This window comes from Bacteriovorax sp. BAL6_X, from assembly GCF_000443995.1.
GTDB lineage: Bacteria > Bdellovibrionota > Bacteriovoracia > Bacteriovoracales > Bacteriovoracaceae > Halobacteriovorax_A.
Genome location: NZ_AUMC01000008.1, coordinates 1 through 57,671, shown reverse-complemented (window position 1 = coordinate 57,671; position 57,671 = coordinate 1). Strand labels below are relative to the sequence as shown.

Annotated in this window: 46 protein-coding genes (1 of these 46 running past the window's edge); 30 read left to right on the top strand and 16 right to left on the bottom strand. The window is 36.9% G+C overall.

Annotated elements, in window-relative coordinates:
* A protein-coding gene (locus M902_RS07650) for a hypothetical protein (protein ID WP_040314479.1) crosses the window boundary here: on the bottom strand, positions 1-482 show its 5' portion. 247 nt of this gene lie to the left of the window's left edge; 482 of the gene's 729 nt are visible here — the first part of the coding sequence; it begins with the start codon at positions 480-482; the stop codon falls past the left edge of the window.
* Between the two features lie 52 nt (positions 483-534).
* Here M902_RS07650 and M902_RS15865 point away from each other — a divergent pair, with 52 nt between their 5' ends.
* The 5 genes from M902_RS15865 (at position 535) to M902_RS07625 (ending at position 5,420) form a co-directional block, all read left to right on the top strand.
* Positions 535-1,311, top strand: coding sequence for a glutamate racemase (locus M902_RS15865; protein ID WP_021267256.1), 777 nt, complete (start codon positions 535-537; stop codon positions 1,309-1,311).
* 63 nt (positions 1,312-1,374) lie between these two features.
* Complete coding sequence (gene eno / locus M902_RS07640) at positions 1,375-2,655, top strand: phosphopyruvate hydratase (RefSeq protein WP_021267295.1); 1,281 nt, start codon at positions 1,375-1,377, stop codon at positions 2,653-2,655.
* A 40-nt stretch (positions 2,656-2,695) separates the two neighbouring features.
* Positions 2,696-3,322 carry a hypothetical protein gene (locus M902_RS07635; RefSeq protein WP_021267200.1) on the top strand — a complete coding sequence of 209 codons (627 nt, stop codon included), beginning with the start codon at positions 2,696-2,698 and terminating at the stop codon, positions 3,320-3,322.
* Positions 3,323-3,378: 56 nt separating this feature from the next.
* Entirely contained in the window at positions 3,379-4,560 is a 1,182-nt protein-coding gene (locus M902_RS07630; RefSeq protein WP_156979768.1) for a hypothetical protein, read from the top strand.
* An 83-nt stretch (positions 4,561-4,643) separates the two neighbouring features.
* Entirely contained in the window at positions 4,644-5,420 is a 777-nt protein-coding gene (locus M902_RS07625) for a hypothetical protein (RefSeq protein ID WP_040314477.1), read from the top strand.
* Positions 5,421-5,455: 35 nt separating this feature from the next.
* Here the strand turns inward: M902_RS07625 and M902_RS07620 are convergent, their stop codons facing one another.
* The 4 genes from M902_RS07620 to lexA form a co-directional block, all read right to left on the bottom strand.
* On the bottom strand, positions 5,456-6,190 hold the full coding sequence (locus tag M902_RS07620; RefSeq protein ID WP_021267190.1) for a serine protease: 735 nt from the start codon (positions 6,188-6,190) through the stop codon (positions 5,456-5,458).
* Between the two features lie 135 nt (positions 6,191-6,325).
* Positions 6,326-7,072, bottom strand: coding sequence for a serine protease (locus tag M902_RS07615; protein WP_021267202.1), 747 nt, complete (start codon positions 7,070-7,072; stop codon positions 6,326-6,328).
* Positions 7,073-7,163: 91 nt separating this feature from the next.
* Positions 7,164-9,254 (bottom strand): AMP-binding protein, encoded by a 2,091-nt coding sequence (locus tag M902_RS07610; protein WP_021267312.1) that lies wholly within the window; start codon positions 9,252-9,254, stop codon positions 7,164-7,166.
* Complete coding sequence (lexA, locus tag M902_RS07605) at positions 9,247-9,906, bottom strand: transcriptional repressor LexA (protein ID WP_021267151.1); 660 nt, start codon at positions 9,904-9,906, stop codon at positions 9,247-9,249. Before lexA ends, M902_RS07610 begins: the two co-directional genes overlap by 8 nt.
* A 176-nt stretch (positions 9,907-10,082) precedes the next feature.
* Here lexA and M902_RS07600 point away from each other — a divergent pair, with 176 nt between their 5' ends.
* Positions 10,083-10,826 (top strand): hypothetical protein, encoded by a 744-nt coding sequence (locus M902_RS07600; RefSeq protein ID WP_021267304.1) that lies wholly within the window; start codon positions 10,083-10,085, stop codon positions 10,824-10,826.
* A gap of 39 nt (positions 10,827-10,865) precedes the next feature.
* Here the strand turns inward: M902_RS07600 and M902_RS07595 are convergent, their stop codons facing one another.
* The 3 genes from M902_RS07595 to M902_RS07585 are packed head-to-tail and all read right to left on the bottom strand — an operon-like array spanning position 10,866 to position 16,651.
* A complete protein-coding gene (locus tag M902_RS07595; RefSeq protein WP_040314476.1) occupies positions 10,866-14,885 on the bottom strand; it encodes a hypothetical protein in 4,020 nt (1,339 codons plus the stop codon).
* Between the two features lie 55 nt (positions 14,886-14,940).
* Positions 14,941-15,696 carry an N-acetylmuramoyl-L-alanine amidase gene (locus M902_RS07590; protein WP_021267290.1) on the bottom strand — a complete coding sequence of 252 codons (756 nt, stop codon included), beginning with the start codon at positions 15,694-15,696 and terminating at the stop codon, positions 14,941-14,943.
* A gap of 25 nt (positions 15,697-15,721) precedes the next feature.
* Positions 15,722-16,651, bottom strand: a complete 930-nt coding sequence (locus tag M902_RS07585) for a class I SAM-dependent methyltransferase (protein ID WP_021267257.1) — start codon at positions 16,649-16,651, stop codon at positions 15,722-15,724.
* A gap of 184 nt (positions 16,652-16,835) precedes the next feature.
* On the opposite strand from M902_RS07585, the gene M902_RS07580 reads away from it, so the two are divergent.
* Both M902_RS07580 and M902_RS07575 read left to right on the top strand, forming a co-directional pair.
* Complete coding sequence (locus M902_RS07580) at positions 16,836-17,768, top strand: hypothetical protein (RefSeq protein WP_021267297.1); 933 nt, start codon at positions 16,836-16,838, stop codon at positions 17,766-17,768.
* Positions 17,769-17,802: 34 nt separating this feature from the next.
* A complete protein-coding gene (locus tag M902_RS07575; protein WP_021267395.1) occupies positions 17,803-20,931 on the top strand; it encodes an amidoligase family protein in 3,129 nt (1,042 codons plus the stop codon).
* Between the two features lie 31 nt (positions 20,932-20,962).
* Here the strand turns inward: M902_RS07575 and M902_RS07570 are convergent, their stop codons facing one another.
* A complete protein-coding gene (locus tag M902_RS07570) occupies positions 20,963-21,316 on the bottom strand; it encodes a response regulator (RefSeq protein ID WP_021267311.1) in 354 nt (117 codons plus the stop codon).
* Positions 21,317-21,409: 93 nt separating this feature from the next.
* Positions 21,410-23,002 (bottom strand): peptide chain release factor 3, encoded by a 1,593-nt coding sequence (locus tag M902_RS07565; RefSeq protein ID WP_021267182.1) that lies wholly within the window; start codon positions 23,000-23,002, stop codon positions 21,410-21,412.
* Between the two features lie 183 nt (positions 23,003-23,185).
* Here M902_RS07565 and M902_RS07560 point away from each other — a divergent pair, with 183 nt between their 5' ends.
* The 8 genes from M902_RS07560 (at position 23,186) to M902_RS07525 (ending at position 33,171) form a co-directional block, all read left to right on the top strand.
* Positions 23,186-24,718 carry an arylsulfatase gene (locus M902_RS07560; protein WP_021267301.1) on the top strand — a complete coding sequence of 511 codons (1,533 nt, stop codon included), beginning with the start codon at positions 23,186-23,188 and terminating at the stop codon, positions 24,716-24,718.
* A gap of 53 nt (positions 24,719-24,771) precedes the next feature.
* Complete coding sequence (locus M902_RS07555; protein ID WP_021267321.1) at positions 24,772-25,734, top strand: MoxR family ATPase; 963 nt, start codon at positions 24,772-24,774, stop codon at positions 25,732-25,734.
* A gap of 6 nt (positions 25,735-25,740) precedes the next feature.
* On the top strand, positions 25,741-26,658 hold the full coding sequence (locus M902_RS07550; RefSeq protein ID WP_021267397.1) for a DUF58 domain-containing protein: 918 nt from the start codon (positions 25,741-25,743) through the stop codon (positions 26,656-26,658).
* Positions 26,651-27,130 (top strand): hypothetical protein, encoded by a 480-nt coding sequence (locus M902_RS07545; protein ID WP_021267286.1) that lies wholly within the window; start codon positions 26,651-26,653, stop codon positions 27,128-27,130. The genes M902_RS07550 and M902_RS07545 overlap by 8 nt, the downstream gene beginning before the upstream one ends.
* Positions 27,123-28,100 (top strand): VWA domain-containing protein, encoded by a 978-nt coding sequence (locus tag M902_RS07540; protein WP_021267170.1) that lies wholly within the window; start codon positions 27,123-27,125, stop codon positions 28,098-28,100. The genes M902_RS07545 and M902_RS07540 overlap by 8 nt, the downstream gene beginning before the upstream one ends.
* Complete coding sequence (locus M902_RS07535) at positions 28,093-29,691, top strand: VWA domain-containing protein (protein WP_021267383.1); 1,599 nt, start codon at positions 28,093-28,095, stop codon at positions 29,689-29,691. Before M902_RS07540 ends, M902_RS07535 begins: the two co-directional genes overlap by 8 nt.
* Positions 29,684-30,937 carry a hypothetical protein gene (locus tag M902_RS07530; RefSeq protein ID WP_021267362.1) on the top strand — a complete coding sequence of 418 codons (1,254 nt, stop codon included), beginning with the start codon at positions 29,684-29,686 and terminating at the stop codon, positions 30,935-30,937. Before M902_RS07535 ends, M902_RS07530 begins: the two co-directional genes overlap by 8 nt.
* 203 nt (positions 30,938-31,140) lie before the next feature.
* On the top strand, positions 31,141-33,171 hold the full coding sequence (locus M902_RS07525) for an ammonia-forming cytochrome c nitrite reductase subunit c552 (protein WP_040314473.1): 2,031 nt from the start codon (positions 31,141-31,143) through the stop codon (positions 33,169-33,171).
* 322 nt (positions 33,172-33,493) lie between these two features.
* Here the strand turns inward: M902_RS07525 and gcvPB are convergent, their stop codons facing one another.
* Positions 33,494-36,544 carry an aminomethyl-transferring glycine dehydrogenase subunit GcvPB gene (gcvPB, locus tag M902_RS07520; RefSeq protein ID WP_021267375.1) on the bottom strand — a complete coding sequence of 1,017 codons (3,051 nt, stop codon included), beginning with the start codon at positions 36,542-36,544 and terminating at the stop codon, positions 33,494-33,496.
* A 13-nt stretch (positions 36,545-36,557) separates the two neighbouring features.
* Between gcvPB and M902_RS07515 the strand changes: the two genes are divergently transcribed.
* The 5 genes from M902_RS07515 (at position 36,558) to M902_RS07495 (ending at position 41,374) form a co-directional block, all read left to right on the top strand.
* Complete coding sequence (locus tag M902_RS07515; RefSeq protein ID WP_198011881.1) at positions 36,558-37,484, top strand: class I SAM-dependent methyltransferase; 927 nt, start codon at positions 36,558-36,560, stop codon at positions 37,482-37,484.
* Between the two features lie 86 nt (positions 37,485-37,570).
* The gene (gene yaaA, locus M902_RS07510; RefSeq protein ID WP_021267352.1) at positions 37,571-38,347 is read left to right on the top strand and encodes a peroxide stress protein YaaA; all 777 of its coding nucleotides are present in this window, start codon (positions 37,571-37,573) and stop codon (positions 38,345-38,347) included.
* 16 nt (positions 38,348-38,363) lie between these two features.
* Positions 38,364-39,362, top strand: coding sequence for an adenosine kinase (locus tag M902_RS07505; RefSeq protein WP_021267323.1), 999 nt, complete (start codon positions 38,364-38,366; stop codon positions 39,360-39,362).
* 10 nt (positions 39,363-39,372) lie between these two features.
* Positions 39,373-40,785, top strand: a complete 1,413-nt coding sequence (gene asnS, locus M902_RS07500) for an asparagine--tRNA ligase (protein WP_021267221.1) — start codon at positions 39,373-39,375, stop codon at positions 40,783-40,785.
* A 10-nt stretch (positions 40,786-40,795) separates the two neighbouring features.
* Complete coding sequence (locus tag M902_RS07495; RefSeq protein ID WP_156979766.1) at positions 40,796-41,374, top strand: hypothetical protein; 579 nt, start codon at positions 40,796-40,798, stop codon at positions 41,372-41,374.
* Here M902_RS07495 and M902_RS15860 read toward each other — a convergent pair.
* From M902_RS15860 to M902_RS07470, 5 genes are all read right to left on the bottom strand, one after another.
* A complete protein-coding gene (locus M902_RS15860; RefSeq protein WP_021267206.1) occupies positions 41,364-42,836 on the bottom strand; it encodes a regulatory iron-sulfur-containing complex subunit RicT in 1,473 nt (490 codons plus the stop codon). The genes M902_RS07495 and M902_RS15860 overlap by 11 nt on opposite strands.
* A 72-nt stretch (positions 42,837-42,908) precedes the next feature.
* Positions 42,909-43,733, bottom strand: coding sequence for a DNA polymerase III, delta subunit (locus tag M902_RS07485; protein WP_021267337.1), 825 nt, complete (start codon positions 43,731-43,733; stop codon positions 42,909-42,911).
* Complete coding sequence (tmk, locus tag M902_RS07480; RefSeq protein ID WP_021267317.1) at positions 43,726-44,409, bottom strand: dTMP kinase; 684 nt, start codon at positions 44,407-44,409, stop codon at positions 43,726-43,728. The genes M902_RS07485 and tmk overlap by 8 nt, the downstream gene beginning before the upstream one ends.
* 68 nt (positions 44,410-44,477) lie before the next feature.
* Positions 44,478-45,725 carry a hypothetical protein gene (locus M902_RS07475; protein ID WP_021267152.1) on the bottom strand — a complete coding sequence of 416 codons (1,248 nt, stop codon included), beginning with the start codon at positions 45,723-45,725 and terminating at the stop codon, positions 44,478-44,480.
* 138 nt (positions 45,726-45,863) lie between these two features.
* Positions 45,864-46,766, bottom strand: coding sequence for a hypothetical protein (locus tag M902_RS07470; RefSeq protein ID WP_021267283.1), 903 nt, complete (start codon positions 46,764-46,766; stop codon positions 45,864-45,866).
* A gap of 195 nt (positions 46,767-46,961) precedes the next feature.
* Between M902_RS07470 and M902_RS07465 the strand changes: the two genes are divergently transcribed.
* From M902_RS07465 to M902_RS07425, 9 genes are all read left to right on the top strand, one after another.
* The gene (locus tag M902_RS07465) at positions 46,962-48,305 is read left to right on the top strand and encodes a glycosyltransferase N-terminal domain-containing protein (protein ID WP_084710489.1); all 1,344 of its coding nucleotides are present in this window, start codon (positions 46,962-46,964) and stop codon (positions 48,303-48,305) included.
* An 11-nt stretch (positions 48,306-48,316) separates the two neighbouring features.
* Positions 48,317-49,645: a hypothetical protein gene (locus M902_RS07460; protein WP_021267393.1), complete on the top strand. Its 1,329-nt coding sequence runs from the start codon at positions 48,317-48,319 to the stop codon at positions 49,643-49,645.
* Positions 49,642-49,896, top strand: a complete 255-nt coding sequence (locus M902_RS07455; RefSeq protein WP_021267263.1) for a hypothetical protein — start codon at positions 49,642-49,644, stop codon at positions 49,894-49,896. Before M902_RS07460 ends, M902_RS07455 begins: the two co-directional genes overlap by 4 nt.
* A gap of 142 nt (positions 49,897-50,038) precedes the next feature.
* Positions 50,039-51,058 carry a hypothetical protein gene (locus tag M902_RS07450; RefSeq protein ID WP_021267228.1) on the top strand — a complete coding sequence of 340 codons (1,020 nt, stop codon included), beginning with the start codon at positions 50,039-50,041 and terminating at the stop codon, positions 51,056-51,058.
* A gap of 125 nt (positions 51,059-51,183) precedes the next feature.
* On the top strand, positions 51,184-52,473 hold the full coding sequence (locus M902_RS07445) for a thiolase family protein (protein WP_021267359.1): 1,290 nt from the start codon (positions 51,184-51,186) through the stop codon (positions 52,471-52,473).
* 27 nt (positions 52,474-52,500) lie between these two features.
* A complete protein-coding gene (locus tag M902_RS07440) occupies positions 52,501-54,618 on the top strand; it encodes a 3-hydroxyacyl-CoA dehydrogenase NAD-binding domain-containing protein (protein ID WP_021267298.1) in 2,118 nt (705 codons plus the stop codon).
* A gap of 77 nt (positions 54,619-54,695) precedes the next feature.
* On the top strand, positions 54,696-55,796 hold the full coding sequence (locus M902_RS07435) for an ABC transporter permease (protein WP_156979764.1): 1,101 nt from the start codon (positions 54,696-54,698) through the stop codon (positions 55,794-55,796).
* Positions 55,796-56,926 carry an MBL fold metallo-hydrolase gene (locus tag M902_RS07430; RefSeq protein ID WP_021267156.1) on the top strand — a complete coding sequence of 377 codons (1,131 nt, stop codon included), beginning with the start codon at positions 55,796-55,798 and terminating at the stop codon, positions 56,924-56,926. Before M902_RS07435 ends, M902_RS07430 begins: the two co-directional genes overlap by 1 nt.
* Positions 56,927-56,952: 26 nt before the next feature.
* On the top strand, positions 56,953-57,441 hold the full coding sequence (locus tag M902_RS07425; protein WP_156979762.1) for a lipocalin family protein: 489 nt from the start codon (positions 56,953-56,955) through the stop codon (positions 57,439-57,441).
* Positions 57,442-57,671: the final 230 nt, after the last annotated feature.

Genomic DNA, 57,671 nt, shown 5'->3' with positions numbered 1-57,671 from the left:
ATTGTATTTCTGTGATCAATGCGAGCAAGAGATTTTTTTAGGGTAAGTAATGTTACCTTAAGCCACTCAAGGGACTTGTCTTCATTTAGTCCAGTCTTAGGGGAGATAATCTTAAGATAATTAATTGAGCCATCGATCATGGCCTTAATTGCAAGGTGTTCATACTTTTTTGCATCAAAGTCTAAAACTTCTTTCTGATATTCGATAAATTCTTTGTCCACTAAGTTTAGTACTTTCATTTGATCGAAGTGCATTAGTAGGTTGCTATCATGTGCCTCTGTGTGGAGGTAGATATCGTGGAGGTTTTTGCGGTCTTCACGTAGAGGCGATTTTTCAAAATTATTATGGGCCAAGCAAATTCGCATTGGACTTTGTAATGAGTCATGCATAGACTTTAAGATCTTGTCTCTGCTATCATTATCAGATAGACGGTTTTTATTAATTCTAGAGAAAAAGTTTACGAATTTATTTTTAATACCCATAAGGGATAAAATAACGACTTTTTTAGGGATGTCTAGCATTTAAGGTGAAATATTGAAGATAGGGATTTTTGATTCAGGCATTGGTGGGCTTAGCGTGTTGCGTGAAGTCGCAAAATTGATGGATCGTTGCGAAATTTATTATTTCGCAGACCGTCTTAATGCGCCTTATGGTAATAAAACAAAAGAAGATGTGTTTAATTTTTGCCGACATATTGTAGATGACTTCATTTCCAACGGAATCGAAACAATCTTAATTGCCTGTAACTCCGCAACGGCCATGGCCATTAATGAGCTACGGGAAAATTATCCAATGATTCGCTTCTTTGGAATTGAGCCATTTATTAATGTGATTAATCTTAGACCAGAACTTAGGAAACAAAAAGGAGTTGTTCTTACGACAAAAATTACGGCCGACTCGATGCGATTTCAGAGTTTGAAAGATCGTTATGATCCCGAAGGCCACTTGGCTTACCGCGTATCGAAGAATCTTGCAAAAATTATTGAAGATAGCTTTGACAGCGGTAGACTAAATGAAGAAGAAATATCTAGAGAGATTGTCGAATCGATTTTCCCATCAGGTGGGAAGGAGAGCTTTGATTATGTCATTTTGGGATGCACTCACTACCCATTTGTAAAAGAGTTTTTTAAGGCCAGTGTTGGTGCCCGCAGTATTTCTCCTTGTTATCATGTGGCCAAGCATATGGCCGATCAATGTGTCATATCTAATGATGGCGAGATTGTTGACTTCTTCTATTATCGAGACAGTAAAAGTCCTGATTTATGGCGCAAAGTTAAAAAACAAAATTTAGAAGGTTTTCCCTTTTTCTAAGTGACGATCCTTAATAGCGTAAGTTAAAATATGGCAAATTTTAAACTAACGAAGGATTGGTATATGTCTAAAATTAAATCTATAACTCCACGTCAAATCTTAGACTCACGAGGAAACCCAACTGTTGAAGTTGATTTAATAACTGAAAATGGTTTTATGGCCCGTGCAGCGGTTCCTTCAGGGGCATCGACTGGCTCTAAGGAAGCTTTAGAGTTAAGAGATGGTGATAAGTCTTACTACCTTGGAAAGTCTGTTAAAAAGGCAATTTCAAATATCAATGAATATATTGCTCCAAAAATTATCGGGATGGATGTTTTTGATCTAAGAGCTGTTGATCAAGCGATGCTTGATATCGATGGAACTGAAAATAAAGAAAAGCTAGGTGCAAATGCAATTCTTGCGGTTTCAATGTGTGTTGCTCGCGCTGGTGCACTTGAGAAAGGAAAGTCACTATACGCTTATTTAAGAGAAGATCTAGGTGTTCCGGTAGCAAATGATAAGTATCGTCTTCCAACACCAATGATGAATATTATTAACGGTGGTGAACACGCTTCAAATAATCTTGATATTCAGGAATTTATGATTATTCCACATATGGATAAGTCATTTAGTGAAAACTTAAGAGCAGGTGTTGAAACTTTCCATGCTCTAAAAAGTGTTTTAACTGAAAAAGGGTATTCAACAAATGTTGGTGACGAAGGTGGTTTTGCACCATCTCTTAAATCACACGAAGAGGCCCTTGATCTAATCCTAAGTGCTATTGAAAAAGCTGGATATAGGCCAGGCCAAGATATTTCGATCTCGCTGGATGCTGCTGCATCGGAATTTTTTAAAGATGGTAGTTACCAAATGCAAGGAAAGAGTTATTCAAGTGAAGATATGGTTGAATATTACTCAAATTTAGCCTCAAAATATCCGATATATTCAATTGAAGACGGGCTGGACGAAGCTGATTATTCTGGTTGGGTAAAACTGACTGCAAAGTTAGGGGATAAGTGTTTACTAGTTGGTGATGACTTATTTGTAACGAATAAGAAGATTCTAGCTGAAGGTATTGAAAAGAAGCAAGCAAACTCGATCTTAGTTAAGATCAATCAAATTGGTTCTCTAAGTGAGACATTTGATACGCTAAAGCTGGCCTTTGAAAATGACTTTAGAGCAATTATTTCTCACCGTTCAGGAGAAACAAGTGATGCATTCATTGCTGATCTTGCGGTAGCAACTTCAAGCGGACTAATCAAAACAGGTTCAGCTTCAAGAAGTGATCGTCTTGCAAAATACAATCAACTACTAAGAATTGAAGAGGCCCTTGGTAGTGAAGCAAAATACGACGGATTAATCTAAGTAAGAATAAATAAGGCCTCTAGAAAATAGAGGCCTTTTTATGTCTGACTCAAAACTAAAAGAAAATAATGAAGCTCTTCATTTCCTTCATGATCTTCTAAATCATACGCATGGGCTAAAATTGTATCTAGAGTCGCGTAATGGTCAAATGGATCAGTCAGGCCTAGAAGTCATTTATAATGAAATTGCGGCCCTTGAAAATCAGATCTCCAAGCAATTTAATCGTTTAAAAGATAATGGCCCCTATCGGTTCACTGACTTAATTGAAACATGTAAGATGCAATTTGAGATCTATCAGCTTAATGTCGATTTAGTAGTTGAAGTTTCACAATGTGAGCTGGCCCCTATCGAATTTTCTTGTGATGAACAAATTTTTGAACGCCTCATAAAAAATATTTCAAAGAATATCTATCTATGGTCAAGGCCTGAAGGTAAGATTAATTGTCATATCAGTGAAGTTGGAGAAAAGATTCAAATTACTCTATCAAATGAAATTGATCAGCACTCTGATTTAAATAAGGCCTCTAATGGTATTGGCCTTCTATCTATGAAGCGACTTGCAAGTGAGAATGGAATTGTTTTTCAAAGCTACTTGGCCGAGAAAAAATGGTTTACGAAAATCTTGATCGATAAACTCGGGGAAAGGGCGCAAAATATCGCCTGCTAGGTAAAAGAATTCTATCTATATTAAAAAGTAATAAAGAAGGTTATTCTATATAACATATGGAATTTATAAAGATCTTTATTACGTTAATGACATTGCTTGCCACTGGGCCACTTGCTTTGGCCAACTCTCGTATCTATCAATCAGATGCCACGGCCTTAAATAAGGGCGCATCTAAAGTTAAGATAGAGGGAAGTTTTTCTTCAACTCTTTCACAAGTAGATAGTGATGGAAATGAAGTCGTTTACAATGATGACGTTAGCTATAATCTTCTTGATGGGAATATTGATTATCAATATGCCATCATGTCTAAATTTCAGCTTCTTGCTGGTCTTACAGGCCGCTATATCAGTAGTGGTGACACAAATGAAACACAAACAACAGCAGGCCTAGAGTCGTTCTATGTTGGTGCTTTCTATGGCCTTGATAAAAAACACGGAAAAGATTTTGCACTTAGTGCAATTTACCGCTTTAGGCCTTACACGGTCGATACATATTCTGGTTCGGCTCCAAGTGATGAGCTAATCCTAGGTGATGGTGGAAATGATATCGAAGTTAATTTCCTGGCAAAATTTGAATCAACAAAGTGGACCTCATACGATTTTAAGATCGGCTATCGCATCCCTGGGGCCCCTATTTCATCTGAAGTTACTTTTGATGCTCGTCTTGTTAAGCACTATGTTGACTGGGCCTTTTGGTTTTCTGCAAATGGTGTTTATTCACTAGGTGGAGATGAATACACTGACACTCCTAATGCAAAACCAGTTGTGGCAAGCGGTTACACTTCAAGATGGAACTCCATTAATCGTCAATTTGTAAATATTGATGCTAGTGTGCAAACGATATTTGGAAGTAAGTACCTGGCCTATGCAACTGTTGGGACAAAGGTTTTAGGAACATCTGCAGATAAAGACTTCTATACAACACTTGGGCTAAGTTGGACTACCGGTGGCGTTACAGCACAACAAAAATTTGAAGAAAGTTTTAAAGAATACTCAGTTGAGGCCAACGTTATTAAGGTTTCACCAAGAGGTGTTTTTATCAAGATAGATCACGGATCCCTTGATGACATCCAGGCCGGAAATATTGTTGATATTTATAAGACCGACTACTTTGGTGGCAATATTTTGGTTGCCCAGGGAAAGGTTTATGAGGTCTCAAGTGCATCAGCAATCGTAAAGGTGGTCGCTCGCTACCGTAAGGTGCCAATAGAAAAAGGCTTCGCTGCTAGGATTAAGTAGTTGAAATGAGGAAATATTTAGTAATTGATATAATTATAAGTTAAGCTAAAATATTGAATATAAACATAAAAAGGATATTATCGATGATGAAGCAAATCTTAATTGCTTTCTACCTACTGGCAACATCAGCTGTAATTGCAAAACCTTATACTTCTAACTTTCTTGAGTTTGAACTACCAAATGGTTGGGAATGTTCAATTGAGGGAAGTGAGTACGTTTGTCAGTCCACAAATGATAGAAGAAAGAAAGAGGCCATTATTATTTTTGCGGCAAAACACCGTGGTAAACAAGATGACCTTATTCAATATAAGGCCTATCTTGAGCAGGCCAAAACATTTAAGCTACCTGGTGGTAAAACTCAAATCTCTGAGCCATCTTATACAAGAATGAAGAAGATTCAAGGTCAAGGACATACTTGGGTAGACTCTCTTCATTTATCAAGTGAAGTTCCTGGCTTTTTCACTCGCTATCTTGCGACTGTTAAAGGAGAGTTGGGAGTTGCTGTAACATTCTCTGTTGCAAAAGAACACTACCAAACTTATAAGCCAATCTTTGATAAGATTATCGAAACAATGCAGGTATTTTCTCGTATTAAGAATAATGCTGATGGGCTTAAGCTTGCTGGAAACAAAGGGGAAGCTGTACCTGGAGCTTCTGGTGACTTCTTAGATAATGAAGCTGGCCTTAATGATATTGGTGTCGGCGGACAGAGGCAAAAAGGTAAAGGCGCTGGTGGCGATGATATGACTCTTTATCTAATCATTGCACTTGTTGTCGGAGCAGGTATCTTCATTGCTAAGAATCGTAAAAAGAAAGGTTCTAAAAAGAAGAAAGGTAAAAAGAAGAAAAAGAAATCATAGAAAATAAAAAGGCCTCTCGTATGAGAGGCTTTTTTTTATTCTGTATCAAGACATGCTTGAATGGCCTTCTTAAATTTTAAATTCGTGGCAACACTCGTCCCTAGATTTGTTGCGTTACTAAAGTGACTTCTTGAACAGCCCCCATGGGAGTGAACACCAATAATCTTTCCTGACTTTAAATTAATGATACTTGAGCCAGAATTTCCACCAGTCGTATCGACTTTGTGTCGAATGACACCAGTTCTCCCCACGCTTTCTAGGTATCCGATTCCATTTTGTTGAGCAAATGATCTCTCTACTTCTACGTCATAACCATGGCCAGTAATCGATATAAGGGCCTTGCTTTCAGGCACCGTATAATCTAGCTCATAAAAGCCTTGCACTTGTCCTGCAGCGTATTCAGTATGAATATTTGGTAGAAGCTTCATAACGGCCCAATCGTTACCAGGACCGGCGTTGCTATAGACTATTGTGCTCTCGTCTACCTTATAAACATCCTCTTTAGCTGAGTAGTTAAGTCCTTCTTTATCTGAAGCAGGAGTATTAAACTCAACTAGTTTAAAATATTCATTGCAATGGCCTACTGAAATAGCACAATTATTAGAAATCATAGTTACAGTACAGGCGTTATCTGCAGTTTCACTATAGAGTGCGCGGCCTACTTTTGGGTCTTGGGAAGGGACTCGGTCATCAATACCGCAGATTGATTTCTCTAAGGCGAATATTGAAGGTGATAATAGTATTAAAAAGATAGGTGTTAATCTATTCATGGAAAATCCTCTGTATGTTGCGATGGGTTAATTTAGGGGATTTATGAATTCTTATCAATGCTTTGTGTAGAGATTATAGATAAAAAAAGGCCCTTATAGGGCCTTATTTGATATAGTAAATATTATGTATTTAATCTATTCAGTGGCCAGACAGTTTTCAACTGCTGCTTTGAATTCTGGATGTAATTGAAGTACTGTCCCTGCATTTGCATTTGATTTATTACTTCCGTAGCATCCACCATGAGAGTGTACACCAACAATTTCTCCAGTGTTTAAATCAATGATACTTGAGCCTGAATTTCCACCCATTGTATCAACTCTATGGTTTAAAATTGCAGGTCTATGACTTCCATAATAAACTCCACCGACTTCAGTTAATGGCCCAATATTATTTTGTTGTGCAAATTTTCTTTCAAATTCATTATCATTTCCGTAGCCAGTAATTGATAGAAGTGTTCCTTCGGCCGGAGCTTCTTTTGCAATAGGATAGAAGCCCTGTGCTTGACCAGGTAGAAGTCCTGTTGTTTTGTGAGGCTTAATTTTAAATACGGCCCAGTCATCTCCTTGGCCATTACTCTTGTATTTAATTGTTGCCTTATCTGCTTGATAGATATCTTTAGGGTCAGGGTGCGCAATTCCTCTTCTTGTTGAAGGAGGTGTATTGAACTCAATGACATTGAATGTAGCGGCACAGTGGCCTACTGAGATTGCACATGAGTTTGATACTAATGTAACTGTACAACCGGCCTTATCTCTTGCTCTTTCTAGAGAGCGTCCTACTTTTGGATCACTTGATGGTACGCGATCATCCATTCCACAAATTGTCTTATCCATGGCAAAGATTGAGAATGGTAATAGTGCGCTTATGATTAGTTTTTTCACTCTTCTCTCCTTAGTTCGTGAAGAAATATAGTAGATCCTGGGAAAGTAAACGACAAATACGTAATTGAGTTAGTAAGAAGTTGTTAGAAAGTTAAGATTTGAATATTTTTTTAAGAAGATTTAAATAATATTCTTCATTCATAAAGTGAATATTATGAGAAGCGTCTTTAATTATATAGCTGTGAAAATCAACGTGATCAGATGGAATATAGGCATCGCAATACATTTGATATTTCTTGTCAAATTCACCGCATAGATAATGATAGGTGATACCTTGTGGCAATTCGTTTAAGTCTCTTAAGTCTCTTTGATTGGCAACTGAAAGTATTTTCGAGACTTGAGACCAACTCTTGGCATATTTAATAAATTCAATTTCTTTTTGCTTTAACATTTTAGATGCACGAGGTGAGAGCTTGATATTTTTAAAGACTCCTTGGTCATACCATTTATGAAAAAATGTTTCGGCCTGTGCATCTTTAAATAAGATTGAATCGTGTTGTAGTCGCTTTCTTTTATCTTCTATATTTCCAGTAAAACCAGGTGCACCTGATTCATTAACAAAAGTCTTTATTGCTTTGGCCTCTGCTAATCTTTTGTCACGTAGGATTTCATTAAAAAGACGGCCAGACATTGAATACGTAATGAAGTGAACTTCTTTGTTTGTCATTGTATCGATTTCTAAAATTGAAGAAATTAGTCTTTCTTTGAAGAGCTCAAAAGATCTTAGTTTATGATTTTTTCCATGTCCTGGTAGATCGATATAGATGAGTAAGTAATTTTTGGCCAAGTGCTTTGTAACTTTCTCTAGTTCGAGAGAGTTTCCCATGAAGCCGTGACTGATGAAGATGATATCTCCGTGAGGATTTCCTTGGGCACTGATATAGATATCTTCATTAAATTGCATAAAAAGCGTATTCATGAGTAGCTTTATTTTTTCTCTGCCGATTTTCACACCGACTTGCTGCTCTTTTAGATCACGGGCCTTGTATAGTAAGTGAGGCCTTTCAAATGAGATGAGTTCATCTTCTATAATGCTTTGGGCCTGTGCAAGAGAGTGATCATCGCAGAATGTGAGAGCAATAAGATTTTCATACTTATCATTCTTAATTGGAGCGACATAAGCATTACTGAAATGCTTGGATAATTTCTCTTCGATAATTTCTGGATTTATATTTTCCGCGGCCTTTTGAAAAACAAAATCACTTCGGCCTAAGATTGTATAATTACCATGTTCATCAAGTCTTATGAGATCATTGGTAATATATTTCTGATTAAAGTCATCACCATATAAGTATCCAATGGCGATACTTTTTCCTTCTAAGATGCATTTTGAATCGATGATGCTCACCTTGCCATCCATCGGTTTCCCACAGGTGCTTAAGAGTTCATTATCTTTTGTAAAAGGTGTTGCTAAAAATTGTGCACAACTTTCACTTGCTCCAAATGAGTTTGAAAGATAAATGCCAGAACTTGTGGCCTTTTGGATAAGAGCACTTGAAATTTTTGATCCACCAAGAACTATTCCTTTTAATTGCTTCAGCCTTTTAGTCATTTGTTCTGAGTCCATAAGCCTTGCAAGTTGCAGCTGGACCAGCGAGCAAATTGATATTTGTGAATTTTCTAATAGGTCATTTTCAAGTTGGCCTGCATCAACAATTGTTAGTGAACTCCCTGCCACAAGACTTCGCCATGCAATCATGATCCCTCCAATATGAAAGAGAGGAAGGGATAACGCCCAATTGTCTTGTTGATTGATTTGATAGTGATTAACAGTTGCTCTTGCACTATTTAGGAGTGAGTCTAGGCTTAGTCTTACTCCTTTTGGTCTGCCAGTTGAGCCCGATGTATAGATGATGCTGGCACATGATTGATGAGACTGTATTCCATTTAACTTTGCTTGAGAAAGCTTTTCTAAATCATAGTCGTATGGTGATAGCTCAAGCCTTCTGTGATCAACTAGTATTGGTGTGATACCATTGTCAATTAAACTAAAGTAATTAACGAGAAAAGAAATATTGTTTTCTGGCCGCCAAGAAAGAACTTTAAAACTTGAATTTATTTCAGTTGCCTTAGAAATTTCTTGGCGTAGTTCTTCATATGTAAGGATGCATTTGCCATCTTGATAGATAAATGGGCCACTTGAGTCTTTAATAAGGTTAGAAATAAAACCAGTATTATTCATAACTGCGCATTAGCCCAACAACTACACCTGCAATACGAAATTCATTAGCTTCTGTAATAATAAAAGGCGAGAGGCGGTCATTTGCTGGATGTAACTCTACTGAGTTTTTCTTCTTAAAGAAGTTTTTAACAGTTGCTTCATTATCAACAAGGGCAATAACTGTTTGTCCTTGGTTGGCATTTTCTTGGGCACGGCAAACGAGGATATCGCCCTCATGAATACCGTCGTTAATCATTGAATCACCCTGTACGTTTAGGGCAAAGTACTTACCTGGACGTGACACCATGTGATTTGGCACGAGAGTGTGTTCACTAGGGTTCTCAATGGCCTCAATTGGATTTCCGGCAGCCACATCTCCTAAAAGTGGGACCTCGCTAAAGTGCGCATTTGTATTCGTCAATGCCGATATTTGTTGATCAAGCTCTTGTGATGAAAGTTGTTCTTCGTCTAAAATTTTAATTCCACGACGAGCATTCCAGTCGACTTCTATTTTCCCGGCCTCTTGAAGATAGTGCATATATTTATTTACAGAGCCAAAAGACTTTAGCCCGAAGTGCTCCTTAATTTCTTTTTGAGTAGGAGCGTAACCTTCTGCTTGAAAGTAGTTCTTTATATAGAGGTAGACTTGATTTTGTTTCTTTGTTAATGCCATACTAATATGTTATGCGTAAGATATGCGTAAGTCAACATGAGTTTTATTCACATTATTTGTGAATATTTTTCACGCTTTTTGTGAAAAAGTCTTACAATCTAAAATCATGCCTTTCTTGAATTGACGTAGGGCCTTGAAATAGCTACTTATAGGTCATCAAATTTAAGGGAGGGTTCATGAAATCGTTTACAAGTTTAAGTTGTTTGGCAGTTCTGGCCACATTACTATTTAGTACGAATGCATTCTCTCTAGATGCTGGAGCGCTAAATAAAGCGAAGTTTGAAAAGCTCGACTCAAGAGATCAAGAGCAGTATCTTGAAATCGTTGATCGTGAAGTAACTGAAGTTTATCCTCGTTATGAACTGGTTTATAGTAAGCTAGTAAGTGAAAAGAGTAGCGCAGGACTTGGTGAAGTCTTTATGACAGTTGATAAAATCTTGGCCCTAGGGCAAAAGATTTGGAAAATTGTCGATGCAGGTAAACCTGTAAGCAGCACTAAATTTACAAAGCCAATTAGCATCATTCCAAATATGGAAGATGTAAATGGCACATTCTCTTCAATGTCTCACTGGAGAGCACCTATTGTTCGCTCATTTAAGGTTGCTTACCGCAATGGATTTGGCTCAGAAGTTATCTCATTCGTATACACAGTTGTTTTTCAATACGGTGGAAAGTTTGAAGGGAAGGGCTCTTATATCACTGGGCTTTTTGTAAGCGCTAGTAACGTGAGTGTTTCATGGGGATTCAACTTCTCAGCATCAAGTGAGATTATGTCGATTGCAAACCAGGGAAGTATGGATTCACCCGTTGCTTCTGCAGTAGTTAATATCAATTACAAAGCTTCATCAGTACTTAAATCAATTGATGAAACGGATATCTTCTACGTAAATGGTGATGGCCTACTTCAAAGAATGAATTAAGAAATAAATTAGAAAAGGCTTCCAGTAGGAAGCCTTTTTTTATAACTTATTTGCCTCTTTTAGAGCATCTGTTAACATTGATTTAAATCGATCGAGTCTTTCTTCTTGCTGATTCTTATGCTTCTTAGACGATGCAGCTTCTGCCGCTAAGTTACGCCCTTCTATTGCTGGTGCAATGATCTCTCTGATCATATACTCGCGGGCACGAACACCAGTTCTTGTTCTTGTTATTTTAGACCACTTAAAATCTTTCTTATCGATGATATTAAAAAGATCTCCAGCATTGATTGTAAACTCTCTAAAGAAACCTCGTAAGCCTCGAGAGCGTTTCTTCATTCGGTTAAGTTCAGTTTGAACAAGAGCGTAGGAGAGTTGGTCTCCAAATGATCCGTCACTAGTATCTTTTGTTAATGCATTTGCTAGTAGCTTTCTAAGATTAGGATCTTCGGCAATATTATCTATGGCTCCTTCTTCAACTTTCTTAAGAATGTATTCTTTGAGCTCTCGTCCTTCACGAGTTCTCATGATATCAGTTAATAGACGGTTATTTGTAATGTCATCTATTTTTTCTAACACAAGATTATCTGGTCCATTATACGTGGCCAACTCTTTTTTGAAGACTTGGTTTAGATTCATACCTAATTGGGAAGTGATAAGATTTTCTAACATCTCACTTTCCATAAGGGCCTGTGTATTCTGTGCAGTCGTAGAGCGTGGGTTATCAAGACTATGCCTTTGCATTGCAATTGTCGTGTTATGAATTGCTTGATCACAGATTGCTGTATTATTTTCGCATGAATACTTTAGAGTTGATCCTACTAACTCAAGTGTCGAAATAAGCTGGGCATTAGGCATTCCATCTGAAGATCCTTCTTCTTTGAATCCTGTTTCCTGAGACTTTGCTGGGATAGTTAGAAGAATATCCATCACCTTGCCAAGCTGGTCTGGGTTTTGATTGCCATAGACTTGAACAAAGCGGCCTTTAACCTCTTCTTTAGCCTGTTGCTCAAGTTTGGTAACACAATTATTCATATTCTCAGTGGCCTCTTCAAGGCTTGGCCTATTTGGCCCATCAATACATCTTTCAAATTGACGGTATGCTTGAGATCTCGTGAAGTCTTCTAAGGTACCATTTGGATTTGCAAATTTATTAAGATCTGTAAGTAGTGTTTTTGCAATAGTCTTTGCAATATTTCCAATCTGACTACTTAGACAGTCCTTAGCTTTATCCTGTGCTCTTACATCGTCTTTGACAGAGTCTAGACACTTCATCAATTCTCTTGAAGATGAATTAGTAAGTGATTTCACTTTATTTGGCTCTCCATTAAAAAGAGGTGCTATTGTTTCTTCGATTATTTTTGGAGCAAGAGAGCGGTATGCATCTTTTACCGTTACAGACATGCAGACGGTTGCTGCCTGTGTTGCATTGACTTCATCATTACTTTGTTTTTCTTTGAGGGTTTTATCAAGACATGAATTAAGTTGTGTACTGATCTTATTCTTAGCATCTTCAAATTGTTCTTTTGTGAACTTAGATTTAAAGTCCTCTAATGTTTTGTCAATCGCACCTGGAGCGACACGTTTAATTAGAAGCGGTGTTAGGGTATCAACATTACTGTCAAGATTTTCTGGGCCACTATTATTAATATGGTTTTCAATAAAACGATTAAGTGAGCTAATTTCAGTTTCTGGCAAGTTGAAATCTTTTACTTGTCCTTGGGCCATCTCTTTTGCAATTAGGCCAATAACACTTCTTTGGGTTTTAAATGTACACGATGAGATCGTCTCATTCATATTTGCTTGATAAGTGTTTAACTTAGTATGCTTTGCTAAATCATTTTCAAGACATGACTTCATACCATTTTGAACGCGTGTAAGCTCTTGTGTAGATATTGCTGATTCAACAACGCTATCTGCAATTCCTTTATCACTTGTGGCCTTGTAAATACTATCTTTTAAGATCGAGCCAGATAGGGAAGTAATTGCTCCTGTTAAACACTGATTAATAAGATTTTCATTTACATCTTTTGTAAGGTCTCTGTAAATCTCTCGTTTAGCATGTTCAACACAAATCTCATAATCTCTAATGATTCTTTGTGAAAGTTGAGCTCTTTTTGACTCATCTATTCCAAGTGTATCAAATTGTTTATCAAACTCGATTGCAAGTATTGACTTGGCCGCTTGTGCTGTTGCCATGGCCGTAATAAAAGCAGAACACTCATTTCCATCAGTTGTCTTCTTTGCGCTCATACATGCCGGAAGATGCTTGGTCTTAATCTCTTCAATTAAAAGATTCTTTTCATCTTGTGATAAGCTCTCTGATATTTTTGGATTTGTTAAAATTGCAATTTCTACAACATCGTAAGTAGCACTTACTTTTAAGCTATCAATACATTCACCAATAGTTTTCGTAAATTGTTCGGTACTCATTTTAGCAAGGACTAAATACTCTTGAGGTGTTTGTCCTTTTCTATTTACAATCGGAGCATAACTACAGTTATTAGATTTTCTTAAGATGTCGCCAACAATGGCATTATTTTCAGATTTTCCTGTGTATGCCTTTATTGCGTCATTGACACGTCCTGCACGTGTGCGATGATAACTTTCTAGTATCCCTGTATAAACACATCCTTTAACAACTGAAGTTGTATCAATGATTTTTTCAAATTTATTGAAGTTTTCATTTACACACTTCATATATGCACTAGTTGATTTTGCCTTAAGAGTTGGTAGGCCATCTTCTGGTGTGAAATTTAGTCCTATTTGTTTTTCCAATTCCTTTTCACCTATTGAAAGAGAAATATTATTGGTGAATATATTGGAACATTCAATAACTTGATCCTTACGTACAGCTTTTTCTAAGCATTTATCAAGATCTTTAAGATAGGGGGCAACAAAGGCCTGTTTCTCTTGGCCACTCTTGAATGTCTTCATATCGTCTAATAAGAGGTTTACGACTTCTTTTGAATATGCACTTGCAAGTTTTCTAATCTTATCGAAACTTCCGATATCTTGTTCATTGATATCATCAAATATTTCTTTAATTCTAGCATTACTTAAGTTTTGAGAAATTGCGCCAATATCCTTGAAGGTAGTGTAGAGAAACTCTTCTTTATCAAATGGGTTTATACTTCCAAAGAAATTAAAGACGCCAATGGCCCCTCTTTCGATCGCTCCCATTGTTTTGTCGCCAAAGTCTGCTTCTTCTATATTTGAATAACTTAATTTTGCCTGGAGGGCCTTACGGTAACATTCTTTTTCTAGCTCGCGAAATTCATTGGTAAGCTGTTCTCTTTCTGTTGCAATTGATGTTCTCTCATATCCATTTAATTTTGAGATAATTTCATTTAATTGTTCATTTAGCTCTATCGCGGGTGTAATAAGATTTGTAATACATTCAGACGCATTATTACAAACCACAATAGCGGAGTCCTCACTGTAAGTAGTATCTTCAAGTGTTGATTCAAAGTCTGATTCAAGCTGATATTGTTCTTGTAAATTTTTTATTGGTATAAATTTACCATCACTTGAAATAATACCAGCGAGAAGCTCTTCTTTTGTATTTGATTCATTCTTACAGATAATAGGTGCAGCACTGGCCGTTTTAGAAAGCCTAAGTTTTTCAATATCACTGGCCAAGTGACTCGCCCTTAACTGTGTTGTACTAGTTGTTGATTTCATTGTACAACTAGTTAGTTTTTCATTTGTATGATGTTTTGTAGGAAAGTAGGCAATAGGCACATCAAGTTTTAAGCTCTTATGTTTTGAATCTCTTTGATTAAAACTTGCTGTTGGAACTTTGTAACTAACACTGTCGTTATGACAAGAAACGAAATAACTAGTGAGTTGAAGAGCTCGAGGATTAGCTTCTCGCGTACAGCTTTGTTCATAGATAATAGTATTACGGTCTAAAATAGTGGCACTGCAAATCGGTTTGGCTGTTTGCGCTGTGGCCTGAATATTCCCACGTTTTAACACGCAAGCCGATAGCTCGTCTGCAGCGTAGACTTGAAAGTTTACTTTGATGAATATGAATACAATAACAATAAAACGATACATTTCATTGATCTTGTCGGAATAATCTACTTAATACTTGAGGGAAATATTGAGGTATTTAAAATAAACTTGGGCCAGAAATAGAATCTAAGTAGCTAATAATTCCTTTGGCCGAATACTTTGCATAGAGATGATGAAACCAATCATCAAGAACTAGAGATGCTTCACTCGAATTAGTTAAAAAGCCGGCCTCTAGTAATATGGAAGGTCTTTTCGAAAGGGCCAAAACATAGAATAGCCCTGGCTTTAGGCCTCGGTCTTTCATTTTATAATTCTTTGTTAAAAGTTTACCTAGTTGATCGTGTACTTGTGTTCCAAGTTTTTTAGATTCTGGTGCAACCCTTTCAACGACTAGATCTGTTAGGATATTATTAATAATCACTTGCTTACCTTCAACGTCTCGATTTTCAACTGCTTCGATCTTGGCGATGGCCGCATCCTGGTGATTATTTAAATAATATGTTTCAAAGCCACTTGAGCTACTATCTTCGGCCGCATTTAAATGAATCGAGATAAAGATATCGGCCTTAATAATATCGGCCATGTCAGCTCTTTTTTGCAGTGATACTGTTTTATCAATTGTTCTTGTTAGATAGGCACGATGCCTCTTAGTTTGATTGATATACTTCTTTAGTTTGAGAGCAATCTTGAGAGCAACATCTTTTTCGCAAATAATATTTAATTTCTTCTTCTTCCATACTTTTGCCTTGGCACCACAGTCCTCTCCACCGTGACCTGGGTCAATTAGGACAGTCGCTGAAAACGTCTGCGTTGTAAGTATTATGGAACAAAGAAGAAATAAGTTTTTAATCATGTATAGTTATTATATGGATAACGTTCTAGCTGTGCAAATGGATTTTATAAAGCTTGTGTATCTTTTGGTCATGAAAGTCCTCTGGTATGCTCCATCTCGTTAGATCCTTGACATCAAAGCTATGTTGAACGCTATCACTCAGTTTGAAGCTACGTAAATTATTTGAAAAATATAGGACACCACCATCATTTAATAGCTTTGAACAGTACTCAACTAACATTTCATGATCTTTTTGTATGTCAAAGACTACATCCATCCTCTTAGACTTTGACATAGAAGGAGGGTCGAGGATGATGATATCAAATTTCTTCTCTTGTTTTTGAGCTTCATCTTTCAAATACTTCAAAACATCCTCTCTGATAAAAGAATGTTTATTGATATCCAATTCATTTAATATAAAATTTTCTTTTGCCCATTCGATGTAGGTATTTGACATATCTACGCTTGTTACTGAGGCCCCAGCATAAGCGCTTGCAACAGATAAGCTGCCTGTATAACAAAAGAGGTTTAAAACCCTCTTTTGTGTAAAATTCTCTTTTGCTAGAAGTTGCCTTAGTGGCCTGTGGTCTAGAAAAAGTCCAGTATCGATATACTTATTTAAAATGAGTTTGAATTTTAGATCGCCTTCTTTAGTAATAAGTGGAGTTTCTCCTTTAGATTTTTCATATTGAAAATTTTGGCCTTGAACCTTTCTCTCCTTAATAAAAATATTCTCTTCATTTATTTGGGTATGTTCTCTTATTGCTTCTATTAAAAGGGGAAGGTGATTCTTGTCTGCATCAATCTTTTCAATACTGCGCTTGTAGATAACGCAATATTGACCGTGAATATCAACGATAAAAGGGAAGTCTGGGATATCACGATCATAGAGTCGAAATGAATCGATATTATTTCTCTTGGCCCATTTCTTCTTATGTCGATAAAGCTTTTTTATACGTCCGTTAATTGCGCTCATAGAGAGGTCCTTTATGGTTTTTAAGCATCTGATATCACAATGATTATGCTTAAATTTTAATATTTTACAAGTGTCCGACTAAAGTGTTCGGTTAAGTTTTCCGTTAAGTATGACGATATTACGAAAGCTTATCAATTTTAACATATATATAATTGATTCACATTTTTTTCGTGAGGAGAGTTTAATGAAATTTATGGGAAGAAGTATGCTTGCGCTTTATGCGTTTGTAGCAATTTCTGGAAGTACTTATGCAAGTATCTTTACTTTTGGCGAGCTATTATTAAAGCCTGTCTCTATCAAATCTAAAATTGTAAAAGAAGGCGTTTCTGGTAGCTCTATTACTAGTTTAAAAGACTCTATTCACAATAGTGTTGCCTCACTTTCACATGGCCATGCAAGCCTAAGTGATGGCCTTACTGCAGTCAAAGTAGATGCAACAAAAGAAGATGCAGCAAAGATTGGTCGTATCCAAGCGGCGTTAAAAATGAACCACGACACAGTAACGGGACAAGAATTCAAGGATATTGTTAATGACCTCGCTTATATTGCTTCTGTTTACGGGGAAGATTCAAGTAAGTTACTTAATTGTTCTTATTGTAAATCTGAACAATTAGCTAGCCTTGGCTTTAAGTCAAATATTACAGTTATTGCTGATCCAAGTTTAAAAAGACTTGTTTCTCGACTTCCTAAAAGTTCTACAGCGATTAGTCGCTATATTAGTAAAATGAGTAGAAAGGGGAATGCGAAAGACATTTCTCGCTACCTAGACTCTGGTGATCGTAAAACACTTGCTCTGTTTATGAGCTTCAATGATCGTGGTGCAAAGAAAGAATATAAGCAATTCTATGAGGCCGTGTCCAAGTATAATTCTGATAAGGCTGGTAATGTGACTTTTGCAGGCCCTACAGCAAAAGCTACTTTTTGGAAAATAATCGACGGTAAATTTTCTCCTCAAAGAGCTGCCAAACTAGCAAAGGCAATTAATGAAGCGGCCAAGAAGCCTGCCTCTAAAAGAGAAGATGAGTTTTATAAGCAGCTTTATAAAATCAGCGATAAAACTCCTGAGACAGCTAATAGTATTGAAGAGTTAAAAGCTAAAAAGTGTTTTTTCAAATAATTAATTTAAGTAATAAAAGATAAAGGTATAGCGTATGAGTGATACTAATAAAAAATTTAAAGATCTTTATTTGCCAGTTCTTGGAACTGTTGCAATTGGGACTGCTGCATTCTTTGGGGTTTCTCAATTAAAGCATGGCGATTATCGAAACCCATCTTCAGATGGAAATTTTAAAACGGCCTATGAGGCCTGGGCCGATCTTCAGTATTCAGGAGCTTCTTATAGTGCGAAGGCACTTCTTGTAGATGATCAAACTCTACCAGGAATGCTTGGAGGTGTTACATACGGTGCGGAAAAAGAAGCTTCTTCTTCTCTTCTTACACGTGTTATGTCGCCATCAACGGCCATCATTAAGAAGAATATTGATACACTCTCTGATGATAATAAAGAATTGTTCTTTCGTGATTTTTTAGAAAATTATGCAAAGGACTCCAATGGTTATCGTACTTATAGAGACGTCACAACTGGTAAGAAAATTGATCTAGCTAGAGATGTTGTGGACGCTGAAGGTAACCCTAAGGTTATTGATCTTACAGAACTTAAGGCCACTGATGTTAAAACAGCTGATTTAGCTACTTTAGAAAAAGTTTTCTATAATCTTTTTGAGCAAATGGAAGATCGTGCAATGACTTTCATTAAGCCGACTGTTAGGCGTAAGTTTTTTACTGGAAACCTTCCTGGACTTCCAAAGATTGTTAAGCCTGTAAACGGAGGGTGGTATAGCAAACCACATAAATTTCTTGGTAACAAGCAAGACTACCGTGAGTGGAAGCCTAACTTTGGTAAGGCCGAAAGATTCCTAACAGATGCCCATGGTCACGGTGGTGGTAATGGCGGTTGGGAGATTAACTTCAAGGCCCAAGACACTTATGGTGAATTTGAAGAAATGGTTGCATGGTTTAGAGAGTCACTTTCTCAAGTCGTGCGTGATCCTTTAACTGGCAAGAATAAGGTTCAATTATTCCAGGCGCCTGGTCACCAAAGAATTGTTTTTAGAAAACATCCTGATCTTGATGAAGGAAAGCTTTCTGAGTTTTACCGTGCAATACAATCTTATATTGTTTTAAATGGTATTAAAGGAAACTCTGGAATCGAGTTTGCAAATTATAAAGGTGTACAGCCGGAATCAAACCTTACTAATCTCTACCACGGTGGACGTGGGGTAATTAGACCAGATGATCAATGGAAACCATGGGTGCAGAGCACTGGTGGTTTAGGGATTGAGTTTAGGGCAGGTACGAAAAACCTTGCACCAGCTAGATTCTATCAAACTACTCTAGCTGCTCGTATTGGGGCCAATGACTTTAGTGGAATTGCAAGTATTTCTGACTATAACTTAAATAGTGCTGAGTTTAGAAACTCTGAAAGTATTGCATCGCGCTTTGGTATTGAGATCGATGTTGTTAACCAAGCACTCGATAATATGCAAAAGGCCGGAATTAAGGCCGACTACCGTGTGATGTTCTGGGGATGGACTGAACCTGAAGTTGCTTTTATTGGTGATACAAAAAGAGAGATCATTAAAAATCTTGTTAAAGATTATACGCAAAAAGTTGCTCTTCTTGATCCGAATATGTCTCAAGAGCAGTTAAAGAAAGAAATTCGTGAAATGAATCGTACATGGGTTTCAGCATCAAAACTAATTGATGATCTTGAAGCTTATATGCGTCCTAAGAAGATGGATTATAATGAGCTTACAATGGATTTTAAGGCCAATGTTAATGCTCCTAATAGAGTCGCAAACCCGGTTGATGTTAATCAAATCGATCTTGGTATCGAGTACTCTGGTAAATTTCCTTTAAGGCTTAAGTCGATTACATCTCCTGAGCGTCTAGAAGATGGCAAGCGTGCTTGGGTGCAGACTATTATTGACCTATCATCTGAAGAGCGTGAAGCAATCATTAAACGAGTTGCTCAAGATCTTTATAATGAAATAGGTGGTGAAGAAGGAGAGGCTCCTGTTAAGTTAGAAGTTGACGGGCACGGGCACGGACTTGATGTTGCCTATGCAATCCGTGACAATAAAGGGCGTAAGTGGCAAGTTGAGTGGGATGGAATTGGACGCTCTTATACTCCATCTGGTGAGATCATTGCTGATTCTCCGCGTGGGGGAACAATAGAGCTAATTACTCCAAAGTTTACGCCTACAATTGAAGAAGTTTCTTCAGTATATAGAGCTTTTGAGAAGAATAATGTACTACCTTCTCTAATGGCCGGCGGTGGACACGTAAATATTGACCTTGCTGCATTTGATGGTAATCCTAAAGCACTTGCAAGATTCTTAACAATCTTTCATGAGCATAGAGGAATCATTTCATTAATGTTCCAACATATTAATCGTACCCACACATCTGAGCCTGTTGAAGTCAGTGAAACATTAAGAAAAGCACTGAAAGATTTTAATGGGACTGAGGAAGAACTTAAGAAGCTTCTTTATAATGAAAGGTATTTTAACACTCGTTTTGGACGTAAGACTCGTTATATCCAGCTTGATGTTTCAGCTTATTTCCAGGATGTTATTCCTGAAGAATTTGTTACAGATGACTTTGATATTTCAAATCCAACTGTTGACTGGAGAAGAACATTTAGAGTTGATCCTAAAATTAGAAAGGCCGAATTTAGAATGTTCAATGCTCCACGTGATGCAGCTGAATCAGCAATGCAGATTCAGTTAGTAAGAGCAATGCTTGATAAGGCGCTAAATAGTACTGAAGAGTTAACAGGTGAAGTTGATAAGACTACGCACGTTGATTATGTGAAAAAGCCACAAATGGCAGAAGATGATCTGAAGAAGTTATGTGATGACCTAGGGTTAGATATAAATCAATTCCGTACTGCTACAATGGAAGGTTTATCAATCTCACAACTAGAGTCTCAAAAAGTGTTCTTTAGAAGTATTGATGAAAAAATGGCCATTCATCCAAATCAATCAGGTTGGGGAAAGGCCGTTGCAGCAAGAAGTGCTGAGAATGCACTTAATTCAACTGGAAGAGAATGGACACCAGGGCCTGCAGATGAGTTAAATACGATGAATAATGATCACCGTATCCGCGCAGCTCTGACTGCTCAAGAGATGAGACAAGAGATTGTTCCAGCTCGAGAGCTCCCAGGTGAATTTGTTCGAACTAATAGTTGTGAAGAATTGTTAAACGAAATTTTATAGAAAAGAAAAGGGCCTCGATTGAGGCCTTTTTTTATGCTTGTAATTCTTGAATATAATCCATAAAGACTTGATGACGAATTGGCTTATAGAGAATGTCATGAGCACCTAACTCTTTTACTTCATCAAGAGAGACTTCTTGGTGGGCCGTCACAAAAATAAATTTTTTAAAGTCTAGGCCTTCGATTATTAAATTTTTTAAGAAGTCGATACCATTCATTTTAGGCATACGTATATCTGAAAAAATAAAATCAAATTTTCCATTTTTTACTTTTTCAAGGGCCTCTTCACCATTATAGGCGACTTCATAATCGAGACCGATACGATCAAACATATATTGATAGAGCTCTACTAATTCAACTTCATCTTCGACAAATAAAAATTTCAATCTAAAAATCCTGTTGTGCTGTGTTGCCTTAACGACAATACATCATAGTTAATTTTTATTTGTTTATCAAGTAATTTAGTTTGACTGATTTAACTATTTGAAATCATTTGTCTTAAAAAACTCTACATCCTCAAATTTTTCCGTCGCAAGTTTTAAATCCCACTCTGTACGGTAAATAAAGCACGGACGATCTTTAATATCAAAGGCGATATTAGCACTATAACGTGAGATGAACTCATCCTTAATCTTTTCACTCGGGAATTTTATCCATCTAATTCCGTTATATGGAAAACCTTCGTATTCACCTTTTACATTATATTCATCTTCAAGACGACGTTGGACAACTTCAAACTGAAGAGCTCCAACGGCACCAAGAATTTTTTCAGTAGAGTTGTGACGTCTAAATAGCTGAACTGAACCTTCTTCTGAAAGTTGTTGTAGGCCTTTGTCGAGTTGCTTTCCTTTCATTGGATCTTTTAGAAGTACTCGTTTAAATAACTCTGGCGCAAAGCTTGGTATGCCTGTAAATTGCATAATCTCACCTTCAGTGAAGGTATCTCCAATTTGTAGTTTTCCTGAGTCATGGATACCAATAATATCACCTGGGATAGCGTACTCTGTGATCTCACGATCCTGAGCTTGAAAGATGAGTGGTGTTGCAATTTTTATTTCTTTGCCTGTTCTTGCTAGAGTAACTTTTTGTCCTCTTTCAAAACGCCCTGAGCAAACGCGAATAAAGGCCACGCGGTCACGATGCTTCTTATCCATATTGGCCTGAATTTTAAAAACAAAACCACTAAATTTTTTCTCGCTAGGGTCAACACTACGGGTTTCGCCATTTTCAATTGGGGCAGTGATTACTTCTCGTTTTCCAGGCCCTGGTGCATACCTTGAAAAAGTATCGAGTACCTCTTTTACTCCAAAGTTATTAAGTGCTGAACCAAAGTACATTGGAGTCATTATACCAGCAAGAAACTCTTCTTCATTGAACTCTGGCATAAGTTCACTAATCATCATGAGGTCTTCTTCGAGTTTTTCTAAAAGGGCCTCTCCAACAAATTCTTTAATATGAGATGCACTTAAGTCACTGGCATCTATGATCTTTGGGCTAAATGGGTCTTCAGCGTCTTTAAAACTCATGATCGTTTTATTTCTAAGGTCGTACACACCTTTGAAGTCGACACCTGAGCCAATAGGCCATGTCATCGGGACACATTGAATTGAACATGTTTTTTCGACATCATCAATTAATTCAAATGGATCAAGTGCATCGCGGTCAAATTTATTACAGAAAGAAACGATCGGAGTGTCGCGCATACGACAAACTTCCATTAATTTCTTAGTCTGAGTTTCAACACCCTTGGCAGAGTCAATCATCATAAGAACACTCTCAACTGCCGTAAGTGTACGGTATGTATCTTCAGAGAAATCCTTGTGGCCTGGAGTATCAAGAAGGTGCATGGCACGTTCGTTATATGGAAAAGACATTACAGAGGATGTAATTGAAATTCCACGCTCTTTTTCCATTTCCATCCAGTCAGATTTTGCGTAATTACCTTGCTTACTCTTAACCATACCTACGCTTCGAACAACTTGACCAAACCATAAAAGCTTTTCTGTCATTGTTGTTTTACCCGCATCTGGGTGAGAAATAATAGCAAAGGTCGCTCTTTTTAAATCTTCCATTAAGTCTGTTTCCTAATTTTATAAATTTATGATGCGAAACTGTAACATAGTGTTAATAAATTGAATAGCTTAACTCAAATCTTATTTATTTTTTAAATTTACTTTGTTGAGTCCTTTGTGCATACTTGTGTCAATAAAAATTCTGTAGAGTAGTCAATAATGATAACAATTTAAGGAGTACTGATGAAAGGTTTAAAGTCTTTAATTGGTCTTGTTTGTGTAGGTGCTGTTACAATTAGTACTCATGCTGCGAAGAAACCAAATTTTTTGATTATCTGGGGTGATGATATTGGTGTTGAAAATATATCAGCCTACAGCCATGGTATCATGGGGTACAAGACTCCAAATATCGATCGTATAGCCAAAGAAGGGATGATGTTCACAGACTATTATGCTGAACAATCATGTACGGCAGGCCGTTCGGCCTTTATTACTGGTCAAGCAACTCTAAGAACAGGGCTTTCTAAAGTAGGTCTACCTGGTGCTAAAGCAGGTCTACAAGATCGAGATATTACAATCGCAGAAGTTCTAAAGACGCAAGGCTATGTTACCGGTCAATTTGGTAAGAATCACCTTGGAGATCGTGATGAATTTCTTCCAACAAGACATGGATTTGATGAATTCTATGGAAACCTTTATCACCTAAATGCCGAAGAAGAGCCAGAAGATCCAGACTATCCAAAAGATAAGGCATTCAAAAAGAAATTTGGTCCACGTGGAGTTCTCCATTCATTTGCTGATGGAAAAGTAAAGGATACTGGTCCTCTCACCAAAAAGAGAATGGAAACGGTTGATGAGGATATCGTTAATCGTTCGATTAAATTTATCACAAATGCTGCTAAGAAAAAGAAGCCATTCTTTGTTTGGGTTAATACAACTGGTATGCATTATCGTACACATCCACGTCCTGAAGCTAAAGGTCTTTCTGGGCAAGGTGATTATAACGATGTATTTGTTCAGCACGATATGTACGTTGGCCGTTTACTAGATTCACTAGAGAAGAATAAAGTAAAGGATAATACTTTTGTTATGTACTCAACTGACAATGGAGTTCATTACAATACCTGGCCAGATGCTGGTATTACAAAGTTTAGATCAGAAAAGAATACGAACTGGGAAGGAGCATACCGAGTTCCGGCCCTTGTAATGTTCCCAGGTAAAATCAAGGCCGGAGAAGTTTCAAATGAAATCGTATCGAGTCTTGATTGGATGCCAACAATTGCGACATGGGCCGGTGTTAAAAACCTAAAGAAAGATCTACTCAAAGGTAAGAGAATCGGCAAGAAGAAAGCTAAGCTTCATCTTGATGGATATGATTTATCAAGATACCTCGAAGGTAAGCAGAAGAAATCGCCTCGTAAAGAGTTTATCTACTTAGATGATCAAGGGGTCCCTGTTGCAGTTCGTATGGGGGATTGGAAAGTGGTCTTTTCTGAACAAAGAGCAAAGACAATGGCCCTTTGGGCAGAGCCTTTTGTTGACCTTCGCGTTTCTAAAGTATTTAACCTTCGTCGTGATCCTTATGAGAGAGCAGACCAGAATTCTAATACATACTGGGACTGGATGCAGTATAAAGCGGCCTACGTGTATATGGCCATGGATGTTACAGCTAAGTTCCTCGATACGTTTAAGAAATATCCAGCAAGTCAAACTGCTGACTCGTGGAGCATGAAGGATATTACAAAAAATATTCTTCAACATAATAAAAAGAAATAACTAACTTTCATGTGGCGAACCGCTGGTTCGCCATACATATTTTTGGATTAATCATGTCTGTTATTAATGAATTTCACAATATACAAACTCAATTAAATAACCGAATTATTGGCCAAGAAGAGATAGTTGAAAAGATTATTCTTGCTGTTCTTTGTAATGGAAATGTTCTCCTCGAAGGAAATCCTGGAACTGGTAAAACTACTACAGTTAAACATCTTGCGAGTCTAATTGGCGCTAATTTAGGTCGTATTCAATTTACACCTGATCTACTTCCATCTGACGTTGTAGGTTCGGAGTTGTACTTAACTGATGAGTCAGGCAAGGGACATATCGAATTTAGTAAAGGTCCTGTTTTTAACAACCTTCTTTTGGCCGATGAAATTAACCGTGCTCCTTCGAAAGTACAATCAGCTCTACTCGAGGCGATGGAAGAGAGACAAGTAACGGTTAATGGCCTGACATATAAATTACCGCAACTCTTTATGGTTCTAGCAACCCAAAACCCAATTGAACAAGATGGGACTTATCCACTTCCTGAAGCACAATTAGATCGTTTCATATTCAAACTCATTTTAAATTATCCGAGTAAAGAAAATGAGATGAAGATTATGCAATTAATTAGGGAGCAATATCAAGCACCAGAAGTTAGAAGCATTATTAATGAAGAAACTATTTTTTCTGCAAGAAACGAAATTCAAAAGATTAAGACATCCCCATCTATTGATCAGTATATTGTCGATATAGTTGATGCAACAAGAAGTAGTAATAAACTTCCAATAGAGACACAAAAGTACCTCTCGATGGGCCTAAGTACACGTACATCATTGTCTCTAGATATAGCTGCTAAAGCAAAGGCGTGGCTCTCTGGTAGTGAATTTGTTAACCCTGATCATATTAGGTCTATTATAAAACCTGTACTTAGACACCGTTTATATATCAGTTATGAGGCCATAGCAGATGGTGTGTCGGCAGATAATATCATTGATCAGATCATCGACTCAGTCGCTATTTTGTAATTAATAATGATTCAACAAAACTCGATTTATATTTCTAAGAACTACCTTATGGGACTTAAGTCTAAGGCCGTTAATTTTCGTACTTTTGTCGATCGACCAATTCGCAATAATTTTGTCGGCCGTTTTAGCTCTAAAGTCAAAGGACAAGGTTTGATCTTTGAAGAGATGGATAATTATCGACTAGGTGACGATATTAGAAATATGAACTGGAGGCTTAGTCAAAAGCTTTCTCGGCCAATAGTAAAACGATTTACTGAAGATAAGGAGCGACCTGTCTACCTTGTAGTGGATCAGAGTTCGACTATGTTCTTTGGTTCTACCTATAAATTGAAATCTGTTGTCGCCTGTGAATTGGCGACGATTTCATACTGGAGTGTTGTGGGAAATCAAGATCCCGTTGGTGCGTTTCTTATATCTAATGATGGACATACTTTTATTAAAGCTACAAAATCAACAAATAAGTCGATGGCCATTCTAAGTGAACTTGAGGCCGCGAATCGAAAGCTTGATCTTAACTGCTTGTCAAATAAAGTAGTATTTGTAGAAGAAGCGCTTAAGAGGCTTAGGCATGAAGTAAGTCAAAACTCGTTAATCATCTTTATTTCTGATTTCTTAGAATTTAACGAAGAAGCATTTTCTCAGTTAAAAATGCTTGCGAGTAAGCATGAGTTAGTCATAGGTCATATTGTTGATCAAAATGAAGAGAGGCTTCCCGCCGTCAGTAATTTTGTAATTTCTAATAGCAAGAGAGAGATCTCAATTAATTCTAGAGATCAGAAATTAAGAAATAAATATAAAGAGAATTGGGATGGCCATGTCAATAGACTTTACGAAATATGTCGTAAGTTATCATTTCCTATTTTTACCATTAATACTCATGAAGATATTTTTACTCAATTAAAACAGAGGCGCTTTCATGAGTAAGGCCACTGAAACGATTAATCATGAATATTTTGGAAATCTCTCAATAAAGGGAATTAAAGAAATAGAAGTTAATATGAAACCTGTTTCGATGGCCCCTAAGACTTGGGGATGGTCAGTTTTATCCTTAATTGCTATTGGCCTAATTTTCTATTACATCTATAAAACGCTCTTATACTACAAGAAATATGGAGCTTATGTCAGAGTCTATAAAGGCCTATCAAATGACGATACTATTCAGGATATTTATCTTCTTTATAAAAAAATTTCAAAATTACGTTTCGACTATCGCATTGATGACAGTTTCTTAATAAATTCAGCTATTGGAGAGTATTCTCTGGCCGAACAGGAAAGCTTAAATAAATATCTGTATTATTCTCTTACTTTAGAAAAAAGAGTAGAAGAGAGCTTAAAAAAAAGGATGCTCTACGATATTGGTCTTACGTTAAAAGATCTAAGGAGAAATCATGATTAGTTTTGATTATCCTATGCTCTTCTTAATTGTAGTACTTCCTATTTTTGTGCACTTTCTGATAAGGCCATTTCAGATACGTCAAACATCAGTACGTGTTTCTTTTTTTAATATTGTTGCTCAGTCATTTAGCGATAAACAAAGCTTACATAATATTAGAAAAAGAAAAACTATTCAAACCTCATTATTGATTGTGTCTTGGGTTTTATTTTGTGTTGCTCTTGCAAGACCAGTGATGAGCGGGAAGGAAATTGTTAAAAATATCTCGTCTAAAAGCTTTTATATTGCTCTTGATTTATCTGGCTCAATGAATTTTGAAGATACTCAAAGTGGTCAGACAAGGCTAGATGTTGCTAAAAAGAATATTGTTAAATTTATTAATGAAAGAAAGGACGATTATTTAGGTCTTGTCGTGTTTGGAGACTCTGCCTATCTACAAGCTCCATTGACAAATGATAGAGAGTCCTTGATCTCACTCGTTAATCAATCTAAAGTTGGTATGGCCGGGCTAAGTACTCATTTAGGAGATGCTATAGGGTTAGGGATAAAACGTTTTCGTGGATTAAAGATGAAAGAACGTGTTCTCGTATTACTAACGGATGGTAACGATACCGGAAGTGATATTCGTCCAATTGATGCTGCTAAGATTGCTCGAAGTGAAAATATTAAGATCTATGTCTTGGGCTATGGTGATCCTAAGACAGTAGGTGAAAATAGCCTTGATACTAATACGCTAAAAGAAATTTCTCGACTTACCAATGGACGTTTTTACTTGCCTAGCGATGAAAAACAGCTTGAACAGGCATTTAAAGATATTAGCTCAATTGAAGTACAAGAGATGACGAGATTAACGTTTCTGCCAAAGTATGATCTCTTCTTTATCCCAATTGTTATAATATTATTAATCTATTTGATGACTATTCTTATTATTCTTATCCGCCGCTTTCTTTTACAAAGGAGCGCAAATGTATGAAGCTTTAATGAATATTCAATCATTTTCTCTAAGGTTGATTACTAATATTGATGATTTTCACTTTATAAGGCCCTGGTGGTTAATTCTTCTTCTTTTCGTTACTATATTTTGCTACTTATATCTTAGAAGTAAGAGGATGGGGGAGTTACGTAACTTCTTTAGCGCTGACATATTTAATGCTCTGGTTGTTAAACAAAGAGGTGAGCTTCTAAAAGACCCCCAACTATGGGCACTTGCACTTGCTACTGTCTTAATCATCGCAGTAAGTGGACCTACTTTTGAAAAAGTTCGAACTTCCTTTGATGAGAATGAGTCGAAAACTCTCTTAGTAATTAACCTTTCACAAAGTATGGATGCGATAGATGTGGCCCCCTCTCGTATTGACAGAGCAAAGATTAAGATAATTGATCTTTTAAAATTAAATCAAGGTCCACTCTTTTCTCTTGTTGTAACTGGAGGGGATTCTTTTGAAATTCTTCCTTACACAAGAGATTTTAATATATTAGAGAATTTTATTTCGGCACTTGATACTTCCTTAGTGCCAAATGATCTTTTAAATTTTTCAACTCTTAATGAAAGGTTATTGAATTCATTTACCCCAGGTGCTCAAGCTCAGAATATGATTCTAATTTCTGATCAAATAGATGAAAGTTCAATTCCTATCTTGTCAAAGAATCTAACTGATCTTGATGTAAATCTAATTGTATATGGAGTTGGGAAAGAAGAAGTAGAGTTAGAAAATAATACTTTCTATTCAGGTCATTTAAAAAAGTTGGCCACAATTACTGGTGGTAAGTTTATCGAATACAGTGATGATAATAGTGATATCGTACAAATAAGTGCTCATTTGAAAAGTTATTACCCTTTGGACCGCAATGAAAATCTTCCGTGGCATGATTTAGGCTATTACTTACTCTTTTTTGCGTTGATACCATTTGTAATGTACTTTAGACGTGGATGGATTGCAGTTATCCATTGTTATATTCTATTTGTTTGCATAAATCCTTCAAATGCAAAAGCGTATATTTTACTTGACCCTTTTATGACTGCTGACCAGCAAGGCGCCCTTTTTTTTAAGTTGGGTGATTATAGAAAGGCCGCGATCGAGTATGAGAATCAATATAATAAGGCCGTCTCATATTACTTGGCCGAAGACTTTAAAAATGCTCAACTTTATTTTTCTCAACTTAATGATCCGGCATCAAAATTTGCAAACGCTAACTCTATAGCACATATGGGATACTATCTTTCTGCCCAAGTTGAATATGAAAAAATAATTAAAATGGGTGGGCCGTATGCCAAATATGCTATGGTGAATGCTGAGATCATGAAAAAGCTTGTTGCTGAAATTGATGCAACAAGTTCTGCGCAGAGGGCCGAAGGTGATGAGAAAGCAAAACTATACCGTGAGAAATTCAAAGTCTCACGTGGAGCAGAAGTACTAGATAGAAAAAAACAAGATATTGATGAGTCAAATAAAGTATTAAATATTGACTTGTGGATTAATAAGGTTCACTCGCCCCTTCGAGACTTTATAGCACGAAAAATCGAAATAATATCTCAGGATAATGAAGAGGTAATTGATGATTAAATTAATAACTCTCATTCTCCTTTCTTTCTTGATGCTTTCAAAATATCAAGTCTACGCTGGTGAAAATATTCATGATTATATTGCTTCTGGAGAAGTTAATTTCAAATTTTCCACCAGTGGTGATTTGAAGATTGTTCCTAAACAATTGGTTGTTTTTGACCTCTTAATCAACTACCGTCGCAACCTAGAAGTAAGTGTCTCTGTTTTAGATATTCAATTCTCTAGAGGCCTTGCTACGCAACAGTCGTCAAGAGAACATTTCATAAGAACTTCAGGCCAATTTCTTGAAAAATCTCAGAGTATACAAGTTTTTCCTAGCTATAGTGGAGACCAACAAGTTGAAGGGGTTAAGTTAGGTGTTATAATTCGTAACAAAGAAACAAATCGTGTTAGTCGGAGTGAACTTATTATTGATGGCCCTCAATTCTCAGTTGAGGCAGTTGATAAAGATTATGATTTTGTCGCAAATAATGTTGAAGAAAGCCTGATTTTATTAGGTGAAAAAACAAAAGGACAAGATGCATTCGTTTACGAGTATAAGATTGAGGCACATAATACAAGTGTTGCTCTCATTCCTGAGTTTCGATTTGAAAAACAGGATAACGTTTTCTTTTATTATGATATCTTAGAAAAGACTGATCGATTTGATCGCGGGGCAGCTAAGTCTATCTTAAGACAAAAGATTACTGTCATCTTTAATCGTGGTGGCAACGTTAAACTTAACCCTTCTAAAATTCATTTTTATGATCTAGAGAATATGGAGGTCGCTTCAAGCGAGCTCGTAGAATTATCTGTTAAACTAGGTGGATTCTACTTATCTAATAAGCTAAAATTATCTATTGTTGCTATAGTCATTGTTATAGTATTTCTCTTTTATTTGATAAGACTAAACCTTGAATCATTTCTTTATTTTTATCACTCCATTCGCCAAGATCTAGAAAGTCGTCGTATATTAAAAAAAATTATCAATAATCGTGATTCAGCTGGTCTTATTAACTACTTATATCGATTTGCGCATGAGGCCAACGAGCTCTCTCTAATTTCATTCTTCAAAAAATATGATATTGATGGCGCTAGTATCTCTAATGAAGAGGCCGTTGTTGGTTTGAAACTTCTTTATACTGATCTTTTTTCAGGGAGTAGGCCTTCAGAGGATTATTGGCCATTCTTTAGAAAATTAACGCTAAAGAAAACCTTGTTGAAGGACAGATTTAAGTATGAGAATAGAATAAGTGAGCTCAACTAGTGTATAATTTACTAAATTTGTTTTTCCTATCCATTATAACTCTTTTAATAACTTCTTGTTTTTCAAAAAAACTAGAGGTGTCAAATTTTGACCCGGGTAAAATTTCATATCAAGAGTTAAAAATAAATAACGATCCTTCTACCTGCTTTCAATGTCACGAAAATATCTCAACTCAATGGCAGTCTTCAGACCATTTCCATTCTATGAATAAAGTAAGTGAGCAGTCAGTTAAAGGTGATTTTAATAATCGAAGCTTTAAGGCCAATAAGACAATTTACAAATTTAAAAATAATAATGATCATTTTTATATATCAATTGATGGAGTTGATTTTAAAGTTCTCTATACATTTGGCCATTACCCTTTACAGCAATATGTTATTGATTATGGTAAACAGGGTAAATTTCAAGTCGCACCAATTGCGTGGGATATAGAAGAAAAAAAATGGTTTAATACACTAAGTGAAGTTGAACAACGAAACCCTCATCTAAGTGGTTCTTTAAAGTGGGATAATCGAGTAAATAATTGGAATAATCGTTGTGCTAACTGCCATTCAACAGGCCTTGATAAGTCCTATGATATTAAGTCTGATTCTTATAAGACTAAGTATTTGAGCGAAAATATTTCATGCTTCTCATGCCACGGCGATGCCTCAACACACTTAAAGTGGGCAAGGATGCCTCTAGCCGATAGGGATCAGAATCTTACAAATAAAGGCTTTTGGCGTAATCCTTCAAAAGGTTATCAAGAAATTATTCCGGCAAAAGACGGTGGTAAACATACGTATATTACACAAGGTGATGCAAACACTACTTGTCTTACGTGCCACAGTTTAAGAGAAGATATATCAACTCATTCTGATTTTGCAGGAGATTTCTTTAATCAATTTTCTTTAACGATTGTTAATGATGGCCAATATCATCTTGATGGCCAACAACTTGAAGAAGCTTTTGTTGGAGGCTCATTCCTTCAATCAAAAATGTTTCATAAAGGAGTGAAATGTATTAATTGTCATAATCCACATAGTGGCAAGTTAAAGAAAGATGGGAACTCTCTGTGTCTTCAATGTCACGATTTATCTTATGAGAAATATGATCATCATAAGCATAAAGAGTCGAGTGCAAGCTGTGTTGATTGTCATATGCCAAAGAAGGCATTTATGGGAGTTGATATGAGGGCAGATCATAAATTTGTGATTCCTAGGCCAGATTATTCGCTTAAGTACAATATCCCAAATAGTTGTACTAATTGTCATGGTGATATTTCTAAAGAGAAAATGAATACAATGTTTCAAACGAAATTCACGAAGCTTAAAACTAGAGATTCGCTCTTAGAGATCATTGGAGAAATGAAGAAAGGGAACTTCGATAATAAAAAGAAACTTCTCTCATATATCAATAATATTAAGATGCCTGAGATGAGAAGAGCATCTGCAATTGTGTTGCTAAGAGAGTTTCCTAGTATGAAGAAGAAGGATTATGAAACTTTATTAACGAGTGATTCTATTCTAATCAAGAAGGCAACTCTTGAGTTACTTCTTAACTTTCCAGATATTTCACAAGTCCAAGATTCTATTGTTAAGATTGCTAAGCAAGGACCTAAGTCACTTTCTTTTTCGGCAATTTACTTACTCGCTACTCATGGGTTTGATTTTAAGAGTACTACTGGTAAGGAGTTAAAGCCTATCTTAGATGCTTATCTTACTCTACTTGAACTCCATAGTGATGCTCCTGATAATATTCTTAAACTTGCAACACTTTCTCGATTTGGCCTATTTCCAGAAAGTCCAGCTGAGCTTTTAGAGGCATCAATTAAAAAGTATCCGCACTTTATACCGGCCTATATAAACCTAGCGGATCTACATCGTTCAATTGGAAATGAGGCACAGACTGCAAATATTCTTAATCAAGGTCTTGTCGTAAACCCTCAAAATACTAGTGTCCTCACGGCCTTAGGGATGCATTATACAAGGCTAGGAGATTACCCAAAGGCATTAGATTACTTTAGATCTGGAAGTGAGCTAGATAGCGATAATGCTTATTATCACTACCTTTATATCCTTACTTATAAGCAAATTTATGGAGCTAAACAGGCCTTAACTAAGGCCAAGGCACGGGAATCAAGTTATGAAGATTCTTTTCTCTATAATCAGCTGTTATTTGCACTTAGTGTTGAGTTACAGGATATAGAGAATACGAAGTTTTATAGTAAGAAAATAAATCGCTTTAGACAGTAATTGTAATAAAATTACTGTAAGAATAGGATTAGAACTATTAATCTTTAAGTTTTCTTAATAGGACTTATTAGGTCAACAAACTACTTTTGTAATATTTACACGTGCAAAAATGATAGGTTGTAACATCTAAAATCGCGTCGTATAAACCACTCATTAATGTAGCAGGGATTGATGAATAAACATATCGATAAAGTTGTGTTGTTGTTCTTTGTTCCCCAAATTCGTGTTAAATTTCGTGTTGTTGTTATTCTCGAATTATTCGTATGTTTTTCAATCTCTGCTACACCTAATATATATAAAGGCCTGCATTGCAGGCCTTTTTTTATTGCTTTAATTCATTGTGTTTTTCTTGAATCATCTTAACAACTTCGAGTGTATCCTTGTAGCGTAGTCTCTTAGGTGAAACTTCATCGCTTGGTAGTTCCCAAAGCTTGTCAAGTTCGCGGTAGAATTTAAGATTTTTATTTGCCCAGACTTCGTCAACTTTACTTACTGCCGTAAAGTGAGGTGCTGTTTGAAGAACTTCTGGAGAATCTGAAAGGACGTTCTTGATTGCTACTAGTACTTCTGTAAAGTCATCTAACTCTTTCTTTGTAAAAGACTCTGTTGGCTCAATCATAAGTCCAAAGACTTCTGGGAAAGCAACTGTTGGTGCATGGAGACCAAAGTCAAGGAAGAGTTTACCAACTTTTGCAATAACTTGGTTTTTTAGAGTTCCAGATTTCTCAATATGAGCAAACATATCATCACTTAATGTAATGATGAATTCATGCATACGTGGTGTTTCATCTGCTCCATGTGGAAGCATTGGATAAACATCTTTTAGTTTTTGGAAGAGGTAACGAGCACTAAGAACTGCAATCTGTGACATTGTTACAACACCATCTTGGCCTAAGGCCTTAAGGTATGTGTAAGCACGTACTTTGTGAGCAACATTTCCATCGTGACGGTGAAAATCTCCAATACACTTTGGTGCGCGAACTTTCTTATATGATCCGTTTGCTAATTTTTCAATTTGAGTACCTGGGATGTAATCAACAAGCTTGTTACTTACAGCAACAATAGCATCTCCTGGGCCACCTCCACCGTGTGGGATGGTCCAAGTCTTATGGAGATTGTTGTGACAAGCATCAACACCTAATTTTTCAAGTGAAACGATCCCTGCAATAGCATTCATATTGGCACCGTCCATGTAGACTAGTCCGTCTACAGAGTGGATTAGGTCTGCTACTTCTTTAAAGTTTTCTTCAAAGATACCTGCTGTATTTGGATTTGTTACCATTATACCAGCAATTCTCTCACCATCAGATTTAATAATCTCTTTTAATTGCTCAAGATCGATCTGTCCTCTTTCATCTGCATCTAAAGTAATGATCCCGACTTGTTTACCATCAACTTTTCCAGGGACAAATCCAGCTACCGCAGCTGTTGCTGGGTTTGTTCCGTGAGCAGAGCGTGGTATGAGAATAACATTTTTCGTGTCTGCATTTCCTCTGTCTGCATGGTAGGCCTGAAACATTTTGATTCCAACGAGCTCTCCTTGAGCACCTGCAACTGCTTGAGTTACAAGCCCAGGAAGTCCTGTAATGGCCTTGAAGTCTTCTTGAATATGATAAAGTAACTCAAGTGTTCCTTGCGTATATTTATCGTCTAAGTCTGGGTGCGCCTTTGTAAAGCCAGCAAGTCCTGCTGCCCAGTCATTAACGTAAGGGTTATATTTCATTGTACATGAACCAAGTGGATAGATGGCGTCATCTGGAGATACGTTTAAACTACCACACTTGTCATAGAATGCTTTAACTTCATCAGTTGTGAAAGTAGCAATTCCTGGAGCATCTTCTCTTATATAAGTTTGAGGGATCTCTGGCATAAAGAATTCGGATTCACTATTTGCTACGAAGTTTTTATTAAAGAGTGCAATTAAATTGTCTAGCTCTACTTGTGTGTGTTGATCACCAAAAGAAACTTTTAAGAGATTTCCTTCTAGGTTATGGCGGCCACTAATATCTTTTCCCGCAACTAGCTCTTCACTTGAAGCAAGAACTTCATTTACTTTCTTGTTAAGTTTTAGAACAACTTCATTGAAGTATGGAGCATCAAATGCAAGTTCCACTCCGTCTAGGTGTAGAATATTTGATAAGAAGTATTGAGTGTTTTGACGTGCTGTCGCTAGCTTTTCAGCTAAGCCTTCATCTCCTAGTGCTAAAAGTGCCGCACCTGCAATTGATGCAACAAATGACTGGTTAGAGCAGATATTACTTGTGGCCTTCTCACGGCGAATATGTTGCTCACGTGTTGACAGAACCATGGCAAGACATTCTTGATTATTCATATCAACAGCATTACCTACGTAGCGCCCAGCTGTTTGACGAATCTGATTCTTATTAGCGTCATTAAAACGAATTCCGAAAATTCCTAGTCCTGGGCCACCGTAGTTAGCATCTAGGCATAGGTGTTGACCTTCTCCAACGATCATCGTTGCACCGGCCTTGTCACTTCCGTACTCACTTGGCTTTTTTAAACCACCTTTAGCAAGTAGCATAGGATCAATGATCGCAATTGAGAATACTTCATTGTCACGACATAAGTCAGTTAAGGCATCGACATCTTCTAGTAGTCCAAGTGAGTTTACTTGACCAAAAGCAAATGTTGCAATTTCTTTATCGCTTTCAAGTATTTCTTTAACTCTATCAAAGTCTGTTAATCCGCTTTCTTTATTAATTGGTGCCCAAATAATTTCTAGACCTGTGTGAGCAGCATTTGTTTCCAAAACACTTCTATCTTGTGGATAGATTGCTTCACTTACTAAGACTTTTGTTTTCTTACGTGCTAGACGAACACCAGTTTTAAGTGCTTCAAATAGACAAGTCGACCTGTCATAAAGTGAAGAGTTAACTGCCTCAAAACCAGTCAGTGCACTAATTGCACTAGAATAAATCCAAAGTGTATTAAGTGTACCTTGTGATCTTTCAGGTTGATATGGCGTATATGCCGTTGTTAGTCCTCTAATATTACAAACGTAAGGAACAATCTCATGAATCTTAAATTGTGGAAGTCCATCACCTAGAAAATTAGTAGGGATCTTATTCTTCTTTGATAATTCATCAAGGTTAGTAACTAGCTCATCATAGCTAAGGCCTTTCTTTAATGGAATTTTTGATGAAAACTTCACGTCATCACTAATGTGAGCGAAAAGTTCTTCTAGTGTTTCTAGACCAAGCTCGTTTAACATTAGCTTAATTTCTTCATCACTTGCACTGATATAATTCTTTGCTAGTTCACGATTTAGATCACCAGAGTTTACTTTTAAATTTCTTGGATCAAAACCAAGTTTCTCAATAGTTGAGTTTAATACGTCTTGTGTGTGTGACATCTATTCTCCGTATGTGTTATATCTAGATAAATTAATTCTAAAGTATGTATTTACGAAAAGTATATATAGCATAGAAAGAACAGGCCATCTACTTGATTTTAATATGAATGAGACTTCGCTAAAGACTAAAATTGATATTGTAATAGAAGACACAATCGGAAAAGATTTTCAATTAGAATCTCTGAATCAAGCGCTGCGTAATTATTTACAAGAACTCTCTTGTCATGAGTTATCGTTTCAACTACATAATTCGAGCGAATCGCTAAGTGGTGTTTATTTAACCTGGAAAGATGACGAACTATGTCTCTTTGACCCACACAGACAAGCATTGCTTAAGCTCGATTGGGCCGGGGAATTACAAACTCATTTGAAGAGAAATTATGCTGTCACAAAAGAGCCACTTTTTCGCGCCCTGAAGCTTAAGGGGGGCGATATTGAACATAATAAAGTTATTGATGCGACTCTAGGCACAGGTAAGGATGCTTGCTTGCTTTTAAGTTTTGGCTGTCAGTTAGAGTGTTTTGAAAGAAATCCTTATGTTTTTGGGCTTGCTCTTTGGGCCTATCAAAAGGCCTTAAGTAGTGAAGATCATAAGATTAGGCTCATTTTCAATAACTATATGAAGATTAATTTTGGACAGGCCACTATTGCACAGGCCCCTGTTGGTTTTGAACGTTGTTTCTATGACCCAATGTATGAAATGACAAAGTCAAAGGCCAAGAGTGCACTAAGTCGAAAAGAGATGGAGGTCTTTAAGGATTTAGTAGGCAAAGACGTCGATCAGGATCAATATTTATGGTCGTTATGTGCCAAATTTTCTTTAGTTTGCTTAAAGAGACCAATCAAGGCAAGTGAGGCTAAGATACCTGCAGATTGTAAGCATCAAAAGGTTGTCTATACAGGTAAATCAACTCGCTATGAGCGCTACTTTCTCCCTTAATTATCTTAAGAAATCATAGTCTTTTAATAAAGTTGTTGTTATTATTTCAAGCGCTTAGTAACACAAACTCAAATTAAAGGAATTTCATGGATATCGTTATTTCTCCAGCGAAGAAACTTAATTTTGATCACTCAGAAATTAGTGTTGCTCAAGGTGTTAATCTTGAGAAACCTGCTTTTATGAAAGAGGCCACGCAGCTTGCAACAAAGATGGCTAATTTTGAAAGTGCTGATCTTTCAAAAATGATGAAATTATCTAAGGCCCTTGCTGACCTAAATGTTGATCGTTTTAATAATTTTAAGAAAACTGCTGACTTCGGTGCTGCAATCTTTAGCTTTGCAGGAGATACTTACCAAGGTTTAAATGCAAGTGAACTTAAAAAGAGTGAGCTTAACTATGCTCAAAAACACCTCAAAATCTTATCTGGACTTTATGGTGTGCTTTCACCTTTTGATGAACTACGTGCATACCGCTTAGAGATGGGGACGCGAATTAATGGAGAAGGGCTAACTAATCTTTATAATTTTTGGGGCGAAAAGATTGTTGAGAAAATCAATGCTGACGCTAAGGCAAATAAATCAAAATATCTAGTCAACCTTGCTTCTGAAGAATATTTCAAGAGTGTAAAAAAAGACAAGCTTGTCCCTGAGCTTGTTAACGTACGCTTCTTAGATTTTAAGAATGGCCAATATAAAGTGATCTCCTTTAATGCTAAAAGGGCGCGCGGAATGATGGCACGCTTTATCATCGAAAATAAGATAAAGGATATTGAAGACTTAAAAACATTTAATACAGCTGGTTATAAGTATGCTGATTTCGATAAAGCAAATAATGAATTAATTTTCAAAAGAAAAGAGTCATAAATATAAAGGATTAAGTATGAAGAAGTTTGATGTATATGGAATGGGAAATGCTCTCGTCGATATGGAATTTAAAGTTAAGGACGAATTCTTAGCTGATCATCTTATTGAAAAGGGACTGATGACTCTTGTTGAAAAAGAGAGACAAGATCACCTTCTTTCAGCGCTAGAGGGAAGTAATGTTGGCCACTCTCGTGCATGTGGTGGCTCTGCTGCAAACACTATTATTGGTGCAACTCAGTTGGGTGCAAAAACTTTTTACTCATGTAAAGTAGCACAAGATGAAACAGGAGAGTTCTATAAGAATGACCTGTTAGCGAATGGAGTTAAGTCAAATATTGAAAATGGCCTATATGAAGGTGAAACTGGAAAGTGCCTTGTTATGATCTCTGAAGATGCAGAGAGAACAATGAATACTTTCCTCGGTACAACAGCAACTTACTCTGATGAACAACTAGATTTATCGGCCCTTTCTGATAGTAAGTGGTTATATATGGAAGGCTATCTAGTAACTGGAGAAGCTGGAATTGCAGCTTGCCAAACAGCAAGAGATTTCGCACGTAAAAATGATGTTAAAGTTGCTCTTACATTTTCTGATCCAGGGATTGTTGGATTCTTTAAGGACGGTTTCAAAGAGATGATTGGAGAGCAGAAGCTTGATCTTCTGTTTTGTAATGAAGAAGAAGCTAAGTCATTTACTGGATTAGATAATATTGAAGATGCATTCAGTGCTCTTAAGGAAGTTTCAAATACATTTGCAATTACTGCTGGTGCAAAAGGTGCATACCTTTTTGACGGAAGTGAGCGTATTAATGTTTCATCTCCAAAGGTTGAGGCAATCGATACTAATGGTGCAGGTGACTTATTTGCAGGTGCATTTCTTTATGGAATTACAAACGGCTTAAATTATGAACAAGCGGGAACTCTAGCTTGCGCCTGTTCAGCTAAACTTGTTACTCAATATGGGCCACGTTTAGAAGCTGAAACAACGAAATCAATTTTAAAAGAAGTATTATAAAAGGTGTTACATGACAGATTTAAAGCGTATTGAATTAAAAGAATTATTTGATCGTTCTAGTGACTTTATTGGCACACAAGTTGTAGTTAAGGGTTGGGTTCGCTCAGTTCGTAAGTCTAAGAAGTTTTCTTTCATTGTTTTAAATGATGGGTCTTCTCAAGATCTTCTGCAAATTGTTGCAGATGCTGATATTGAAAATTATGACGCTCTTTCAACGATGCTAACAGGTACTTGTGTCAGTATCACGGGTAATGTTGTTGAGTCTCAAGGTAAGAACCAAACAATTGAGATGCAAGCAGTTACTGGTGAGGTAATCGGTGCTGTTGATGAGTCTTACCCTCTACAGAAGAAGGGGACTTCTCTTGAGCACTTAAGAGACATCGCTCACTTAAGAGTTAGAACAAATCTCTTTGGAGCGGTATTTCGTGTACGTCACGCACTTGCAATGGCCACTCATAACTTCTTTAATGAGAAAGGGTTCTTCTATCTAAACTCACCAATTATTACTGCTGTTGACGGTGAGGGTGCAGGGGAGATGTTTAATGTTTCAACTCTCGATAAGAATACTCCACCTAAAACAGATAAAGGTGAAGTTGATTTCACTAAGGACTACTTTGGGCGTGATGTTTCTCTTTGTGTTACTGGGCAGCTTGAAGGTGAGTGCCACGCACTAGGGCTTGGTAAGGTATATACTTTTGGGCCAACTTTTAGATCTGAAAACTCAAATACAAAACGTCACCTTGCTGAATTCTGGATGATCGAGCCAGAGGTTGCTTTTGCTGATCTTGATGATGTTGCAGAACTTGCAGCCGATTATATTAAGTATATGATTGACTATGCTTTCACTCATTGCCGTAAGGAACTTGAGTTCTTATATAAAATGCCATTTACAGATGTTGATGCTTCACACTTTGATACTCTTGCAGCTGTTCGTGACGGTGAATTTAAGAAAATCACTTATACTGAGGCAATTGATATTTTAAATGCATCTGGGCAGAAGTTTGAATACCCGACAAATTGGGGAGATGAACTTCAAACTGAACATGAGAAATACTTAACAGATATTCACTTCAAATCTCCTGTTACAGTTACTGATTACCCGAAGACTTGTAAGGCCTTCTATATGAAGCAAAACGACGATGGAAAAACAGTACGTGCTATGGACGTTCTTGTTCCTGGAATTGGTGAGTTAATTGGTGGATCTCAGCGTGAAGAGGACCTTGATAAATTAACAAAGCGTATGGATGAAATGGGAATGGAGAAAGAAGGGTACTGGTGGTACTTAGAGCTTCGTAAGTTTGGTTCTGCTCCGCACTCTGGTTTTGGCCTGGGCTTTGAAAGAGCAATTATGTATATCACTGGTATGAGCAATATTCGTGATGTTATTGCCTTTCCTCGAACACCAGGAAATTGTGACTTCTAATAATCATAATTTGATTATCTTTATACCGGGGCTTAATCAGGCCCCGGCATCTTTTATCTTTTCAAACCCAAATGTTAAATTTCTTTGCCTTTCTTTTAATAAGAAAATGCGCCCTAATCTCTCAAATGATCTAAAACAAATTAGAAAGATTTTTAAAAATAATTCAAAGAGTGTGGTGATTGCTCACTCTATTGCTGCTCTTTTAATTGAGTGGCTCATTCAAAATGAAAACTTAGATATAAGGGATAATAAACTAATTTATATGGCACCTGCTTTTTATCCACCAACTATATTGGCGAAGATTGTTAAAGTTTCTGCTAGGGGAGTCTTAAGTCATTTGCCTGTTCCTTCACTTGCTCCACCTAAATCTCGTGCACGTTCGTATGTTGAGTTAAGTATTTACCGTGAAATTCTGGTCTTGAATGAAGGAATCGCACTCTCTAAGTGTACTGCAGATGTGATCGTGGATCAAAGAGATGAGATGCTGAATATTAAATATTTAAAGGGAATCTCTCAGCTAGAAGTAGTGAGGGAAAACCAATTCCCTCACCATCGCTGTTATACTTCTTTAAAAAGAATTATTGATTAGGTTTATTTCCTGAAGAGTCAGGTTTTGCTTTTGTCTCTCCAGAAGGCTTTCGGTAGTTCCCACCCTTCGATTTATTGCGGTTTTTATTTTTATTGCGATTTGGCCTTTGTTGTCTATCTTGTTTATTGGCCTCTTTATTATCCGCTCTTGTCTCTTGCTTGCCATCTTGTTGGGCCGATTTCTTGTCACCACGTCTATTCGTTGGGCGTCTTCTAGGGCGGTTATTGTTATGATGCTTCTTCTCTACCTTTTGCTTAGGTATATTGTCTGATTCATCTTCTGTTGAATCGAGAGGGATTTTTTCAATTTCTTCATCATCGTTACTGCTATTGTCTTCATCATCAAGTAACTCGTGTGCGTCTTCTTCTTCATCATTGTCAGTGTCATTATTTAGACTTTGGAGGAAGGCCTGCTTTCTTAGGCGTAATTCTTCTTCTAGTTCTTCAATTCCAATAATTGTTGAAGTTTCTTTTGTAATTGATTTAAACTCTGTAGGAAAACTCCACTCTTTTGGTGGACGACAACGTCTTTTGTCGAATTGATTCTTATAGTAGCGGCGTATATAACCTCTATCCGTAAGCATTTCAAATTGTTCTAGTAGAATATGTAGTTTTAGAACTTTTCCAATGTCACCATTTTTTGCTCTAATATATGAGCCTTCACCTGGCAGGAATTCTCTTTTATTCGTGTAAACATCATCTTCATACTTAATGCAACATTTTACTTGCCCACAGACACCGTTGATCTTTGAAGGAATAAGGGCAAGGTTTTGATTCTTTGCCATTTTTATTGAAACATTACCGTAGTTTGTTAGGAAGTATGAACAACAAGTTTGAAGTCCACAGGCTCCTGTTGCGCCTAGTGCTGCAGCACGATCGCGAACTGAGATTTGACGTAATTCAATTCTCATTTTGATTTCTGCAACAAGGTCCTTAACAAGGTTTCTAAAATCGACACGCTCTGGTGCAGTAAAATAGAATACGGCCTTCTTACCAAATTGAATAAATTCAACGTGAGTAAGATTCATGTTAAGGTTATATTTTTCGATGAGACGAAGACAGACAATTTCTGCTTCATTCTCTTTTTTCATATAGCTTTTTTGCTCGTCGATATCTTCTTGTGTTGCAACTTTAGAAATTGAACGTATAGGAAGCATCGATTTATCAAAGGTAACATCATATGGGAATGAGTTGATATAGCCAACAGTCATGCCTCGGTCGCTCATTGCTATTACTTTTTGGCCGTAGGTGAATTTTCTCTTACCAAGTAAGAAAGGCTGACTTTTAGCATTTCCTGGAAAGCGAACTCTTACCATTGTCAGAGTCTGACCTTCCTCAAATTTACCTTCTTGCTCTTTTGCAAGTTTGTCATCGTGCTTATTGAATTTATTAACTTTCTTTTTATCACCTGACTTATCATTGTCACGTGATTCAGATATATCTTGTTGATCTTGGTTCGTCATTTTGTCCCATCAATTATTTTTGAGTAGCTTTAATTGTCGTATTATTGGTAGCTTATGTCTAGCCAAATTGCATTAAATCACAAGTTGAAGTAGGCGAGCAAGTCGTGATTTAGATGATCCATTGAATGGTATCTCAAAAGTGGAGTCTTTTGTTGCTTGAAGGCAAATCTGAGCGTCCTGGATGCTGTATTTAGTGCTTTGATTGATATGAGAAGCAATAAGGTGATGAATATTGGCCTCACGCGTAGGGCCTTCTTTTATTAGTTCTCTTAATTCGTCTAGTTGTAAATTGTTGCGTTCAATCTTAGTTAAAACTGCGACTAATTGCTCATCTTCGCAATTTTTTGCGACAAATTCTCTAAAGCTTAGTTCTTGCACTAATTTGCTTTGTGAGTCATTTTTGTCGAGTATATTAATCTTGATTGTTCGAGAATCTATTGTTGCCAGAGTTTTTTCATCATTTGACTTGATGAAAATAAAAATATGGCCTTCCGGTGGTTCTTCGAGTGTTTTAAGAAGTTTGTTTGCTAGAATTTGTGTGATCTTTTGTGATTGCTTAAAAATAGAGAATGAATATTTTAGTTTAGATGGCCTAAATCGAATAAAGTTGAAGAATTCTTCGATACTATCATCTGTTACTTTATAAGTTTTTTGATCAGTGGAGACAAAGAGGATATCTTCATGGCCACGCTCAAGGACTTCTCTGGTATGGCCAAGCTCCCAATTATTTTCATAAGCTAGAATATTGATAATGAAGTCATTTACCCAGTTCTCAAGTAGTGCATCTTTTTGAGAAACTTCGCTGTGGCCTCCTGTTTGAAGGGTATAGAAGTGGGCAAGTTTACTTTCTTTGTAGCGAGCAAATAGTGCATTAAGTGCAATATCTTTATTATCCATTAATAATCGTTTCAATTTCTTGGATTAGTTTTTGAGTAACGACTTCCAGTTGTGCACTTCCATCAATCGTTGCAATTCGATTAGAAAAGATCTGAGCACAATAGTCATAACCTTCGATAAGGTCTTGGTGGAAGCTATTATCACGGGACTCAAAATAGTCTTTCGGCATATTTCTTAAGCGTTGCCTCTCTAGTGACTTTTCTAAGTCAATTCTTAGATAGAAAGTCTTATGAGGAACAATATTTAAAGGAAATTTTGAGTGGATATTTAATATATAATCTGGGCCAAGCTTTCGAGCAACACCTTGGTAGGCGATTGAGCTATCAAGAAAACGATCACAGATAACAACTGTATTAGGTGTTTCCAACTCTTTGAGGATAAGAGCATTGAGGTTTTGAGCACGTGCGCTAGCAAACAGGTGTGCTTCGGCGGCAGGGTGTAGCTCAGTATTTGATGTTAAGATAGCTTGTCTTAGCTTCTCACCAAATGCTGTCCCTCCTGGTTCACGAATAACAATAACGTTAAAACCCTTTTCTTCGAGGTAGTCTTTGATTTTAACAATTTGAGTTGATTTTCCAGAGCCTTCAATTCCTTCAAAACTGAAAAAGAATGATCCAGGGAAGGCCGCCTGGCGAAATACGTTAGTTAGTTGTGCGATATCTTTAGTGTGTTCCATATGTTAAAAGTAACATAAGTAATCAATTATTGACTACATATTCTTTTAATTTTTATAGTCACAACTTACTAGAATTGTTCACCTTCGACAGCATCTTCTGGTGTAAAGTCGTCATTATATGCCTCATTATCATCAGGCATTGAACCTGCTGCAGGTGAGCGATCAAGATACTCATCTACAATTTCTCGTGCCGCATCAAGTTCGTCGTAGTTATTTAATTCCTGTTCTTGAGGATCAAAAGTTTCCTTTGAAATCCTTTCGCGCACAGGATCTAGTTCTAGTGCTTCATTGGCATCGTCAAAGATTACCTCTGGTGCAAGATCAGCTGGGTCCATAACAGTATCTTGCATTTTTCTATCTGCTAGAAAGTCTGCTTTTCCAATTGGATCATTTCCTTTTGATATCTGACGCTTTGTTTTTGATTTCTTTTTAAAGGCATTAGGTATTTCTCTTTTTTTGGTAACGGTTCTTGATGTTCTTGTTGGTGCCTTCTTCTGCTCCTGTGCAGCAGGTGTGCGCTTTGTTTGAATTCTTGATGATTTCTTGGCCTTGGCCACTGGTGCATCTGGTGTTCCTGATAGTTTGCTAAAGACAAAGAAGACGGCAACCACAAGTACAAAGCTTGTGGCAAATGTTCCTAGTCGAATCATTGTTGCAGGATCTGATTTTTCTTTTTGTTCAAAATCATCTATTGATGCCTTATTTGGATTTAGCTTTTGGTTTCCAATATAGGCCAAGTCATAAATAAACTCTCGATCATCAGAATCTTTCTTTGCTAGTGCCATGGCCTTGTCTGCATCAAGAATTGAATTTTTGAAAATATGACCTTGAGGTGAGTCTGGTAAGCTTTCATTAGTACGACTTCTACGATCGAAGACTTCAAATTCATGAATTGTTCCCCAGCTTTGACCTTGATCAACAGAAATAAAGTCTGTGAATAGTAATTCAAGTGAATCAAGCATTGCTATGATTTCACTGCTTTTATATGGGCCATCTTTCTTATTATTCTTTAAAATGAAGAATTGGTCATCCTCATCAATTTGGAATTCTTTAATTATCTCTGGCCTTCTTCTCTGAAAGAGAGGATGTGCCGTGATCATGCTCCATTGTTCTTCAAGCATGTTTTTTACATAAACTGATTGATTAAAGAGAGAGTAGTCCTCGATAAACTCCTTAAGATCTTCTTGCCAAAATGGTCCAAGTTCCTTGTCCCCATCTTTGATAAAGTAGACTTCATTAGGCTCATAGAGGCCTCCTGAAATTTGATCGTTCGTCAGTAGGTATTCAGTAATCTTTTTCTTTGTACTTGTGGCCATATTTCCTCAAACCCTGATTAGATTAGTCACTTTCTATCTGGTTTATCGGAATTTTTTGCCTGCAGTTTAATAAAGTCTTAAAAAAACAAAGCCGACTTATAAAGTCGGCTTTGTAAGTATTTAAAATGGAGTAATTTATTAAAAAACCGGGAAGTATGCTGAGACAACTAAAGAGGCATTCTTTAGTGTTCCATCAATGAAGTCTGGATCCTCACCTCTGAAATCAACTGGCTCAAGGGCCAGAGATGCTGAAAGTGAACAGATTGGGAACGAATATCCAATTTCAGGTGATATTGAAAGTGTTTCACTCTCTCTATTACCAGTCTTTCTCTTTGTTCTGTAATAGTCAATTGTCATTGCTGTATACCACTTGTCGTTGATGTAATAAGTAGGTGCAATGGCCGCATAGTAGTTTTCTACAAAACCTGAAGTTCCAGTATTTCTGATATAGCTTTCATAGAACGCATAAGTTCCAATTTTGAAGTTATCAGTAACTTTTTTTCCACCAATTAAGTAAAGGCGAGCTTTTGCATCATACCCAGAGCTCTCTTGAGTAGCTTTTGGGTACCAGTAGAATCTAGTTTGTGCATAAAGGTCATAGCCGTGCTTTTCGTTAGTTAGGATTTTCTTAACATAAAGACGTGCTTGTGTTGCACCGTATTGTTGGTGGATAGTACGACTACCATCTTTGTTTTCTTGAGCTTTTGTAAAGTCTGTCTTCCAGTAAGGAACGACTTTGACAGCAAAAGTTTTATTAATATTGTAACCTAGGTACAAGTAGTTGTAGAAACTGTAGCCATTAATTGATTTTTTAAAGTTATTTGAACCTTCAACTAGGTATTGCATATTAAAGGGTGAATCCTTTAATTTTTGGTACCAAGAAGTTCCTGTTGATGCTTCTGAAGTTGTTGCTGCGTCAGTTGACGATGCACTTGTTGAAGCGCTCGAGCTTGAAGATGGCACTGATACTGAAGTCGATGACGTTGCGGCCATCGTATTCACTGCCACGAATGCAATAAATGCTCCCTTTAAAATTCCCATTTTCTCTCCCTCTTTCTTATAGACTAACGATAATCGAATTTTTTTTATTGAATTGCAACAAATGATTGTAATTTACGCGTTTAATATTTCAGTCTGTAAGAACATGTCAGAAAAATATGCTTATTCTGCTTATTTGGTGTCAAATGGACATTCTTTTGACTTCAATATTAGAAAAAACCTCATTATAATATACCTATGTTATTGATTTTTCTTATTCAGGCCATTGTAAGAGTTACGCTCTATCCGTTATTTATCGCGTTGTATCTTTTGAAAGTAGCTCCTTTCTACGCTCGAGCCTCTTTTGAGAGGCGAAATTACCATGATGAAGGTTGTAGACCTTTTGCTAGGTTTGGCAAAAAGGCCCATTGTGTCTTTCACTTTTCTAGTGAGGGGGAATTTGAGCAGATTAGGCCCTTGAGTGATGAGCTAATTTCCTTAGGCAAGAATATTGAGTTAATCTTCACTTCACCAAGTGTTGAGCACAAGGTGATAGAATACTATCAAGCTAACCGTGAGAATGTGCGCTACTTACGTTTGCCTCTTATGATCTACTTCCCACTTCTTTCGCGTCAAAATATTATTGCCTGGTCTAGCGCTAATAAGATGATGATGGTTCGCTACGACTTTTTTCCTGAGCTATTATATCTGGGTTCTAAAATGAGTGAGTTTATCTTATTTTCTGCTACTGTTAAAAGTTCACGTATGAAAGAGGACTCTATAGAGGAGCTACGCTTACCAAAAATAAAACGCTATATTTACTCTATGTTTACAAAAATAATTTGTGCGACTACGCAAGATTATGAGGTCATTAATAAGGATCTTGATAAGGATAAGCTAGTTCATCCAATTGAACTTAGAATGTTACAGATTAATACTCGCCAACACTTATTTAGGAAACATCCTTTATACGAAGAGCTAAATAGGGCCTTATCTTTATATGATTATAACGATAGAATATGCCTTGCTCAGACTTGGCCTATTGAAATGCCTTTCTTTGATGATGTTCACTTTTGTGAACAAATGATGGCCGGAGAACTCTTCGTCTTTATGGCCCCCCATGTTTTGAAAGAAGAAAATGTAGAAAACCTTGTTCAATTAATTAAGTCAACTTGTCCTAAGCTTCCTATTCATATGCTGACAAAAGAGACTATTGATAATGGTAAGCTTGATGTATTCGTCAATGATTTCCAGGCCACTCCTGGACTAGTTATATGTACCTTAAAAGGCGTATTGTGTGAGATTTATCCATACTTCTCAAAAGTATTTGTGGGAGGAGGACATGGTAAAGGAATCCATTCTGTTCTTGAGCCCTTTGTGGCCGGGGCCCAGATATTTTGTGGCCCAAATGTTAAGCGCTCGACTGAATATGACACAATTATTAAATTAGGTGTCGAGATTGGCGTAATCAATGAAATGAAAGACGGTTACGATATCATGAAGAGCACAAGCGCTAATAAGATGGCCAATGAGTTGATTTCTGATATGATTGAAGAAAGTGAAATAGCAAAACGTAAGCTAATTGCATTATTAACAAATTAAGATATCACCGTATGAATAAAAAAATTAATACCCTCGTTATTGGAAATAATATTGCTAGTTTCTTAACGGCCACTCAAATTTTAAAAAGTGGTTTTGGTGCCATTTATTTGAAAGATAAGAGAATTAAGGAAAGTGATCCTTACTTTAAATTTTTTGGGCCACTTGATCTTTCTTTTATTAAGACATGGGCAGAAGACTTAGAGCTAGAAACAAATATATTTGACGAGGATTCATTTGTTCATTCACCGTTTTATTTAAAGTTTAATGGGAAGCAAATATTGTGTGCAGGCCTAAGCCCGTATCTCAATTTCTCACAAATTTGTCGCCATTTCCCTGAGCTTTATAATGAATTTATTAACCGTCTAAATATTGAAGATGTTGACCAAGAGAAATTCGATCAAGATTTTACTTCTTCAATTAAGCGCCTTGGAGAGTCTCTATGTCGTTATAAGACATTTCATCAAGTTACTGTTAGTACGTTGCGCTCAGATCTCCCAAATTATATTTATGATATTTATACTCTATTTAAAAAGCATTTAAGAGAGAATAAAGAGCTTGAGAAATTTACAAGTTGTTTTCGTTGTGTTTATACAAAGACGCTAGAGCAGACATTTTCAGATCTTGAAAGTATCTATTTCTTCATTCTTATGTTGTCACCTCGTTACCGTTTCCAATGGCAAGAATACAAAGAAGAGCAGGCCACAAAGACAATAGAAAGTTTAGGTGGAAGTAGTTTTGAAGATATTGCTGAAGAGTTTAGTTTTGCAAGTAAAAGGCCGTGGGCAGTCCAGCTTTCTTCTTTTACAGGAGTCGTGGCGCCTCAAAAAATTGCAATATTTAGTTCAAACTTAGATAAGTTAAATATTTCTCACAATATTACTGATCTTTATCGCTGTGTAAAATTAGACTACAGGTTAAATGACAAGCTAATTAGTGCCGACTATTATCACTTTAGTGAAATTTCGTTTGGTGGTGATATAGCTCTTGTAAGAAAAGAGATTTTAGAAGATCGAATATGTCAGATCAAAATATTCAAACAATTTGATGACTGCCTTAAATACAACTTCTGTGAACAGGAGTTGCATGAGTTACTGCTGGCCAACGATATTATTGATGAAAATGATACTCTCATTAAAGGTCGACTAACAAATGAAACTTGTATGCTTCGAAATCATAGTGTGATTAACTCGAGTTCAAAAATAAACCTTAAATTTAGAATGGCCGACAGTGGAAAGTATGATTCTGTAAAAGGAGTCTACTACCAAGGACCTCTGAAAAAGAATAATTTAGGTATTACACAGACTTTATTAGAGGCCCGTGATTTTAAAACATATTTATGATGAATAATAATGATAAGAAATCCATTCTTCTTTCCCAACGCGGTCAAACTGCTGTTGAGTATATGTTACTTCTCGTTGCAGTAATTTCAATCTTATTTGCTGTCTTTAAAACTCTTGATGCACGCTTTAAGGCCGACCCTGAAGCATGCCAGCAGGGGAGTATAAATCCCCTTTGTTTCCTTAAAACCATAGGAATAGATGGGTCAAATGAGGTCGATGCGAATAAGTTTCGTACCTTTCGTCTACGCTAGACATATCTAAGTGTATAATATTATTAATGTTTTCTCATTTTCATGAAATTATTTCATCAGTGTTCGCTTTTGAACAGAAAAATCTCGCAATGTGTTATAAGAAACTGAACTCTATTTTAAAAAAAGAGACAGGGAGAACATCATGAAAACAACAATGATTAACTCGGCCGTATTAGCTGCGCTTCTTTTATCAAGTGCTGCCTCATATGGACAACAAGACGATCCACTATTAAGTGAAACAGATCAGGTTGTACATACTGACGAAATTAATATCGACGGGTTCTACAAAAAGAAAAAGAAACCATCTCAAGCTGACAAGATTCAGAAGCTACGTCGCCAGTTAGAAGAAAAGCACGAGCAAATGATGAGAAAGAATGTTGAAGATATGCGTCTACAAGAAGAAAAGCGTATTGCAGACAAGATTCAAAAGGCCCTAGAGGGACAGCTTAAGGCAATGGATGAAATTAATAATCAACAAGCTGCACCTGCAAGAGTTCAGGCAGTTGCACCAGTCGTTGCAGAACCTGTAATGCCAGAGCTTAGTAACAAGCTAACTATTGAGACAGGGTATAAGAGTATTACTGGTGAGCAGAAGGAGTGGACAGCTGGAATTAACCTCCAAGCTGCTGTTGAAACAGTAATGTCTGAGCGAGTTTCAATTGGAATTAGTGCAGGGTTTATGAATCTAACAATTCAAGGCAATGAACTTAGTAACTATAATAATTATGGTTATGGTTACAACGGTTATAATAATAGCTACAATTCGTACTCTCAAAATGATGAGATTTCATATAACGAATTTAACTTTGGCGGATATGGTAAATTTTATTTCTCACGTTCAGCTAAGATTAAACCATATTTAAGTGTTGGAACTGGAATTCACTTTGGATCATTTGAAATTCAAAATCCAGTTGATACTTATAACGAGACTAAGCAGTCGATGAAGTATGTATCAGGTAGTGCATCTCTTGGAGTAGAAGTAAATTTTGCTAAAGAATTTAGTGCACAAGTAGGACTTTCATACGAAAAGAATATTTTTAGACTTGGAGAAGAGGCCCAGTACAATGGTTCTAATAACCAGAAGGCACTAGTTGACCAAGCTAGAAATATTGAAAATGCTGACACATTTACTTTAGGTGTTGGTCTTTCATACCTATTCTAAACAATTGTTTAAAAAACCTATGTTCTCATAAAAAGGCTCCGATAAGGGGCCTTTTTACTTTTCATTGCCACTGATTATCCTTACAATATTAAGCAAGTAAAATAATTTGAAGAAAGGAATCATCAATGAAACCAGTCTACATTGTCGAGGCAGTGAGAACTCCTCATGCAAAAGCCGGAACTATTATTAAAGATATTCAAGCTCCTTACCTAGGTGCTTACCTTGTTCGCCATATTATGGATGGAACTTCTATCGGTGACGATGAAGTTGATGAGGTCATTTTTGGAAACACTGGAACTCCTGCAAAATATCCAAATGTTGGACGAGTAATTGCATTAGAGGCCGGCCTGCATAAGAAGACTTCTGGTTACTCTGTACATAGAAATTGTGCTTCTGGACTTGAGGCAGCTTCACAAGCATTCATTAAAGTTGCAAGTGGACGTAGTGATGTCGTGATTGCTGGTGGTGTTGAATCAATGTCAAATATGCCTCTTATTTATGGGAAGCAAATGACTGAGCTTTTTGCATCTTTAATGAAAGCAAAAACAACTGGTGATAAATTAAAAGTTCTATCAACTTTTAAACCTGCATATCTTTCTCCAATTATTGCAATTGAACAAGGTTTAACAGATCCTTTCTGTGGCCTAAATATGGGACAAACAGCAGAGCTTCTTGCCCGTGAGCTTGGTATCACTCGTGAAGAGCAGGATATTTATGCAAATGAATCTCACCATAAAGCAATTAAGGCCATTGAAGAAGGTCGTTTTGCTGATGAGATTGTTCCTTTAATCTATGGTTCAAAATTAGATAAATTACTTATGAATGATCATGGCCCAAGAAAAGAGTCATCAGTTGAAGGCCTGGCTAAAATGAAGCCTTACTTTGATCGCAAGTCAGGTACAGTTACTGTTGGTAATAGTTGTCCAATTACAGATGGTGGTTCAGCAATTCTATTCTGTTCAGAAGAGGCCGTTAAAAAATACAACCTAGAGCCACTAGCACGTGTCGTTGATTATCATTTCCATGGACTTGAGCCAGAGCGTATGGGGATGGGGCCACTTCATGCAATGGATGGTGTGTTTAGAAGATCAAATATGACTCTTGAGCAAATGGATCTCATTGAAATTAACGAAGCATTTGCTGCGCAAATTATTGCTGTAAAGAAGGCCTTTACTGATAAGAAAGTTGCTGACTTTTTTGGTATTGATAAATTATGGGGCGAAATTCCAGCTGATAAACTAAACGTTAATGGTGGTGCTATCGCTCTTGGACACCCTGTAGGATCAACTGGATCACGCTTAATTGTAACTCTTGCTCATGAATTAAAAAAGAGAAAAGCAGGATTTGGTGTTGCTTCACTTTGTATCGGTGGTGGTCAAGGTGGTGCTATGATTATCGAGAACTTACAAAAGTAATTAATTTAGAAAATATAGGATATAGCAATGACATATAAGAGAATCAGTTTTGAAATCAAGGATAAGAAGGCATATATCGGCTTTGGTTATAATGACAAAGCTTCGATGACAGTTTTCGATGAAGAAACATTAAAAGAACTTCAAGATATCGTTGAAGATCTTCATACAAAAGAAAAAGAGCTGGATGGAGCAATCTTCTTTTCACATAAAGATAGATGTTTTATGGCCGGTGCAGATATTAAGTTATTCGATACAATGCATACGGCGGCAGATGGACAAGCCGGTGCGGAAGCTGGGCAGACGATTTTTAATCGCATTGAAGATTTAAAAATGCCAACTGTTGCATGTATCCACGGAGTCTGTCTTGGTGGTGGACTTGAGTTTGCACTTTCATGTAAATCAAGAATTGTAAGTGATGACAAGGCAACAGGTCTTGGACTTCCTGAAGTTAAGCTTGGCCTAATTCCAGGTTTCGGTGGGACTTTTCGTCTTCCAAAATCAGTAGGGCTTCCAACAGCTCTTGATATGATCCTTTCAGGGAAAACTCTTAATGCTAAAAAAGCGAAGAGATCTGGACTTGTTGATGAGGTTTACGCAAAAGAGCGTCTTGTTGATCTAGCGCCAATGCACTTCAAAAAGAAAGTTGATAAGCGAAGTATGATGGATAAAATGCAAGACGCTGCAACTGATAATGTATTCACTAAGAAAATTATTTTTCAAAAAGCTCGCGAGTCTGTTCTAAAGAAAACTAAAGGTTTCTATCAAGCACCGCTTAAGATTCTTGACGTTATGGAAGCTGGAGTCATGAAAGGTCGTACGTCTTACTTAACTTCTGAAGCACAAGCTTTTGGAGAGTTATGTATTGGTGAACAATCGAAGAATCTTCGTCATATTTTCTTCTTAATGGAAGGTTCTAAGAAAATGGATGATGCAAAAGGTGTTGGAAGAAAACTCCGCCGTGGAGCTTGTCTTGGAGCAGGTACGATGGGTGGTGGTATCGCTTGGCTTATGGCCAAGAATGATATGTTCCCAATCATGAAAGATCTTAATCAAGTTGGACTTGAGCTTGGTTTAAAGCAAGCATCGAGTAACTTTGCAGGTGCTGTTAAAAGAAAGCGTATGTCTAAGGATGATTTTGAGCGCAAGATGAGATCAATTAGTGCTCAAACTGATTATCGTGGATTTGAACACACTGACCTTGTGATCGAGGCCGTTGTTGAAAATATGGATATTAAAAAGAAAGTTTTTGCTGAAACTGAAACGAAAGTTCGCAAAGATACGATTCTTACTTCAAATACTTCGTCTCTTTCAATTCAAGAGATGGCAAGCGCACTTGAAGACAATTCAAGATTTGCAGGTCTTCACTTCTTTAACCCTGTTCACATGATGCCTCTTGTAGAAATCATCAAACACGATGGTGTTTCTGATGAAACGATCGAATCTCTATATGATTGGGTGGTTAAAGTTAAGAAAACTCCAGTCGTTGTTAATGATGGGCCGGGATTTCTTGTAAACCGTATCCTTATGCCATATATGAATGAAGCCGGCTTCTTACTTGAAGAAGGTGTTTCAATTAAAGATATCGATGATGCTTGTCTTAACTTTGGGATGCCAATGGGTCCATTTAGACTTCTTGATGAAGTTGGTATTGATGTAGGGGACAAAGTTTCAAAAATTATCTATGACGGCCTTGGTGAGCGCCAGGCCTCAAATGCTATTGGAAAGCAGATGCTTGAAAAAGAATTCTTTGGTAAGAAAAATGCCAAAGGTTTCTATTTATATGATGAAAAAGGTAAGCCAACTGGTCCAAATCAGGAAGCATGGAATATGCTTCCAAAAGCATCTAAGAAAATGAGTGAAACAGAGATTCAAATGAGAATTTTTCTGCCAATGATTAATGAAGCGGCAACAACTCTTGAAGATAAGATTGTTGCAAAAGCAAAAGATGTCGATCTAGGACTTATTTTTGGAATCGGTTTTCCTCCATTTAGAGGAGGTCTTCTAAGATATGCAGATACTCAAGGTATCGCTCGACTTAGAGATGAAATGCTTAAGTTTTCTGAGAGTGTAAGTAAAGACCGCTTCACTCCATGTGCGCTTATAAATAAGCTTGCAGATGAAAACTCAACTTTTTACGAGCTATAAATTAGATGTTTCTAAGCTTTTTTAGATTCTTTCTAAATTACTTATTTAAAGCTAAGACTCGCCAAAGGCTACTTATTATGGCCTTAGCGAGTCTTATTATATCAAGTTTTTCGCTATTAAGTGTTCAGTCTGTCCTAAAGGGACTACAAGCGAACCGTATTGAGCGAGGAAAGCAGACCCTAGGGCGCTATATTATTGATCTTCCTAAAGATCTTAGCTTTGAAAAGACACAGGATTATTTAGATGATAAGAGTTTAAAATATTCTTTTGAATATGAAATTGAAGGTCTTATTCGTCTCGAAGGCTATTTGGCCCCTGTTATTTTTCACGGGCTAACAAAAGAGACTTCAACTGTACTGCCTCAGGCCATTGACCATTGGCCCGAGCGTGAAGAGATTCTCTTATCACCATATTTGGCCAGAAAGATTTATGCAGGTCTCGATGATAAGATTCAATTTATCTCACCGGCCCACACTGATGTATTCTTTGGAGAGCTACCACGCTTTAAGTCTTTAATGATTGAAAATTTCACAGATTCAATGGACCCTGATATTGATGAGCTTCATGCTTGGGGCCATGCTTATAGCGCCTTTTCAATTGCAAAGTCCCGTCGTTATAATAAGCTTAGAGTTTTTAGTGCTTTGTCTGGGCCGGCCAAAGTGGAGTTAGAACAGTATTTAACTTCACAAGGTGCAAGCTTTAAAACTTGGGAAGAGTTAAATCAAAACCTCGTTTACGCGCTCGCTTTAGAAAATAATGTGGTTCTCTTTTTATTTTTAGCAACAATTGTTCTCGTAACTTTTTCGATCATTTCAGGCCTTTCAATATTTTACGCAAGAGTTAGGAATGACTTTGCTTCTTTTTGGATACTTGGCATGAGTATGAACCAGATCAAAAAGTATGGAGGCCTTAATATTGCCATTATTACAATTTGTGCAATTGGAGTTGGGAATCTTTTAAGCTTTATTGTACTTAAACTTTTAGCGCAGTTTTCTCCAGTCATTATGCCAGCGATGTTTGTGGATCGTTCACTTCCGGTACGCTTTACTGGAACATCGTTCGTCTTCTCATTCCTAGTGCCTGTTATTATTACAGTGATTTTTACACTTTTTTCTAATTGGAGATTCTTCAAGGATAATGGCAATTTCATTAGCTTTGTTAAAAAAGTAGGAACTTAATGTTTAAGCATATTCTTCTATTAGTTATCTTATTAAATTTATCTGGATGTACAGCTATGAGCAAAGTTGCTTCAGTTTTCATGTCTTCTCTTGGTGCCCACCCAAATAAGGGGCAATTAAGAACTTTTGAAAAGTCGGATAATTTCGATTCTTCTGAACAAATCTTTGTTAATCGCAGACCTGGTATAACAAAAGAGCAGCCGATTCAAAAAGATGGATTTGGCCTTTCTAAATTTATTGAATTCTTAGGGAAAGGGGGAGGACGCTATCCTGAAAAGGCCCTTCCTTCAGTAAAGCCTGATATGAAAAAGTTTTTAGAGAAGTCAGATCACGTTAAGTCGATTTGGTTTGGGCACTCAACAATCCTTTTAAATGTTGATTCAAAGATCGTTTTAATCGATCCAATCTTTTCAGGGTCATCTTCACCTGTTCCTTTATTTGTAAAGCGCTTTGCTGCTCCGGTTCTCTCTTTAGAAGAGCTTCCAGAAATCGATTATATAATTATCTCTCATGACCACTATGATCACCTTGATATGACGACGATGAAATTTTTTGCTAAGAAGAAAGACGTTAAAATTATCACGCCTCTAGGCGTAGGTTCGCATCTAAAAAGATGGGGATTTGATGACTCTCGTATTACTGAACTTGATTGGTGGCAAGACGTCGATTTTGAAGGCGTCAAGTTTACGGCAACTCCTGCTCAGCACTTCTCAGGGAGAGATCAGGCCCATGAAAATACGACTTTGTGGGCCTCATGGGTTGTAAAGACTAAGAATAATAACCTCTACTTCAGTGGAGATACTGGCTACGATATTCATTTCAAAGAAATTGGAAGCCGTTTGGGGCCCTTTGATGTCGCCTTTATGGAGTCTGGCCAATATAACCCTGACTGGTTTGCTGTTCACTTATTACCTGAAGAGTGGCCTAAGGCCTTTGCTGATATCAACGCAAAATATTACTTCCCAATTCATTGGGGTGCTTTTTCACTCTCATTTCATCCGTGGCAGGAGCCTATTGAGAAGTTAGATGAATTCTCGAATTTAGGTCTTCTTAAGTTAATGGCACCAAAATTAGGAGAAATTGTCTCTTTTGATGAACAGGAATATGTTACAAAGAAGTGGTGGTTCTAAAGTATTTACTCTTTATATTCAGCATTTTGTTTTTAAGTTGTAGCACGACTACTTATGATAAAACTGTCGCCTATGTTGATATCGATCGCTTTATGGGGGATTGGTTTGTGCTAGCAGCACGTGGGACATTTCTCGAGGACGGCCAACATAATTCAATCGAGACTTATACGTGGAATGAAAAAGAAAAGCGTATTGATGTTAAATTCGTTTTCAATAAATATTCATTTGATGGTGAAAAAAAAGTCTTAAGGCAAAAGGCCTGGATCGAAAATAGTCAAACCAATGCTCATTGGAAAATACAGCTCTTTTGGCCTCTTAAATTCGACTATCTCGTTATCGCACTTGACCCAAATTATGAGTGGGTTGCCATTGGTGTTCCTGACGAAAAGTACCTGTGGATCATGTCGCGCAAGTATAGCAAGGCCCACTCATCAAAAATTGTTGCGAATGCCATCAGGGAGCTAGACTCTCTAGGCTACAGTACTCGTGAGCTAATTCTCATCCCTCACCACTAAAAGGGGCGCGGGTACCAATCGAGATTTCCATTAGTTAGCATAGATTATTCTTTGTTCATATATATAAATATTTCAACTTTTCACCTTTTTTTCCATAGCGATGTATTCTGAAATTGTTTACTTAAAGATTTAAGATGAAGAAAAATAATGGAGGACAATTATGAAAAGATTATTACTAGTGCTATTGTCATTAACTGCACTTTCAGCTCATTCTGCAACTTATAAGGGGC

Coding starts and splice junctions, on each gene's coding strand:
- eno (WP_021267295.1), top strand. CDS start 1,375: ATGTCTAAAATTAAATCTATAACTCCACGTCAAATCTTAGACTCACGA.
- M902_RS07635 (WP_021267200.1), top strand. CDS start 2,696: ATGTCTGACTCAAAACTAAAAGAAAATAATGAAGCTCTTCATTTCCTT.
- M902_RS07630 (WP_156979768.1), top strand. CDS start 3,379: ATGGAATTTATAAAGATCTTTATTACGTTAATGACATTGCTTGCCACT.
- M902_RS07625 (WP_040314477.1), top strand. CDS start 4,644: ATGATGAAGCAAATCTTAATTGCTTTCTACCTACTGGCAACATCAGCT.
- M902_RS07620 (WP_021267190.1), bottom strand. CDS start 6,190: ATGAATAGATTAACACCTATCTTTTTAATACTATTATCACCTTCAATA.
- M902_RS07610 (WP_021267312.1), bottom strand. CDS start 9,254: ATGAATAATACTGGTTTTATTTCTAACCTTATTAAAGACTCAAGTGGC.
- lexA (WP_021267151.1), bottom strand. CDS start 9,906: ATGGCATTAACAAAGAAACAAAATCAAGTCTACCTCTATATAAAGAAC.
- M902_RS07600 (WP_021267304.1), top strand. CDS start 10,083: ATGAAATCGTTTACAAGTTTAAGTTGTTTGGCAGTTCTGGCCACATTA.
- M902_RS07595 (WP_040314476.1), bottom strand. CDS start 14,885: ATGTATCGTTTTATTGTTATTGTATTCATATTCATCAAAGTAAACTTT.
- M902_RS07590 (WP_021267290.1), bottom strand. CDS start 15,696: ATGATTAAAAACTTATTTCTTCTTTGTTCCATAATACTTACAACGCAG.
- M902_RS07585 (WP_021267257.1), bottom strand. CDS start 16,651: ATGAGCGCAATTAACGGACGTATAAAAAAGCTTTATCGACATAAGAAG.
- M902_RS07580 (WP_021267297.1), top strand. CDS start 16,836: ATGAAATTTATGGGAAGAAGTATGCTTGCGCTTTATGCGTTTGTAGCA.
- M902_RS07575 (WP_021267395.1), top strand. CDS start 17,803: ATGAGTGATACTAATAAAAAATTTAAAGATCTTTATTTGCCAGTTCTT.
- M902_RS07565 (WP_021267182.1), bottom strand. CDS start 23,002: ATGGAAGATTTAAAAAGAGCGACCTTTGCTATTATTTCTCACCCAGAT.
- M902_RS07560 (WP_021267301.1), top strand. CDS start 23,186: ATGAAAGGTTTAAAGTCTTTAATTGGTCTTGTTTGTGTAGGTGCTGTT.
- M902_RS07555 (WP_021267321.1), top strand. CDS start 24,772: ATGTCTGTTATTAATGAATTTCACAATATACAAACTCAATTAAATAAC.
- M902_RS07550 (WP_021267397.1), top strand. CDS start 25,741: ATGATTCAACAAAACTCGATTTATATTTCTAAGAACTACCTTATGGGA.
- M902_RS07545 (WP_021267286.1), top strand. CDS start 26,651: ATGAGTAAGGCCACTGAAACGATTAATCATGAATATTTTGGAAATCTC.
- M902_RS07540 (WP_021267170.1), top strand. CDS start 27,123: ATGATTAGTTTTGATTATCCTATGCTCTTCTTAATTGTAGTACTTCCT.
- M902_RS07535 (WP_021267383.1), top strand. CDS start 28,093: ATGTATGAAGCTTTAATGAATATTCAATCATTTTCTCTAAGGTTGATT.
- M902_RS07530 (WP_021267362.1), top strand. CDS start 29,684: ATGATTAAATTAATAACTCTCATTCTCCTTTCTTTCTTGATGCTTTCA.
- M902_RS07525 (WP_040314473.1), top strand. CDS start 31,141: ATGAATAAAGTAAGTGAGCAGTCAGTTAAAGGTGATTTTAATAATCGA.
- gcvPB (WP_021267375.1), bottom strand. CDS start 36,544: ATGTCACACACACAAGACGTATTAAACTCAACTATTGAGAAACTTGGT.
- yaaA (WP_021267352.1), top strand. CDS start 37,571: ATGGATATCGTTATTTCTCCAGCGAAGAAACTTAATTTTGATCACTCA.
- M902_RS07505 (WP_021267323.1), top strand. CDS start 38,364: ATGAAGAAGTTTGATGTATATGGAATGGGAAATGCTCTCGTCGATATG.
- asnS (WP_021267221.1), top strand. CDS start 39,373: ATGACAGATTTAAAGCGTATTGAATTAAAAGAATTATTTGATCGTTCT.
- M902_RS15860 (WP_021267206.1), bottom strand. CDS start 42,836: ATGACGAACCAAGATCAACAAGATATATCTGAATCACGTGACAATGAT.
- M902_RS07485 (WP_021267337.1), bottom strand. CDS start 43,733: ATGGATAATAAAGATATTGCACTTAATGCACTATTTGCTCGCTACAAA.
- tmk (WP_021267317.1), bottom strand. CDS start 44,409: ATGGAACACACTAAAGATATCGCACAACTAACTAACGTATTTCGCCAG.
- M902_RS07475 (WP_021267152.1), bottom strand. CDS start 45,725: ATGGCCACAAGTACAAAGAAAAAGATTACTGAATACCTACTGACGAAC.
- M902_RS07470 (WP_021267283.1), bottom strand. CDS start 46,766: ATGGGAATTTTAAAGGGAGCATTTATTGCATTCGTGGCAGTGAATACG.
- M902_RS07465 (WP_084710489.1), top strand. CDS start 46,962: ATGTTATTGATTTTTCTTATTCAGGCCATTGTAAGAGTTACGCTCTAT.
- M902_RS07460 (WP_021267393.1), top strand. CDS start 48,317: ATGAATAAAAAAATTAATACCCTCGTTATTGGAAATAATATTGCTAGT.
- M902_RS07455 (WP_021267263.1), top strand. CDS start 49,642: ATGATGAATAATAATGATAAGAAATCCATTCTTCTTTCCCAACGCGGT.
- M902_RS07450 (WP_021267228.1), top strand. CDS start 50,039: ATGAAAACAACAATGATTAACTCGGCCGTATTAGCTGCGCTTCTTTTA.
- M902_RS07445 (WP_021267359.1), top strand. CDS start 51,184: ATGAAACCAGTCTACATTGTCGAGGCAGTGAGAACTCCTCATGCAAAA.
- M902_RS07440 (WP_021267298.1), top strand. CDS start 52,501: ATGACATATAAGAGAATCAGTTTTGAAATCAAGGATAAGAAGGCATAT.
- M902_RS07435 (WP_156979764.1), top strand. CDS start 54,696: ATGGCCTTAGCGAGTCTTATTATATCAAGTTTTTCGCTATTAAGTGTT.
- M902_RS07430 (WP_021267156.1), top strand. CDS start 55,796: ATGTTTAAGCATATTCTTCTATTAGTTATCTTATTAAATTTATCTGGA.